Raw genomic sequence first — 57267 nt, 5'->3', positions numbered from 1 at the left:
TCCCAATGCCAGTTGGTCGCTGGAGGAAGCGATTCGTTTTGGTAAACAGTTGGCGGGGAAAGTGCCATATCTGGAAGATCCTTGCGGCGCAGAACAGGGCTATTCAGGCCGGGAAACGTTAGCCGAATTCCGTCGCGCGACTGGCGTGCCGGTCGCGACCAATATGATCGCTAACGACTGGCGTCAACTGCACCATGCGCTGCAACTGAATGCCATCGACATTCCACTCGCCGATCCGCACTTCTGGACGATGCGCAACGCGAATGTGGTCGCGCAGTTGTGCAACGAGTGGGGACTGACCACCGGTTGCCACTCCAATAATCATTTTGATATCTCACTGGCCATGGTGGCACACCTGGGCGCGGCGGCGCCTGGCGATCGTCAGACTGCCTTTGATACGCACTGGATCTGGCAGGACGGACAGCAACTTACGCACCAACCGCCGCAGATCCGCGATGGCTACCTGGAATTGCCACCCGGTCCTGGGCTAGGCATTGAGTTAAATATGGAACGTGTTGAACAGGCGCATGCGCTTTACAACAGGTTGCCAGATAAGAACCGCAACGATGCGTTGGGGATGCAATTCTTAATTGATAACTGGCGTTATGACGCCAAGCGCCCGTCAATGGTTCGTTAAAGTGCAATGAGGATGGTGGCGTAATCACGCCGCCTCTGGTCTCCGTGTCTGCTGGTCGCACAACTGCCTGATTTTCTGAGGATGCATGAATAAATCGCTAATAACCCTGGTCTGCTGTATTTCTTTTTCATCTTGTTTAGCCCAAGCCGCCTCTTCAGTCTGCCGCCCCCAAGAATTTGGCGGTAAAGCTGATGGCGTCACCCTGAACACCAATGCCATTCAACAAGCTATTCAGCAATGTAGCCAGCGCGGTGGAGGAACGGTTCAACTCTCTCCGGGCCTCTGGTTGAGTGGACCGCTGCAATTACAAACTAATATCACGCTAAAAATTGAAACAGGCGCAACCCTAAAGGCCAGCAATCAGGAAAGGAAATTCATTTCAGCGTTTATTGGGCATCCCGCCAAAGTGAATGAAGCCTTTATCTTTGCCAATAATGTGAACAATGTGGCCATTATCGGTGGCGGCACGTTGGATGGTGATGGAGAGAAAACCTGGTGGCCTGAAGCATTAAAAATACGTGGCGAAGTCAGAGCTGGTAATAAAAAAGTCTTCACCGACCGATTCCCCGGCATTCCTTTGGCGAACGGTGTTCCACGCCCTTGGTTTGTAGAATTTAATGATGTCACTCAGGGTAAGATTGAAAATCTAAACCTCACTAACTCGCCCATGTGGAACATTGTGATTCGCAATAGCAGCGATATTAATGTGAACAAAGTGAAGATCACCAATCCTGTCACCTCACCGAATACTGACGGAATGGACATTGTCTCTTCCCGGAACATTACGGTTTCAAACATGGATATCGCAACGGGCGATGACAATATTGCCATTAAGTCAGGGTTGGTTAACGGAACCGGAGCAGCATCGAAAGACATTACCATCCACGATTCCATGATGCGTGATGGCCACGGAATTTCTGTCGGCAGTGAAACCGCGAACAGTATTGGAAAGGTGACGATCCGTCGCGTCACCTTCCTGAATACGGAAAATGGCGTGCGCATCAAATCAGCCAGGGACAGAGGCAATGCCATTGGCCCGCTTATCGCCAGCCATCTCAACATGTCCAATGTGAATACGCCGATTCTGGTAACCAATAGCTACAGCGGCCAGGCGGGGGCACAGGGGCATACGCTTACCCAGCCGATTGAAACGGCCCCGCTTACTGCTTCAACGCCAAAAATCAAAGGGATAACCATTTCAGATGTCATGGCGACAAAAGCGACCTATGCCATGATTTTCAGCGGCTTGCCGGAGTCCCCCATTCAGGATGTCTCGCTACATAACATCAAGATTGATGCCCGTTATGGCGTTCAGGCAAGATATGTCGCAGGTAAAGGGGATAATGTGAGCGTTTCCGTGAAGGAGGGTTCAACGGTGGAAAAAGGCCCGGATGTGGCACTGCAACTGAATCATGGAGTGGATTAACGGATAGCACGGGGAGATTCACTGGATCAACTTGGGGGCTATGTCCGTTGTGTGCCAATAGCGTAAGTTGAAGGACTTATAGGAAATCGGTTGTAATAGAGGGTGTGAGCCTGACAAATTACTATTCAACACGTTTCACATCAGGATGACGCGCTGTTGCTGCTTCATGAAAAATATCCCCCAGCCAGCCAATGATTTCGTCTTCTGGCATACCGTCCGGAATAGCAATATCGTAAAGCCGGGAAAATTTTCGCTCTGTCAGGTCTGCACGAAATATCAGCCAGCGATCACCTTCGCGCTTGATCCCAATGTGTCGTCCGAATACGTTGTAAATCAACATAATTGTTTATCCCAATCGGCGTGGGTCAATGTAAACAGCAGACTGGCTGGCGAATTTTTAACATCATGAATGTCCCGTACATACCTGAGTCCGGCATTCGTTAGGACTTTCTGCGATGCCAGATGATTTGCTCTTACTGTGGCAGAGATATCTGGCAGTTCCAGTTCATTAAACCCATAGCTGACTGCATAGTTGGCAAACTCTGTCGCCAGGCCTTTTCCCCAGGACTCAGTGGAGAAGCGATATCCCAGGTTATTGATAGTAATATCGGCATAACTTCGGATGCTTAGTCCGCCAAAACCGATAATCCTTTCGGGATTATCCTTTAGCGAGATAGCCCAGTTTCCGAAACCGTAATCTTCCCAGTGTTTAAGCAATCGAACCAATACATCATGGGCATAATCAATATCAGGATACGGTCCCGCAGGATTAAACGTATTTGTGGCAGGATCGCCATAAATTCTGAAAAGGTCATTTCCGTCTGAGTTGATTACAGGGCGAAGATGCAGTCGAGAAGTAATTATCGGCAAAATATCTCCTGAGTTTTTGATTCGTTAATGAGTTACATTGCTGATTTTATAAACAGAATCCTTCAGGTTCACAACAGGGGTGTTATGTTTAGAATGATGAAAACACTTAGTAGTCATCAATAAACGTCCGCTTCACGCCCTTAAAATCCTCCCTTGGGCAACAACATGCAGTGAGCGAACATGGCTAAGTGACCCGCAGGATCAAGGCACACATCACCAGTGGCACCCACACCCAGAATATGCCGCTGTGACCCAGCAACATGAATCTATCCCCTCACTTTAAATCACATCCCCAGGCGGTAATACTCACCCTCGAACAAGCGCAGAAACCTTATCGCCGACTCCCGCACATATTTCGCCTGATACTCTTTCACAATCAGCTCATGTCGTGGTCTTCTGAAATAGAAATATCCCTCATCTTCATCGTAATAATTAACAAAGTCCTCATAGGCGTCAGTCAAATAACTGACAATGTTTTTGAGAATCCGTGATGGGCCCACCTCATAATAAAAATCCTTAAAGTGTGTTAGCCCGCCCCATACTTCAGCGTCTGATGAAGAGAACGCAATCCTCTTTAAGGCATATCTGACTATCATCGTTTGTAATTCAAACGGTGAGGGATGTGCGATCGCATTATCCAAGAGGAAGGCATCAAAGTAGCGATAGACCTCATATTGAGAAATCGCTTTGTCGAAACCCAAGGAGGCAAGGATAAGTACATTTTCATTTACGTCAATTTCAGAGAGTCTTTGCTCCGCCCAATCAGTAAATGCGCGCATATCGGCATCCGGAGAGTACGAAAACCGCACTGACAGTAAATCGGCTAAGTCGATATGTTTCTTATCCATAAACTCAATCCTTTTAAACCTTTCGCCAGAAATTTATCAAACCCACTCTGGCATTACCAGAAACCGCCAATCGTTGACACTTAGCCTCCCCTAGCGGCTTAACGTAATTGATGTTGTGCATGCAATTTACAGCCCCCCTAAACCAATGCACCAACCAAACCCGCACTGAAGTATCACAGCAGGCTCTGGCCGATCCGGGGCAGGCATCCGCAGCGCTGAACGGAGTGAGACTGCCAGGAGAGCCCGCAGGACGCGGGCGAAAGGTGGCGCTGGAACATGGATGTTTCATCGGCACCGGTCCGTAAGGCAGACGAGTGAAGTGAAGGCACCGCGTAGCGGCGCGAGGACCGCCAGCCCCGGAGCGGCCAGAGCCTGCGTTATCACCCCACGTGTCACCAGCAATATGAAACCAATTAATAAGTCTCTTCAGAAAACCCTGTTCTCGTGGTTATACAAAAGTGATAAAACAAACCCACCCTAAATAATCCCCTCACCTATCACGCAATAAATTGCCCCCCAACAATTCCTACCATCATTGATGCCATTATTTATTTCACCCTCCCACCGCTATTTACCTTTTTCAGCAAAGCTTAGTGCAATTCATTGGTTCAACTCCGCGGTGCGACATTTGATGATGAATTCAGCCCGCCGGGCTTTTGAATCATAAGGAATTCACCATGACGAAGCATTTTCACTTGCAGGCGCTAAGCTTGGCCCTGCTGACAGGGATCTTTAGCGCACACGCGGCAGACACGCCGGTTAAAGGCGGCAAGCTGGTTTATCTGGAACAGCAGCCGCACACCAACCTCTATCCCCCGGCCGGTGGCTTCTACCCCAACGGCGGCATACTCAATCAAATCACCGACAAACTGACGTGGCAGAACCCGAAAACGCTGCAAGTAGAACCCTGGATTGCCGAAAGCTGGAGCAGCAACGCTGATAAAACCCAATACACCTTCAAAATCCGGCCGGGCGTCACTTTCTCGGATGGCACGCCGCTGGATGCCAATGCCGTAGCGAAAAACTTTGATACTTATGGCCTGGGAAATAAAGCCCAACGCTTGCCAGTATCGGAGGTGATTAATAATTACGATCACAGTGAGGTGATTGATCCGCTGACGGTGAAGTTTTATTTCAAAAAACCTTCGCCGGGATTTTTGCAGGGTACCGCCACCATTGGTTCCGGATTAGTTTCTCTCAGCACGCTACAACGTAGTTTCGATCAACTGGGTGATGCACGCCATATTATTGGTTCCGGGCCTTTTGTTGTCAGTGACGAAAAATTAGGCCGCGAAGTCGACCTCACCGCGCGTAAAGATTATCAGTGGGGGCCAAAAAATATCGCCCAGCAAGGCCCTGCCAATCTGGATGGAATTAAATTTATCGTCACCCCGGAAGACAGCGTGCGTATCGGCGCGTTGCTGGCCGGTCAGGCCGATTTTATTCGTCAGGTACAAGCCTATGACGAAAAACAGGCGCAACAACAAAACTTCCCGATTTATGCCGCGCCGACGCGCGGGGTGAATGACAGCATCAGCTTCCGCCCGGACAATCCACTGGTCAGCGATCTGAAAGTGCGTCAGGCGCTGCTGCACGCCACCAACGCCCAGCAGGTCGTGCAAACGCTCTTCTCACCCAACTATCCGCAGGCCACTTCTGTTATCGCAAACTCTGCGGCGGGTTACGTCAACCTCTCCGACAAGCTGAAATATGATCCTGCGTTGTCCAAAACCTTACTGGATGAAGCGGGCTGGAAAGTCGGCAGTGATGGTATCCGTGAAAAAGACGGCAAAAAACTGGCGTTAGCCATTTATGAATCGTTGCCGCAGCCACAGAACAAGGAAGTCCTGCAACTGGTGGCACAGCAGTGGCGTCAGGTAGGCGTTGCACTGGCGGTTAAAGCCGGGGATGCCGGGAGCGCGACACTGGATAATCTCGATCCGCTCAAAACGCCACTTAACGTCACCGAAGTCGGTCGCGCCGATCCCGATGTCATCAAGAGCAGCTTCTACCCGACCAACCGTAACGTGCTGCTGCAAAAGGGCGGCTCCAGCGACAAGGTACAAAACTTCCGTGACGACAAGCTCAACGCGCTACTGGTGGATATCTCCGCCGAAATCGATCCTGCCAAGCGTTTGGCGCTGACCGGCGATGCACAGCGTTATCTGCTCGATCAGGCTTATGTCATTCCGATTTTCGAAGAGCCACAGGTCTTTGCCGGTGCGCCTTGGTTAAAAGGGGTGAGTTTTGAAGCGGTAGGCCGTCCGTCGTTTTACGGCGCATGGCTGGAAAAACACTAAGGTAGGCCGATGATGCAACGTTCTCTGCTGCGAAGAGTGGGTCAAAGTGCGCTGGTGTTATGGGCCGCTTTTACCCTGTCGTTCTTGCTGCTGCAGGTGCTGCCAGGCGATGCGGTGCTGATTAAGTTTCAGAACCCGGATCTCGGCTTAAGCCCGGATCAAATCGCGGAGATGCGGCTGGCGTATGGCGCAGATAATCCATTGTGGCAGCAGTATCTGCATACGTTCTGGGCGATGCTGCATGGCGATTTTGGCTACTCAGTACAGGCCGGTGTGGCGGTGAGCGATCTGCTCACCAGCAACCTGCCCGCCACACTGCAACTGGCAATGCTTGGTTTTGCCCTCGCCACGCTGATCGCCTTTGCTTTAGCGGCGCTATCGCGCCTGCCCGCATTGCATGCGCTGCGTTCGTTGCTGCAATCGGTGCCTGCACTGTTTATCTCACTGCCGACCTTCTGGCTCGGTATCGCGCTGATTCAACTGTTCTCGTTCCAACTGCGCTGGATACCAGTGATCAACCCCTCGCCTTTACAGGGGTTGATCTTGCCCGTCATCACCGTGGCGATCCCGATCTCCGCGCCACTGGCGCAAATTTTGTTGCGCAGTATCGATCAAGTTTCGACACAGCCGTTTGTCGCGGTAGCGCGTGCGAAAGGTGCCAGCCAGAGCCGCGTACTGTGGCGACATGTGATGCGTAATGCATTGTTACCCGTGCTCAACGTGGCGGGTTTACTGCTGGGCGAACTGATTGCGGGCGCGTTAATCACCGAAACGGTGTTTGGTCTGAGCGGTATCGGCCAACTGACGCAGCAAGCGGTCAACAATCAGGATGTCGCGGTACTGCAAGCGGTGGTGATGATCTCTGCATTGGCCTTTGTGCTAATAAACCTGCTGGTCGATGCGCTGATGCCGCTGTTCGATCCGCGTCTGCAACCTATTGCGGGAGGAAGCCGATGAGCCTCGTCGATTACGCCAGTGCTCGCCAGCGCGCGACACGTCAACAGCGCGTATGGCGCATCCAACCGGGTTTGTGGCTGGCATGGGCGGTTATGCTGCTGGCGCTGCTGGCAGCTTTCGCGCCCGGTCTGTTTACCCACTACAACCCCACCCAAGGCATTGTGGGGGCACAGCGTTTGCCTCCGCAGGCCACCTATTGGCTGGGCACCGATCAACTGGGGCGAGATCTGTTTGCACGCATCGTGTACGGAGCTTCTCAGTCGCTGGCGGCGGCATTTGCCGCTGTGGCGATGGGCTTGATTGGCGGAACCACACTGGGCGTACTCGCCGGTGCCGTCGGCGGTCGAACAGAAAACAGCCTGATGCGACTGGTGGATGTACTGCTCTCTATCCCTTCCCTGCTGCTTTCCTTGAGCGTGCTGATTTTACTGGGATTTGGCACCGTCCACGCTGCACTGGCTGTAGGTATCGCCTCCATCGCCAGTTTTGCGCGACTGGCGCGTGGTGAAGTGGTACGCGTGCGGCGCAGCGAATTTGTTGAAGCCGCTTATGGCAGCGGCGGCAGCTTCGGGCATGTCCTGTGGCGACATATCTTACCCAACTCGTTAACGGCGGTGATCGCCTTTGCCGCCTTGCAGTTCGGTCAGGCGATTCTGGCTCTCTCCACCTTGAGCTTCCTTGGATACGGCACCCCGCCCCCGACGCCGGAGTGGGGTTTACTGATCGCTGAGGGGAGAAACTATCTGGCCACGGCCTGGTGGCTCACCACTTTTCCCGGCATCGTCGTGGTCGCTGTGGTGCTGGCTGCCAATCGAATTAGTCATCACATTGCGGGAGGTGATGCATGAGTGCATTACTCGCCATAGAAAACCTGACCCTCAGTTACCGGCAAAAAAACGCCTGGCGTCAGGTGGTGCATAACGTCAGTTTTGAATTACAAGCCGGTGAAATGGTGGCGCTGGTCGGCGAATCGGGCTCGGGCAAAACCACTACAGCGCAAGCTATCATCGGCCTGTTGGCGGAAAACGGCCGCCGCGACAGCGGAAAAATTCTGCTGAATGGCACCGATATTGCCAACTGGTCAGCCAAACGCATGGACAGCCTGCGCGGCGTCACCATAAGCCTTGTACCACAGGATCCGGGCAATTCACTCAACCCGGTAAAAACCATCGGCGATCAGGTGGGTGAGATGCTGCAACTGCATCAGAAACTCAGCAAGCCGCAACGCCAGCAGCGGGTGCTGGAGTTGCTGGAGAAAGTTGGGCTGAGCCATCCTGAACAGCGATTGAAACAGTATCCTCACCAGCTTTCGGGCGGCATGAAACAGCGCGTATTGATCGCCATTGCGCTAGCCTTACGCCCACAATTGATTATTGCAGATGAGCCCACCAGCGCCCTCGATGTGACGGTGCAAAAACGCATTCTCGATCTGCTGGATGTATTGCGCCGTGAATCTGGCACTGCGGTACTGTTCGTGACCCACGATCTGGCACTGGCGGCAGAACGTGCCGATCGCCTGTTGGTGTTTCGTCATGGTGAAGTTCAGGAACAGGGTAACGCGGCAAAGGTTATTCATGCGCCACAACATCCCTATACGCGACAACTGCTGCAGGATGCCTCTCCGGGAGCGGGCTCACTGGCGTTCCCGGCACAGGTAAAATTCTCGACGCCAGCGATCCAACTGTCCGCTATCAATAAACACTTCTCGCTGGGCAAACAGCAGCAGTTACAGGTCGCGAAAGACGTGAGCGTCACCGTGGTACGTGGCAGCACGCATGCGCTGGTCGGCGAGTCGGGTTCAGGCAAAACCACGCTGGCGCGCATACTGCTGGGTTTTGAACAGGCGGACAGCGGGCGCGTGGTGATCGACGGCATTGATGCCAGCGCGCTGCGCGGTGAGGCGCAACGCCAGCTACGCCGCAAAATACAGTTCGTGTATCAAAACCCGTTCGCCTCACTCGATCCGCGCCAAACGTTGTTTGCGATTATCGAGGAACCCCTGCGTAACTTTGAAAAAATCAGCCGCGAGCAGCGGCGCCAGCGTGTGGTGGCAGTCGCACAGCGTGTAGCCTTACCGCTGGAGCTGTTAACACGCAAACCGCGAGAACTCTCCGGCGGGCAACGCCAGCGGGTCGCGATTGCCCGCGCGCTGGTGCTGGAACCGGCGATTTTAGTGCTGGATGAAGCGACGTCGGCGCTGGATGTCACCGTACAGGCGCAAATCCTGCAACTTTTGCAGCAACTACAACAAGAGCTGGGATTGACCTATCTGTTTATCACCCACGACCTTGCCACGGTACGACGCATCGCACACAGCGTCACCGTGTTGCGCGCGGGGGAAGTGGTCGAGCAAGGTGACACCGTCACGCTATTTACTGCGCCACAACACCCTTACACCCGCTCACTGATTGATGCCATTCCCGCTTTTCGACCGCTGATTAAGGAGTCCGCATGACGCGCAAACGTATTGGATTTTTCACCCGTCTATTGGATGACACCTCAGCGCAACAGCGATATCGCCTGGCAACCGAACAGATTCAGCACGCAGAACGTCTGGGATTCGACAGCGCCTGGATCGCTCAGCACCACTTTCATGAAAAGGAAGGTGGATTGCCATCACCGCTGGTGTTCCTGGCACACGTGGCAGCACACACGCGCACCATCCGCCTGGGCACAGGCATCATTACGCTGGCGATGGAAAACGCGTTACGCGTGGCGGAAGACACTGCAGTACTGGATTTGCTCAGTAATGAACGCTTAGAAGTGGGATTGGGTTCTGGAGGCACCGCGACGTCGTTTTTGCCCTTTGGTTTAACCCTCGAACAGCGTGCCGAGGTGTTCGCTGATCACCTGCACACGCTGCTCAGCGCCTGGCGCGGCGATACTCTGGCTCACCCGGATAACCATCTTTACCCGGCAGCGCCCACGCTGGCGCAGCGCGTATGGATTGCCACCTTCTCCGTGGAGGGCGCAACGCGTGCCGGGGCCGCCGGTCACGGCTTGATGTTGTCGCGTACGCAACCCCGCCCTGCGGGTCAGCCTGATTTACCGCTGGATGCGATACAAAATCCAATGATTGATGCCTATTTAGCGGCACTGCCTGAAGGAGTTGCGCCACGCATTCTCGCCTCACGTACCGCCTTTGTTGCCGACTCCAGTGATTACGCGCGGCGACTGGCGGAACCCGGATTGCAGCGTCAGGCACAGCAGTTCCAGGCCGCCGGACACGTTATCACCGGCACGACACTGGAGAGCCATGCGCGCCAACTGGATGCCCATTTTGGCGATGCCCCCAGCGTGCTCACCTCGTTGCTGGCTGATTCGACGCTGCGCCGCGCCACCGATATCACCTTCCAGGTGCACTCTATCGATCCGCCACACGCAGACATTCTGCGTTCTATTGAATTGATCGCTGATCACATTGCCCCCGCGCTGCGCGCCTTGGGTGATGCTTAACCGGAGAAAACATGTCTGAATCCATTGATTTACTGGCCGCACTGGCGGATATCGATCCCGCCTCAGAACTGGCCAAAGCACGCGCGGAGCGGCATGCAGCCACCCTGCATACGCAAGGCAGTTATGATGTTTTATTTGGGCAGGATGACGCTGACCTTCCGCTGCCATGGCGTTTTGTCCTGGCTGCACAGGTCGCGGCCTGGCACGGTGCCACCCGTTTACAAGCGCACTACCAGCAGCAGGGGAGCGCGAGTACTGATGATGCCCGTTTTGCTGTGGGTCGCGCCTTTGCCGAGCGCTTGAGTCTGCACCCCGTCGATGCCACGCCGCAACACATCCAGAATTTACAACAGGCGGGCTGGACGCCACGCGGCATCGTCACGCTGGCGCAATTGGTTGCTTTTGTCAGCTTCCAGAGTCGTTTGCTGACGGGTTTGCGTCTGCTGAATGGCGAACAGACTGAAGCGCAACCGCATGCCGTGGCGGGAAAATGGCACGATGCGCCACTGACGCTAAGTGGCCAAACCGCCCTCACCGCCTTTACTCAGCAGGAACTGGGTTGGGAACCCTGGCTGGCGGCCAAACCGCTGAGCGAATTCAGCGACCAAGAGCAGGCCACACTGAAAAAGAATGGCCACAGTGATTCCGACTATTTCCGCCTGTTGGCGCGGAATCTGCCGTTGCTGGAACAGCGCACACTCACAGACAAAGGCATCTTTTATACGCCTGGCGGATTGTCCCGCGCCGAACGTGAGCTGGCGGCCACCGTGGTCAGTAAGGTGAATGGCTGCATTTACTGCGCCTCAGTGCATGCGCGCAAAGCCAGCCAGTTATCGAAAGATGAGCCAGCGGTACAAAAATTGCTGAATGTCGTGCCCGGCGCAGAACTGGCGCACGGTCAAAACGCGCGTTGGGCAGCGATCATTGATCTGGTGGCGTCCCTCTCCATCACCCCCGCTGCCGCGAGTCTGCAACAGTTAGAAGCATTGCGCGATCAGGGATTGAACACACTGGCGTTGCTGGATGTCATTCAGTCTGCAGCTTTCTTCGCGTGGGCGAACCGATTGATGTTGACGCTGGGCGAACCCTTTTTACCTGAACACGTTTAAGGATGACCATGACAGGGCAATTCACTTCAGCAGAGCACTTTCACATCACCCTGACAGGCAAAGGCGCGCATGCTGCCAGACCGCATGAAGGTATCGATGTGATTGTGATTGGCAGTCACATCATCTCTGCATTGTATGCACTGCCGGGACGCAGTGGACCGTTGGCACTCGGTATTACGCGTTTAAGCGCAGGTAACAGCTGGAATGTGCTGCCACAAACCGCAGAGATCGAAGGCATCGTCGAGGGTCAAAGCGCACAGCACGCGGCGCAAATCACCACCTTAATCAGCGGCATTGCCGCCGGTTTTGGCGCAACCAGCGAGATTCACTGGCAGCCAACCGAGACGAGCACAGCGTAATGGGTGCAGCAACGATGAGAGCAAGGAGGAAAGCGATGGCTATTTCAGTACCGACTCCCCGTCTGGATCATGTCGTGATTAACGTGGCAGATCAGCTTGATGCGGCCAGTGCACTGTTCAGGCGGCTTGGCTTTCAACTGACCGAACGCGGCCATCACTCATTGGGCTCCAGTAATCACCTGGCGGTTTTCAATGATAATTACCTTGAGCTGCTGGGTTATGAGGCTGGCCGCGGTAATCTGCGTCAGGATCTGTGGCAGTCACCGATCGGTCTGAGTGGTCTGGTGTGGAAAACCGACGATGCCGATGCCGTGTGGCGTTATCTGGAGAGCCAGGATATTGATGACGAGCAACCTGCCAGTTTCTTCCGACCCGTTCAGTTGCCAGACGGCAGTGAAGATCAGGCACGTTTTCGCACCGTGCGTCTGCGTCCGGCGCTGGTGCCCAATGGCCGCAGCTTCTTCTGTCAGCATGAGACACCGCATGCGGTATGGCAGAATGCGTGGCGTCAGCACCCTAACGGCGTGAGCGATATTATCGAGTTTGTCGTAGTGGCGCAGGATCCCGCCGCCGCCGCCCTGCCGTATAGCCGCTTGTTTGGCGCTGACAAACTTACTGCCTGTCAGGAAGGGGCATTCGTATTGAAAGCGGGTGTCGCAACCGTGCGTTTCGCGGCTGCGCATTATGTCACGCAGCGCTTTGCGGGATTGCCACTTGACTACGATGGCAGCCCGCGCATGGCGGGATTGAGTCTGCGCACCCACGATTTGCGTAAGGTGAAAGCCAGCCTACTGCTGGGGGATGTGCCGTTCCAGGAAGAGGAGTCCGCGATTATCGTGGGCCCGGAACAGGCGTTTGGTGTGGCGCTGCGTTTTGAGCAGTAAGTTGCGGGCGGCCCAAGGGCCGCACCCTACATGACTTTCAGCTGCGCACGCGTCGTGTAAAAACGCCGATACGACAAGTACGCGGCGATGATGGTCGATAAACTGGCGGTACCGATTAGCATAAAAGTCACCATAATCTGATACTTGATCGCTTTGACCGGATCGATACCGGCGAAAATCAATCCCGACATCATGCCTGGCAAACTCACCAAACCCACGGTTTTCGCCGCATCGACCGTTGGGATCATTGACGCGCGAATACTGTCACGAACCAACTGGGCGGAAGCCAGTTTCACCGACGCCCCTAAACTCAGCATCTCAAGAATTTTTTGCCGATTGTCACTGAAGCGCTGGTTGAGGTTGCTGTAGCACAACCCCACCGCCACCATGGCGTTGCCCGCAATCATGCCCGAGATTGGGATTACCTGCATCGGGATGAACTCAATCGCGCCGCTGAGTACCAGAATCGTCAAAGTCAATGTGGTGCCGGTGGTGATGGCGATAAACGAGATCAGCATGGCATGGTCAATATTACGGCTGCGTTTGCGTGCGTTTAACGCCGCATTGACGCAAATAAACAGCACCATCAGGATGGTCAACCAGCGGTTGTTGAGGTCAAAAATTGACTTCAACACATAACCCACAATCACCAACTGCACGATGGCGCGGCACACGCTCCAGATAATATCTTTGCTCATGCCGAGCTTCTCTTTCTGGCTGATGATCAACGCAATCACCACCAGCATCAGCGAAAGTAACAATGAGCTATCGGTAATATTATGCTGACTCATGAGTCTCTCCCGTTTCAGGGGCTGTTAGCCGCAACACGTTCTTCGCATCACTAATTTCCTTGGGATCATGACTGATCCACACCACTGCCAGTTGTTGTTGCTCGACCTGTTGCTGAATCAGGTTGTGGATCACCGCTTTGTTCTCTTCATCCAGCGCGCTGGTGACCTCATCTAACAGCAGGACCTTGGGTAAAAATTGCAGATTACGCAGCAAGCCGACCCGTTGCTTCTCTCCGCCAGAGAGTTGATCGACCTTTTTATCCAGCATATCGGCTGTAAGATGCACACTTGCCAGAGAGGCCATCAGCGTGTCACGTGATGGTCGCTGCTGACGTATCTGCCACGGCAAGGCCAGATTGTCATACACCGTGTCGCCAAACAGCTGTGGCGTCTGGAAGCAATACGAAACCTGTTGGCGATAGTGTTCCGCTCTCAGCGAGTTGATGTCGCGATTTTCAAAACGAATTTGCCCCGCTGTCGGAGCCAGTAATGAAGCCAGAATCTTCAACAACGTACTTTTGCCACTGCCTGAGGGCCCGGTGAGCAGCAGAAAATCACCGGCCTTGAGTCGCAGGGAAACGGGTGCCAGCAAGGTTCGACCTTGCACGGCGTAAGTGATCCCCTGTACATCAAGCAGGGGGAAATCGGTGGTCATGTTCGATTCCAAAAATGAGTTGGGCTATTCAGGTCGTGTGGCATTTTCATTCGCCTGGCCACGTTTCAGCGTGACTGATTCTATACAGTTTGCTCAGGCTTTCCAGAGTGGCGGCCTAAACGCCGCCTTTCCCCGCGCTATCGTACAAACTTCCCCCATCCCCTAAGGTTGAATTAATCTTGCTTCGCGAAAATAGCCTCATCATCACGAGGATATTTTTAATGAAATCGATTTTTGCCCGTCCCGCCAGCGAATATCTGGCTGTTGCACTGAGCCTGTTCGCCGTTGTGAGTTTCCTGACGCTCTGGTTCACCCGCTAATACGCCACGCTGTGGCGTTTTTTCTTTTTACCGCACTGATGCACCGGTATTCCAATAGATGACAAATTTGTCATCTGCCGCTTCCCATTCTGTTCGGTGGCCTTCGATAAACTCGTAAAAAATAAAACCGTTAATTGAGGCACCATGGATCTTCAATCCAAACCCACACTGCTGCTGATGGTCGGCTTGATCATCGGCGGCAGCGGCTGGTATTTCTGGCCAAAACAGCAGGCCGATGCTGCCGTTAAATCCCCCGCAGCCCCCGTGCTGGTCAGTATGATCAGTGCCACAGTCAAACCTCTACCGATCACGCTCACCACTCAGGGCCACGTTGTTCCGTTGAACCAGGTCGATATTCAGGCACAGCTCACCGGCACGGTAAAAAGCGTGGATTTCCATGAAGGGGATTTCGTGAAAGCCGGGCAACTGCTCTTCACCCTGGATGATGCCAGTCAGCATGCGGCCTACGATCGTGCCGTGGCGGCGGCAGGTGAATCCAAAGCCTTGCTGGTGAAGGCGCAAAACGATCTGCAACGTGGTCGTCAGTTAAAGGCCAAAAACTACATTTCATTGGCTGACTGGGATACCTTGCAAAGCAACCTGAAGCAGTATCAGGCCCAATATCAGGCAGCGCAGCAGGATGTGCAGACCGCACAGGTCAACCTCGGATACACCCGCATTACCGCACCAGCCAGCGGCAAAACGGGCGCGCTGAATGTGCACCCTGGCAGTCTGGTTCAACCGGGTAGCACCCTGCCGCTGGTGTCATTGATCCAGTTCGATCCGATTGGCGTGGCCTTTACACTGCCTGAGAACGATCTCAAACCGGTGCTGGCTGCTCAAGCGCAAGGCTCGGTAACGGTTTGGGTGGAGGATGCCAGCGGTAAACCGACATCCGGCACGCTGGATTTTATTGATAACAGTGTCAGCACCACCAGCGGCACCATCACGCTTAAAGCGCATTTCAATAATCAGCAGCATCTACTGTGGCCCGGCCTGTTCCAGAACGTCAAAGTGGATGCCGGTGTCACGCCAGACGCCGTGGTCCTGCCGCCACAGGCCGTACAAAATGGCCCAGACGGACATTTTGTTTACATCATCGACCCGCACCACCAGGCACAAGCACAGGCCGTTACGTTGTTACGCGTGCAGCAATCCATGGCCGTGATCAGTGGACTTCCTCAAGGAACCAAAGTGGTCAATGAAGGGGCCAATAACCTGCGCCCTGGCATGACGGTACAGATCGCCAGCAACATCGATAAGGCAGTAATGCAGCCATGACCTTCACTGAACGTTGTTTACAACGGCCGATTGCCGTACTGCTGTTATGGATCGCCGTGATGGTGGCAGGCGCGGTGTGCTGGCAGCATTTGCCGGTTGCGGCGCTGCCCACTTTTGATACGCCCACTATCAAAGTCAACGCATCGCTTTCCGGTGCCAGCCCGGAAACCATGGCCTCCTCAGTGGCCACACCGCTGGAAAAGAACCTCGCGACCATTCCGGGGGTGGCGACCATGACATCGACCAACCTCGAAGGGGCGACCACCATTGTGCTGGAGTTCGATCCCTCGGTGAACATCGATTCGGCATCAGTCGATGTGCAGGCCGCACTCTATCAGTCACTCAAAAAACTGCCGTCGCAGATGACCACGCCACCGACCTTTCGCAAGGTCAATCCGGCGGATGCGCCGATAGCGCAGATCAGTCTGGATTCACCCTCCATGACGCTCTCCGATCTCAACCGCTATTCGGATGACCTGATCTCGCCATCGCTGTCGATGATCAAAGGGGTGGCGGAAGTCACGGTCATCGGGCAGAAACGTTATGCGGTGCGGGTAGAAGTGGACCCGGCAAAACTCGCCGCCACCAACATGACGCTGGAAGAGCTGCATACGGCGCTGAAGGCCGTCAACGACAACTCCCCGGTGGGTGAACTGGATGGCAAACGCCAGATGATGATGCTGCAAACACGTGGCGATCTGCGCAATGCCAGCGATTTCAGTCAGGTGGTGGTCGCCACGCGTAATGGTCAGCCGGTCAGGCTGGCCGATATCGCCAGCGTGCAGGACAGCATTGAAAACACCCTAAGCCACAGTGCGGTCAATAACCACACCGCGATTGTGCTGAGCATTACCCGCCAGCCCGGCGCAAATCTGGTGGCGACACTGGATACCATCAAACAGCTGTTGCCAAAGTTACAGCAGCAAATGCCAGCTTCCGTGCACATGCAGTTGCTCAATGATCGGTCAATTTCGGTCCGCAACGCCATTCACGATGTCAATCTCACCCTGTTGCTGACCATTGCGTTGGTGATCATGGTGATTCTGCTGTTCTTGCGCCACGTGCGTGCCACCGTGATCCCCGCCTTGAGCGTACCGATTTCACTGCTGGGATCTTTTGGCCTGATGTACGCCTTTGGCCTGAGCCTCGACAACATTTCCTTGATGGGCCTGACCATCGCCGTTGGGCTGGTGGTGGATGACGCGATCGTGGTGCTGGAAAATATCATGCGCTACATCGAGCAGGGAGAGGATCCTAAGCACGCCGCATTAAAAGGCGTGCGTGAAGTTGGCTTCACGGTGATCTCCATCTCGCTCTCGCTGGTCGCCGTGTTTATCCCGATCTTCTTTATGCCCGGCACCATGGGGCTGCTGTTCCACGAATTCGCCTGGGTGGTGTCGTTAGCCATTCTGGTCTCAGCCGCGGCATCATTGACCATTATTCCGCTGTTAGTGCCGATGCTGATGCGTCACGATCCCCATCACGATAAACCTGAACCGGCGTGGAGCCGCGTGTTCGAGCAGGCTTTTGAACGCCTTCGCCAGTGCTATGCACGCGGTCTGGAGTGGGCGGTTGATCACCGTGCCGTCACGCTGTCGGTGGCCGCCCTGACGGTTGCACTGACCGCCTGGCTGTATATCAGCGCGCCCAAAGGGTTCTTCCCGCAAGAGGATATTGGCCAGGTCACGGCGAATATCGATACGCCACAGGATATGTCTTACGACGCACGTAAAGACGTGGCGTTCCAACTCGGCAACACGCTGTTGAAAGACGGGGCCGTCGCGACACTCGTCACTAAAGTCGATCACGATACCACGCAGTTGAATATCACCCTTAAAGATGCCAGCCAGCGTCCAGCAATGACGCAGGTGTTGCAGCAGATGCGCGCAGAAACACACTTTTTGCCGGGTATTCAGGTGTTCTTCAGTCCGGTACAGAACTTTAAGGTGGGGGGCCGTGCGGCAAAAAGTAGCTACCAGTACACGCTGCAATCGGTGAGCAGCAGTAGCGGACTGAGCCTGAACGACTACACCAACCAACTGATGGCGGAGATGAACAAAAGCGGTGTGTTTGTCGGCGTGAACAGTGATGCCCAGCTCAACGGATTGCAGGCGCAACTGACCATTGACCGCAATAAAGCTTCGTTGCTGGGTGTTGATCTCGACCAGATCCGCAGCAATCTGTATGCCGCCTTTGGCACCTTGCAGGCTTCTACCATCTATGCGCCGGAGGACAGCTATGAAGTGATCCTCGAAGTCCAACAGCCATTCCGGCAGAACGAAAGCGATCTGTCGCAAATCTACGTACGCTCTTCTGCGGGCGATCTGCTGCCATTGTCCACCTTCACGCATATCAGCCGAGTGCAGGGCGTCACGGCTGTCAATCATCAGGGACAATTACCCGCCATCACCATCTCCTTTGACCTGGCACCCGGTAAATCACTGTCTGATGCCACGCAGGCAATCAGCCAGGCGGAGAGCGCCATCAATCTCCCTGCCACGGTCTTTGGCCAATATGCCGGACAAGCCGCACTCTACCAGCAGTCGCAGAGCAGTCAGGTCTGGTTGATCGTGCTGGCACTGGCGGTGATCTATGTGATTCTTGGCATGCTGTATGAAAGCTGGATTCACCCCGTCACCATTCTGCTTGGTTTACCCTCCGCCGCGGTAGGTGCCTTGCTGGCGTTACGGCTGATGGGATTGGATCTGACCTTCATCGCCATGATTGGCATTTTGCTGCTAATCGGCATCGTGAAAAAGAACGCCATCATGATGATTGATTTTGCCTTGTCAGCGCAGCGCGAACAGGGCCTGAGTGCGCATGACGCGATTACGCAAGCCTGCCTCCAGCGTTTCCGTCCGATCATGATGACCACCCTGTGCGCCATTATGGGTGCGCTACCTATTGCCTGTGGCTGGGGGGCGGGTGCTGAACTACGCCAGCCGATGGGCGTGGCAGTTGTCGGTGGGCTGGTGTTCTCGCAATTCATTACCTTGTTTATTACGCCGGTGCTTTACCTGCTGTTTGACCGTACTGGCGCACGTCTGGACACCCTCACCCATGCGACGGAGGAATCATGAGACTGTTATTAGTAGAAGATCAGCAAATGGCGGCAGATTACATTGCCAAAGGGCTGCGCGAGAATGACTTTGTCGTGGATGTCGCTGCTAACGGTATCGATGGTTTGCACCTGCTGCTGACGCACGATTACGACCTGGCTATCCTGGATGTGATGCTGCCGGGGATTAATGGCTGGAAGCTGCTGGAGATGGCGCGACAGGCCGATCGCACCACACCGGTGATGTTTCTGACTGCCCGTGACGATGTAGAAGACCGGGTCAAAGGGCTGGAATTGGGTGCAGAAGATTATCTGATTAAGCCTTTTTCGTTTAGCGAGCTGCTGGCACGCGCACGGGTGATTCTGCGTCGCCAGACGCCCAGCGCTGTCATGAGCAGTGACGAATCGCAGTTGCAGATTGGCGGCTTGGTGTTGGATGTGGTGAAACACAAAGTCTCCCGCGAAGGGAATCGCATCGAGCTGACACAAAAGGAGTTTTTATTGCTCAGCCTGTTAATGCGACGCAGCGGCGAAGTGCTGTCTCGCACCGTGATAGCGGAACAAGTGTGGGACATGAATTTCGATCCCGAAACCAACGTCATTGACGTGGCGATCCGCCGTTTACGCGGCAAAATTGACGATAATTACCCCGTCAAACTGCTGCATACCATTCGCGGTGCCGGCTATGTATTAGAAGAGAAAGCGCATGCTGATACCCCGTAACGTCCCGATCACCGTTCGTCTCACGCTGTTCTTTTCACTGGCGATGGCCATTGTGCTGTATAGCGTCTCGGGATTGCTGTATCAGACGCTGCGCGACCAGTTGAATAGTAAAGATGTCAATGAGTTGCGGAGCACATTGCAGTTCCAAAAAGAGATTGCCAGTACCATCAGTGAGCGACAAGGACCGCAGGAACAGTGGCAAAAGGAGTTATTCGAGTTTATTGCCGAGCAGGATCGGCTCTCGCTGCGCATCATCAGTCCTGACGGGAAAGTCTGGTCACAATCGCAAAACATGCGCGTGCCACAAGATGTTTACCCTGCCCCAACCGCTGATTTTAACTACCTTGGCTGGAAGCATCATGATGGCGAGTCACATGAAAAGTATTTGATTACTGCCACTACGTTTACCCTGAAAGATCAGGAGCTGTGGACGGTGCAAGCGGCACTGAATGTTTCACGTAACAATGAGATCATCGAGAATTATTGGGCGCGGATGCAACTGGCCGCGGCGTTAGCAATTCTCCTGTTTGCCGCCTGCGGCTACGGATTGGCGCGCCGTGGGTTACGTCCATTGCGTATCATTAGCCGTCAAATTGAAACCATCAACGTGGAAGAATTACACACGCGCCTGGCAACAGAACGCTGGCCATCAGAGTTAGTGGTGTTAGCCTCCTCTTTCGACAGCATGCTGACGCGGCTGGAAGCGTCTTTTGCCCAACTGACACGCTTTTCTTCCGACCTCGCGCATGAGTTGCGCGCACCGATCAATAATCTGATTTCCGCAGCCAGCGTGACCTTAAACCAGCCGCGCAGCACAGTGGATTATCAGGAGACGCTGGAAGCGATTGTCGAAGAAGGTGAACGCCTGTCGCGTACGGTCTCCTCAATGCTGTTTCTGGCGCGCGCCGATAACAGCCGCGAGCCTATGAAAAAAGAGCGACTGAATAGCGCCTGTGAATTCCGCCGCCTGATTGGTTTTTACGACATTCTGGCTGAAGAGAAAAATATTACGTTAACGCAGCAGGGTGAGGCGTTATTTCTGGCCGATCCCCTGCATTTTCAGCGCGCCATGGCTAATCTGCTCTCTAACGCGCTGCATTATACCCCTGCTGGCGGGAAAATTAGTCTGCGTGTCATAAGAGAAAATAGCTGGCTTCATTTTAGCGTCGAAGATAATGGTGAAGGTATTTCGCCTGAGCATATTCCCTTTTTATTCGATCGTTTTTATCGTGTTGATGCTTCACGTACCAGCACGGAAAATACCGGCTTAGGTTTAGCGATTGTGAAAACCATCACAGAGTTACACGGTGGAAAAGTCGCTGTAATCAGCACGCCAGGTAAAGGCAGTACGTTTACCCTTTCCCTTCCGCAATAATATTACCCTGTCAAAATTGTCATCTTCGGGTTTGTGTCTGGTCACCGTCACAGTGAGAAAATAGGACTATCAACACAACAGTCCTTTTATCCACGAGGTGATATATATGAAACAGAAATTAGTCATGATGCTGTTAGCCGCTTTTTCTTTGCTGGCCGTAACGCAGGTAGAAGCCAATATCGGTGTGGAACGTACGGCGAATACGTGGCTATTAACGCCTGCCAGTTGGCATCCTGGCACCCCCAATAAACTGTACGAGAATTATCCCTTCGATTTAGGAGAGAAAAAAATCAATATGGGTGACGAGGATCAACCTCGCCACTTTGATAATGATAACAACCTGCATCCGCTGACCGATAAATCGGTACATTCACCGGTCTATCAGCAGCAATAATAGGATGCGATAACGGCCACCCCAGCATGCATTAGCTGGGGTGGCTTTCATACCGCCCGCGGACGCAGCCACCACCACAACGCGGGCAAACTCAAATAGAGCGCAATCATAATTGAGGTAAAAAGATCGCCATCGCAATATATACCCGAAATAATTCGAGTTTCAGGAGGGCGGCAATTGCAAGAATCCTCAGGAGCTTACTGAAGTAAGTGACTGAGGTGAATGCACGCAGCCAACGCACCTGCACCAAGAGTAGGCCTCATGAGGGGACTTGAATTATGAAGGGTATAGGGATTGCGTAAAAATCGCATGAGTATCGTCACCGGTAAATTAATGCTTAACGCGAATCAGTTTTAAACGACCCAATAAAAAAACATTTAGATCGCAGAGTTTGTTAAACAGCGGCGTGAGCAGATATTCGCATTGCTTCACTGCCCATGCACAGAACAAGGCCACCAGCGCAGAGCCCAACATATCCGCTGGGAAATGCACACCCATATAGATTCGGCCCCAGGCAATAAACAGGCTGATACATAACAACACCACGCCAGACATTAGCCGTTGGCTCAGCAATAAACTAAACGTAATCGCACATGCCAACGTCATATGGTCGCTCGGGAACGAAGCATCTGCCACGTGAGCAATAAAAGTGTGGCCGATGGGCACCATAAAAGGGCGCGGATGCGGGAAAAAATCCCCTATCAGCACATTAATACTCAATGCGATGAATGACGTCACCAACGCTAACAACGAGACCTGCTGTTTTTCCCGGTTGAAACTAAACCAATAGATCAACAAAGCCAGCGGATAAATCAATATGAGCCAGGTCGCACAGACATTGCCGAAATGAAGCATCGCTGACGAAGCCTGTGCTGGCGCATTAAGCAGTAGAAAAACCGTATCATTAATATTTTCCGCGCTCTCGGACGTCAGAAACATACCTATCTCCTTGTAGATAATTAAACCGTGGGCAGGCAAACACGCACCTGTAATCCTGAGGAAAAACGTGTCGCTGCAGATAGCGTCACTTCGCCCTGCATCCGCATCAACATCACACTGACAATCGATAACCCTAAACCTGAGCCACTGGCGTCACTGCCCTCTATGCGATAAAAAGCATCAAACACGCGTCGGTGTTTATCCGTGGGAATACCCGGGCCGGAATCCTCAACGGTGATCAGCACCCGATTGGCGAGCCGTTCAATGGCAACATCAATGCACCCGCCGCTCGGCGTGTACTGAATGGCGTTATGGACCAAATTACGCAGCACGGTGTAGAGATCGGCGGGACGCACCATCACCGCCGCGTCACTGGCGTTCAGCACCCCCAAGTCCAGCTTTTTGTCTTCTGCTAACGGGTGCAGATCCGAAATCACCTGCTTGACCACCGTAAACACCGAGGTGCGCTCAATGGCTGGCAGCGCTACCGCTTCCCCACTTTGCGCCCGGCTCAGTGTCAGCAACTGTTCAACCAACCAGGTTGCGCGTTCCATTCCAGCGCGTAACGCGCGTAAACGCTGTTGACTCTCCTGCGGAAGTTCGCTGCCGCCCAGTCGCTCTGCCTGCAACATCAAGGCCGTCAACGGGGATCGCAACTCGTGGGCCGCGTCAGCAACAAATCGTCGCTGCAGCGCAAGTGAATCTGACGATCGTTGTAACAGACGGTTAATGGCTTTAATAAAAGGTCGGATTTCACGTGGAATGGTGCCGCTATCCAGTGACACCAACGCGCTGTCACGCTGTTGATCAACCTCGGCCGCCAGTTGACGAATTGGCCGGAATATCTTCTTCACCAAATCAGCCACCAGATACAACAGCACCGGAAAGAGGATGCCAAACGGCACCAGGGTGCGCAGCGCAGATGACAGCGCCACACTTTCCCGCACCGAGGCAAGCTGCGCCACGGCCACCTGCACACCACCGGGCATGTTCTCAATCAGCACGCGATAGCTTTGCTGATGAATATTCAGGGTGTGAAAACCCGGCTCTGGAAGTGCTGGCAGCGGAAAGTCAGCCGAGGGTGCCGCAGCAGGAAGAATGAAGTGCACCAGAATGCGTGAAGCGGCTTCATCCTGCAGCGGTGGGCTGATGAAGTTGCTGCTGCGTGGCGTCAACATCCCCTCTTTCGCGAGGCTGGCGATCTGCTGCAGCGACGAATCCTGTAACTCATGCGCTTCATCCCAGGCCGAAAGAAAACCCAGCACCCCGCTAAGGAGCGCAATGCTGCCCACCGCTACACACAACACCAGTGAAAGCCGCAGTTGCACTGACTCACTCAAGCGCCTTTTGAGACTTTCCATCCCACGCCTCGCACATTTTGAATCGCATCACTGCCGAGTTTCTTGCGTAGCGAGTGGATGAAATACTCAATCGCGTTGCTCTCAATTTCCTCGCCCCAGCCGTAGATCTTGCTTTCCAGCTCACTGCGGGAAAATATCTGGCCTGGCTGCGCCAACAACGCCTGGAGTAGCGCGTATTCACGGCCTGACAAGGTGTGGGTTTCATCACGTGCGAGATGGCAGACCTGCCGCGTTGCGGGATTGAGCGTCAGCATGCCGTTGCTCATCAGCGGCGAGGCATTCCCCGCTTTACGGCGCATCACCGCCCGGGCACGCGCCAACAGCTCACTCATGGCAAAGGGCTTAAGGACATAATCGTCTGCACCTGCATCCAGCCCCTTCAATCGATCTTCCAGTGCATCGCGGGCGGTGACGATCAGCAGCGGTACCTGATTTCCTTGCTGACGAAGTTGCCTGAGCACTTCCCTCCCGTCTCTACGCGGTAAGCCCAGATCGAGCAGCACTAAATCGTAGGTGTGGGTTGCAAGGCTCTGCAGCGCCTGCTCACCGTCACGCACCCAATCAGCGGCATAGGCCGCATCTTTCAACGCGGCGTACACCGCGTCTCCGATCATGCGGTCATCCTCTACCAGCAGCACTCTCATCACGCTTCCTGCTGTGCGGGGCGGAATATAGGTAACCCATCCATCAGATGTTGAAGCATATTTCCTTTCCTGATTTTTAAAGTTTGGACATCTGGCGAGATGAGTGGCCGTAGACCGTAGATGCGCCGATTAATATCGCCATCGCCAGCAGGAAAATAATATTGACGGGCGTAGTGCCATAGCCCAATCCGCCCTCTTTAATCGGTTGGGAAAACAGATCGGCGAGAGAAGCACCAAGCGGGCGCGTCAGGACATACACGGTCCAGAAGCAGGTGACGCTGCTAAGCTTGCCGATGCGCCAGAGCACGGAACTGGCAGCAATCAACACGGCGAACAGCAGGGTTGTGGTGACGTAGCCCAGAGACAATCGCTCAGCCAACGCATCACCCAGCGCCGTACCGAATGCGAAGGTAATCATGATGGCAAGCCAGTAGTAGAGTTCCCGACCTTTGGTATTGATCGATGAGAAGGCCAGCGTGCCTTCGGTGCGATGCCAAAACATCAGCACCATCACCAGACCTGAACCAAACATTGCCACCGAATAGAGCAACGGAACCTGAAGCTGATCGGTTAAATAATCGGTCAGTAGCGTTCCGCTTACGCTCACCATTAACACCGTCAACCAGTACAACCATGGGATATAGCGTGTCGCCCTCACCTGAAATATCAGCACCAGCAATAGGAGTAATGCTGATATAAGGGAGGTGCCCGTCAGGCCAAATCCCAGTCCAAAATTAATCCAGTCAGCCCCGGTTTCACCTACCGTGGTCGACATCATTTTCAGCACCCAAAACAACAACGTGGCCTGCGGCACTTTGGTTTTTAATTCGGTAAAGGTGTCAGTCATGGTCGGTTTCCCCGTCAACATATTTCACACATGATGACCGGGCAAACTTAAATCTCCCTTAAAAGGGAAAAATAGTTTCTATATCGCCTCATTTTTCTTTATCTCAAATTCATCTAGTAGACTTTGTTCTTAATGTTTAATTAAGAAAATCGTGAATCTATTTCTGCTACCTCGCCGTAAATAAGCGATATTCAATGTGAAATAATTTATCATTGAAATGAATAACCAAACTGAGTTCACAAAAGCTGGAAAAACCTCGAACAGCGGATTGCATCACAAGCGCAATGGGTTACTGTTAAATTCTTGTAACAAATGTAACCAAAAGGATCTGTATGAAAACCTCACTGCGTTTTTTAACAACCTCTGTCATGGCTGGCCTCTCCTTCTCGGCAATCGCGGCGGCGCCTGCGGGTTATCCTGCCGACTATCAGAAACTCATTGATGCGGCGACAAAAGAGGGAAAAGTGGTGGTGTACTCCACTACCGATACCAAAGCTGCGGGTCCGCTTATCAAAGGTTTCGAATCGTTATATCCCGGTATTAAAGTCGAATATAACGATATGAACAGCACCGAGCTTTATAACCGCTACATCAGCGAACAGGCTTCGGGTAGCGGCAGCGGTGATGTGGTGTGGAGTTCGTCAATGGATACCGCGCTAAAGCTGGCGACGGAGTACGCGGCGGAATATACCTCTCCCGAACAGAGTAAAATACCCAAGTGGGCTGTGTGGCAAAATAAAGCCTATGGCACCACGTATGAGCCAGTGGTGTTTATTTACAACAATAAGTTAATCCCTAAAGACCAGGCACCGGATTCTCATACCGCACTGGCAAAATTGATTTCCGCTAATCCTGATAAATTTAAAAATAAAGTCACCACCTATGACATCGAAAAATCGGGTTTAGGTTTCATGCTCACGGTGGAAGACAGTAAGGTCGATCCTGATTACCTGAAAAACCTCGCCGGCATGGCCAAAGGCGGCCTGACGGTACAATCATCAACCGGCACCATGATGGAACGCGTATCCTCTGGTGAAAACCTGATTGGCTTTAATATCCTCGGCTCTTATGCGGAAGCGCGCGCCAAAAACGACCCGGCGTTGGGTATCGCTTATCCAAAAGATTACATTTTAGTGTTATCGCGCGTGTCCTTTATTACTGAAGAAGCTGAACACGAGAACGCGGCCAAATTGTGGCTGGACTATGTATTGTCTGAGAAAGGACAAAGTATTCTGGCCAATCAAGCGGATATTCCCTCACTGCGCAATGATATTGAAGGGAAAAACGATATCGATGGCATGACAAAAATGCTTGGCAATGCACTGAAACCGATCCCGGTCGATGAGTCACTGCTGGAATATCTTGAGCCTGCTAAACGCCTGGAATTTATTAAACAATGGCGCACGGCTGCCGGGAAATAAACCTCCCCACGTTATGCGCCCATTAACAGGCTCTGGCGCATAACGCTTTTTTTTCGATACAGGGCTGGCATATGAACAGGTTACTGAGAAAGTGGCAAAGCTTGCCACGTGCATTAATTGTTGTCATCACGGCGTTGGTTATCTACGTGCCGCTGATGTTTATTGTGGTGCAAAGTTTTCTCTCCGCACCTTTCTTTGCCAAAAAGAAGGAGCTGACGCTCGGCTCATTCGGCTTTATTTTTTCCGATCCTGATTTCTACAAAGCACTGGAATCCGGCTTTATATTGGCCTTTGGTTTGGTAATTATTGCTATTCCACTTGGCGGCATACTGGCCTTTCTGATGGTGCGAACCAACCTACCGGGCCGCCGTCTGATTGAACCTCTGATTCTGGTGCCCATTTTTGTGTCACCGATGGTGCTGGGCTTTGGTTACGTGGTCGCAGCCGGCCCGGTCGGCTTCCTGTCGCAGTGGGCCAATCAACTGTTCGGTGTGGTCCCGTGGAACATCTATTCGATGTCCAGCATCGTGGTGATTGCTGGACTGACCCACGTTCCGCATGCGTATCTGTATATCTCTTCGGCGTTGCGCAGCGTCAGTTCCGATGTGGAGGAAGCGGCGCGCACCGTGGGGGCATCGCCCTTACAGGTGATGACCTCAGTCAGCCTGCCGATGGTGCGCCCGTCTATTCTCTACGCCTGTGTATTGCTGTTCTTCCTCGGACTGGAAGTGTTTGGCCTGATGCTGGTCCTGGGCGATCCCGAAGGCAACATGGTGCTCGCTACCTATCTGTATAAGTTAACCAACAAGCTCGGCACCCCTTCCTATCACCTGATGGCCGCAGTCGCCGTTGTGCTGATCTGCTTTACCGTTCCGCTGGTGATGCTACAGCGCTGGCTGATGCGCACCGCTAACCGCTTTGTCACCATGAAGGGCAAAGCTTCTCAGGCGCGAGTCCTGCCGCTGGGCAAATGGCGCTGGATTGCCGGTGCGGTGGTATTGACCTGGCTCACGGTGACCATTGGCGTGCCGTTGCTCGGCGTGGTGATGCGTGCGTTTATCTCACATTGGGGCGTAGGCGTATCGCTGTGGGATGAAATCTCAGTGGCCACCTTCCGCAGTATCTGGGACCAACCCAACCTGCTGCGCGCCATCGTCAACTCCATGTTAATCGGTGTGATTGGCGGCGCGATTGCGGTGATCTGTTATTTGTTCGTGGGTATCGCGATGCACCGCAAACAGGATCAGGTCACGCGCTTTCTTGATTACAGCGTGCTGGTGCCGCGTGCCGTGCCTGGCTTGTTAGCTGGTCTGGCCTTTCTCTGGGTATTCCTGTTCATCCCGATGTGGCTGGATCAGTCACTGAAAAACGGTTGGCTCTCCAGCTTACCGATAGCGGATTGGCTACGGGAAAACTTCATCGTCTGGCTTCGTTCGCTGCGTCAGACCATCTTCAGCGTCTGGCTGGCTTACACCGTGGTGTGGATGGCGTATGGCTTACGACTGATCTCGTCCACCTTGTTACAGGTAGGGCCTGAACTGGAAGAGGCAGCGCGCAGTGCCGGTGCCACCCCGGGGCAGACCACCCGTCACGTTACCGTTCCGCTCTCACGCCATGGCCTGATTGGCTCCTGGTTACTGATGTTCCTGATTTTCGAGCGCGAATATTCAACCGGCGTGTATCTGTTGTCTCCAGGCACGGAAACCATTGGTTCTATGCTGGTTTCGCTGTGGTCTGCGGGTGCTATTGATATCGTGGCAGCGCTCTCCCTGATTAATATCGTGCTGGTGGTGATTGGCCTCGGCATTGCTTTACGCTTTGGAGTGAAATTACATGATTGAATTATCGGTAGATAACTTGCATCTGATGTACGGCGATAATCCAGTACTGAAAGGCGTATCGATGCAACTGAAAAAAGGCGAAGTGGTGTCACTGCTGGGGCCTTCTGGCAGTGGAAAGACCACCTTACTGCGTGCCGTGGCGGGGCTGGAAAAACCCTCACAGGGCAGGATTACCATTGGCAAAAATGTGGTGTTCGACGGAACGCCCAAAAGTGAAATCCCTGCCGAAGAGCGCAATCTCGGCCTGGTATTCCAGTCTTACGCCCTGTGGCCGCACAAAACCGTATTTGAGAATGTCGCCTACCCGCTCAAGCTGCGCAAAGTCGCCACCGCGGAGATCAATGACCGTGTGCAAGCAGTGCTAGACCAACTCGGTCTTGGACACCTCGGCAAACGCCACCCGCATCAACTTTCTGGCGGGCAGCAACAACGCGTGGCGATTGGCCGTGCGCTGGTCTATAACCCGCCGGTTATCCTGCTGGATGAACCGCTGTCAAACCTGGATGCCAAACTCCGGGAAGAGGCGCGGGTCTTTTTACGTGAGTTAATCATCCGCCTCGGCTTATCTGCGTTGATGGTGACACACGATCAGAATGAAGCGATGGCGATCTCTGATCGTATCCTGCTACTCAATAATGGCGTGATTGAACAGCAAGGCACGCCGCAGGAGATGTACAGCCAGCCCTCCACCCTGTTTGCCGCTGAATTTATGGGCAGCAACAATCGTCTGCACGGTAAAATCACCCATGTTGAGGGCGATCGGGCACGCATTGCAGGCGCGAAATGGGCACTGTGGGGCAAGGCAACCCATGATATCCGCGTCGGTCAGGAAGGCACCGCGGTAATTCGTGTTGAGCGTCTACACTTTGCGGAAACCACCGAAGACAACTTCATTGAACTGCCACTGCTCACCAGCATGTATTTAGGCGACCGTTGGGAATACCTGTTCCGCACTGAGGAAGACGGCTTTGCACTGAGAGCCTACGGCAAAGAGTTCCGCGGCAATCAACGTTTCCGCCTCTCGCTGCCTAAAGATGATCTGTGGATTTTTGCTAAGAGCTGAAACTTCTTCCCCCCGGTAACGGTTAATGTTACCGGGGGGAAGAAAGTGCCCCCGTACTGCACAAATTAACCCATAATCTGAGCTTAAATATTGTAGACCCAACCGGTGCTTTTATTGTTATTGCTGGTTCCGGTAATTTGTAGAATACTGTTGTGCAATTAACGTTTTATACCCAAAATAATTCGAATCGCCTCATGGGGACTTGAAGTATGAAGGGTATATATCCAGGAAGGATGTGATGTCGGCGCTACCTTATTATCTTGCCTTAGTATTACTCATTGGTGTGGCATTAGTCTGGTGCGGATTGCTGCTGGACCTGTTCGAAATGCGTGACTGGATGCACCGCTTTACCGACTTTATGGAAACCCAATTGAAAGGTTCTGATGCGCTATAAATTGACTTCAGTACAGTGAATTAAGCGGTTATGACGTCATCATGACAATGTTGTCATCTGCACTGAAAAAACGCCGCTTTAAGCTTTGCTTAAGAAATTGATGTTTGAATCTCCAGAGATAAATCGGAGGTCATCATCGTGATAATAACGACGTACTCATTACTGAAAGAAAAGACCCGCTATCTTCAGGCATTTTTCGCCAACCCGCGCGCCTTTGGTTCTATTGCGCCCTCTTCTTCCATTCTGTGCCGCGCGATGTCGGATGCCGTTGACTGGAATCGCATTCAATATGTCGCAGAACTGGGTGCCGGTGACGGGGTGCTCACGCACCATCTATTACGCAGGATGCAAACAAACGCCACCCTGAATGCCTACGAAATCAACCCGCAGTTAGCGCGTAAACTCACCACTTTGCACGATGCGCGTTTATCCGTATTCACGGATTCTGCAGAGACCTTAATGCCGGGTTACGATGCAATTTTCTCCGGGCTGCCGTTGCTTTCCCTGCCGGAACCACTGCGTCAGCGAATTTTGGCGCGAATTGCTCAGGCGCTAAATCCAGGCGGCGTCTTCGTTCAGTTCCAGTACACCTCGCTATCAGAACCGCTGCTTTCCCAATACTTCAACTGGACACGTACACGAGTGATGCGCAACCTGCCACCGGCAATTGTCTATCGTTGCCAGGTGGCAGTGCGTCATTAAGCCTTAACTCTTATTGGCCCAATAACGCCACTGTGATGTGATTAAAGCAACATGACTTGCTTGCCGCTGAAATTGCGATGCTGCAAAGCTAACAACTGGGCAGGCAGTTGATCGTAAGGGAAATGCAGTAACATCTCGCTTTGCAGACTTCCCCTGGCAACCTGCGTTAGCAGGTTTTCACCCTGCTGGGTTATCTCCTGCCATTGCTGGCCATTGCCCGTTTGATGCAACGCCCCCAGCGCCACTTCATGCAGGGAGAGTGCACGCCCAAATGCAGCGCAAGGCCACTGGGCTACACGCCCCTGAATGCAAACCAGATGGCCGTTAGCCAATAATGTGTCTGCTAAACTTTCCGCGTGTTCCGGTCCCACCGCGTCAATCACGGCAAAATAGCGTTGTTGAGTTGTATCTGCATTGTGCTGGATATCATCGAGGCAGCGCTTCGCACCCAGTGCGTGTATGCGCGCCCAGTGCCGCTCACTGCTTAAAGTGGTCACGTCAAAGCCGCGTGCCTGAGCAAGTTGCACCAGATAATGGCCGACTGATCCTCCCGCTCCGGCAATCAGTATTGGCGCGCCGGGTTTAACGGGAATCTTCTCAATGGCCTGCCACGCCGTCAGTGCCGGGCAAGGAAACGCCGCTGCAGTCGCGAAATCAAGCTCATCCGGGATGCGCATCACCACCTGTGCTGCCAGCACGGTATACTCCGCGAAGCTGCCGTTGCGTTGCAGATTTTGATGGTATGCGACCCGCACGCCGAGCCAGCTCTCATCGCCCCCCGGCCCCACGGCCACTACTGTGCCAGCGCCATCAACGCCCGGCACTTGATCGACTTGAGTGTTAAGGACCTTCCAGTCCACCGGATTGAGGCCAATGGCGCCATTCTTCACCAGAATTTCCCCCGACTGGAGTGGTGCCGCGCTCAGGTAGCGCTCCTGCAAATCCAGCGGCGAATCGCCCCCCTGCCAGACCCAGCCGCGCCAGTCAGCAGGAACAGAAATCGTCTGATCAGACATAGGCACCTGCCGAATAAGTCAGCTCATAACTGTGGCTGTAGATCTCAATGATGTTGCCGAACGGATCTTCCATGTAGACCATGCGATAGGGCTTCTCACCGGGGAAGTATTCACGTACCGGCATACGCTGCTTGCCACCGGCAGCAACGATTTTGGCAGCCAGCCCTTCAACATCCGGATCCTGCACGCAGAAGTGGAAGACACCGGTCTTCCAGTATTCAAAGTTGTTTTCCGGTTTCTCCGCGGCTTTAAATTCGAAGATCTCGACACCGACGCGGTCCCCGGTAGAGAGATGGGCAATGCGGAACTTCTCCCAGCCACCGCCAAACACGTCACTGCACATCACGCCAATGGCGGATTCGTCTTCCTGAATTTCAGTCGGTGGCATGATCAAATACCAGCCCATCACGTCGGTATAAAACTTCACCGCAGCATCCAAATCCGTCACTGAAAGACCAATATGGGAAAAAGTACGTGGGTACGGGGTGCTCATAATTTATCTCCTGTTTAAAGATCCACAGGCTACGTTGGCGGGAGTATAATGAAAACAGTGATTCAATTATGGTAATTATAAAATTTCATTATGCTAAACCCACAATGGTTAAAATCTTTCGCCACGCTGGTGGATGTCGGCAGTTTCACCGCCAGCGCTGAGCAGTTGGGCAACACTCAGGCGGCGGTGAGTCAGCACATTCGCCATCTTGAGCAGCAGCTGGGGCCACTGATCCTGCGCAGTAAGCGTCCCTTAGAACTCACCCCGGCGGGCCGGGCGTTGCTCGATTATTGCCAGCAGGTGGATCGTGCGCAGCGCCACCTGGCATTAAGACTCAGTGATGGTGATGTGACCTGCGGTGAGGTGAGCCTGATATCCCCCGGCAGCATCGGTCTTCGTCTTTATCCTTTACTGCTCGCTTTGCAGCAGCAGCATCCTGATTTATCCCTGCGCCATCGCTTTGCCCCAGACAGTGAGGTGATGGATGCGGTATTACACAATCGATACGAAATAGGTTTAATGACGCAAAAGCCCGATGACAAACGCCTGGTCGCCGAAAAATTTGCCGAAGAGCCGCTGGAACTGATTGCCCCTAAAGGCAAGAACGCTTCCCACTGGGAAGATCTCGACGCGTTGGGCTTTATCGATCATCCTGACGGCCAGGCGATGGCCACACGCCTGCTGAGCCGACGCTTCCCCGGCAATGCGGGCGTGCGCAATTTGCCCCAGCGTGGGTTCAGTAATCAGATCAGCCTGATCCTTGAACCCGTAGCACGTGGCCTGGGCTTCACGGTGTTACCGCGCTATGCGCGCCTGGCGTTTCACCGCCAGGATGACATTCAGGTTATCGAAGCAGGTGCGCCACTGGTGGATACCATCTGGTTGATTCACCGTGCCGAATGGCCACTTTCTGCGCGCGCGCAGCAGGCATTACGCTGGCTGGAAGCCAGCATGTAGCCTTTATCTGCGAGCTTTTGCCGCGGCAACCAGTCCATCCAGCCAATCCTGATGACCGTTGATCATTGGGTTCGGTTTGGCATTAGCCAGCTCAACAGCAGGTTTACCGTTCTGTGTTTCCTGAGTCAGGATGCGCACGCGGTTGTCAGGGAGATCTTCAATCAGCCAGGCATGTAACACATCCAGACGCTCATCACTGCCGACTTCCCCTGCCCAGCCGTGCCATGAAACGCGCGCCGCTTCACCTGCTGCTGGCTCGACATACTCTGTGACCTGCGCTTCAACCGGGAAGCCGAAAGTCTCGAAGTAAAAGCGCACGCCCTGCTCCAGCTGAGGACCTTTATTGTCATAAAAGCGGGCGTTAGCGGAATTCTGGTAATAGGTCGGCCACAGCGATGGGGTGTTAAGCAACGGCCAGATATCTTGTGTGGACAGACCCGCAACAATCACTTCATTTGAGCAGTAGTTATCGGCAAAACCCGGTACGAAGCCTTCAGGCCAGTGGATGGCATTCATTTTCATCAGTGTTATCTCGTGGTTGATAAGGAACGGGAGCAGTATCAATTCACGCAAGAAATAAGACCAATCGCCATTATTGATTTATGATATTAGCTGGTGTAATATCAGCACCAACTGACCCATTTTCAACTGACGAACAAACCATGAAAACCGACATTCGCACTCTCGACCTGAATCTGCTTAAAGCACTCGATGCGTTACTGGATGAGCGCAGTGTCACGCGTGCCGCGGAGCGCTTATCGCTGACGCAACCTGCTGTCAGCGGGATGCTGACACGCCTTCGTGATTGTTTTGACGATCCCCTGTTTACCCGAACACAGCGGGGTATTATCCCCACGTTACGCGCTCTGGAACTGGCGCAGCCCGTCAAAACGATTTTGGCTGAAGTGGGGGAACTGCTACAGCCAAAAGCGTTCGATCCCTCCACAGCCGATATCACCATCAAGATCGCCGCCACAGATTATGCCTTGCGCGCGGTCGTTGTGCCGTTGATGGCGGCATTGCGCCTGCAAGCGCCCGGTATTCGGGTGGCCGTTTTGCCCGTGAATAATGAACAACTCACCGCGCAGTTTGAGCGAGGAGACATCGATTTTGCACTCATCACGCCAGACACGGCTCCGGCAGACTTACACGCACGATCGTTGTATGACGAAGACTATGTTTGCCTGCTGCGAGAAGGCCATGCCCTCGCGCAACCCGACGCCTTAACGCTGGATAGCTTCTGCGCCCTGGACCATGCATTGGTGTCTTATGTGGGCGGAAGCTTTAGTGGCGTCACGGATAAATCCTTGGCCGTGCTCGGGCGATCGCGACGCGTTACGCTCTCAGTTTGCAGCTTTTTGGTGCTGCCAGAGATTTTGCGGGTGAGTGATTTAATTAGCGTGGTTCCACGTCGACTAACCCATAATTTACCCGGCTTAAGCGTTTTACCGCCGCCGTTGGCGATTCAAGGCTTCAATAAGATCGTCGTGTGGCATGAGCGCACGCACCGCGATGCCGGGCATCGCTGGCTGCGTGAATTGCTGTTTTCCATCGCGGTTTAGGCCGCCACCCGCTCATCGCCTAACAGATCCAAAATACGGCGGCGCAACGCCACCAGTTGCGGATCGTCGCGGCGGCGTGGCCATGCCAGATCGACCTCAATCACATCCACCACCTTGGCCGGTCGGGGACTGAACACCACCACGCGGTTAGCCATCACTAATGCCTCTTCAACATCGTGCGTCACCATTAGCGTGGTGAATTGCTGCTCCTGCCAGAGATCGACGATCTCCTGCTGCATCCGCAAACGGGTTAATGAATCCAGCTTGCCGAGCGGTTCATCCAGAATCAGCAGGCGCGGCACATTAACCAGCGCCCTCGCCAACGCGGCACGCTGCGCCATACCGCCTGAAAGCTGATGCGGCCAGGCGCGGGCAAACTGCTTCAGCCCGACACGATCCAGCATCGCGTTAATACGCTGTTCTCGCACCGTGCGACTCTCTCCACGAATCTGTAAACCCAGCCCGACGTTGTCATACACCGTGCGCCACGGGTAGAGCGTCGGGTCCTGAAACACCACCACGCGGGAAGGGTCGGGCGCGGTGATGGCTTTGCCCTCTTCCGCCAGCAGACCGCTAGCCGGAGGTTCAAGCCCGGCCAGTAGACGCAGCAATGTCGATTTACCGCAGCCGGATGGCCCCAACAAGGCAACAAACTCACCGGCCTTGACCTGCAAATTTATATTTTCCAGCACCGGGAGATCCCGGCCTTCGAGGGTGAAATGGTGATTCACTTTTTCAATCGCAATATTTACGCCTGCTGAGGTAACAGTCATATTCCGCTCCGGTTTTGAAGTTCGAGGCAACGTTAATGGAAATAAGAGTAAGCCGGGCAACCTGCACGCTGAAATAGCCATTTCAGCAAACTTATCCTTAATTATTGATAAATAAAAACTGCATGAGTTCATGCGGGATTGTTATTTGGTGGCGGGAAATGGCTAAGAGATAGTGCCTGTGATCGTTTATCGACAAGGAAAGCAGAATGGCAATGCACAATAAATCTCTGAGCCGCCGTGCACTGTTGCGCGGTGTCAGTTTAGTGAGCGCCGGTATGGCGGTGAATCCATTGCTGAGTAGCAATGTGTTCGCCGAAGACAAACCTCTCAAAACCATCAAGCTGGCATGGGGGCAGACTGCGGTCTGTCAGGCACCGATTTCCGTGGCGCTTAAACAGGGCTTCTTTAAAAAATATGGTCTGAATGTCGAACCGGTAAATTTTAGCGGGCCGACCGACGCACTATTACAGGCCATCGCCACCGGTCAGGCTGACGGTGGAATTGGTATGGCGCTGCGCTGGTTAAAACCGCTGGAACAAGGCTTTGACGTTGACCTCACGGTTGGCACCCACGGCGGCTGCATGCGATTGCTCACTCCGCAAAACAGCGGGATCCGTGATGTGAAAGATTTGGTTGGCAAGTCTGTCGCGGTCAGCGATCAGGCTAGCCCAATCCGCAACTTCTTCGCAGTGCAGTTAGCGAAACAGGGTATCGATCCGGATAAACAGGTGAACTGGTTGCAGTATCCCCCTGACCTGTTTGGTGAAGCGCTGCGCAAAGGTGAAGTTCAGGCTCTGGCCACCGACGACCCGCAGGGTTGGTTGCTGAAAAAACAACACGATCTGCTGGAGGTGGATAACAACCTCAAAGGCGAATACGCCACCATGACCTGCTGTGTGTTGGGGCTGCGCGGCTCACTGGTGCGTGATGACCCCGCAACCGCACGTGCTATTACCCAGGCTATCGTGGATGCCCAGCAGTGGACCGCCGATCATCCCGCGGAAACGGCCAAAATTTTCCAACCCTTCGTGCCAGGTTCGGTGCCGGTCGAAGATATTACCGCGATGCTCAAAGAGCACACCCATCACCATCACTCCACGGGCGCACAGTTGCGTAGCGAAGTGGCGACCTATGTTGAGGAGCTGAAGAAGATCAATGTGATCCGTCCGGACACCGATGCGCAACGCTTTGCCGAGCACTATGTGCCCGAGCTGCTGCCCGCCGAGTCCCCCCACCAGCACGCCAGTAACATGGCACAGATGAGCAACATGTCGAGCTAAGGAGACAGTGATGGCCAGTGAAACCCTGACGATTACCCAAACCCGTGATACACCGCGCCGCCTGCAACCTGCCGTGTGGGGTGCACTGCTGTTATGGTGGGCGCTGGTAGTGCTGATGGTGGTGATACCGGATAAGCCGCAAGGCTTTGCCACGCCCCGGTTTGTCAAAGAGACTCACGAGTTGTTCGCCGGCATTGCGCTATTACTCAGCGGGCTGGCGATTGCCTCAGGACTGTTTCCGCGCCTGACACTACTGGCCCCGCTGAAACGCAGCGGCCCGTGGCTGATTGCACTGGCGCTGTTGATCGGCGTATGGGAAACCGTGACCGGGAAACTGGCTTTACTGCCTGCGCCCTTCTTTGCGCCGCCGCGTGCGCTGGTCGAGGCTTACGCCACCGACTGGCCACGCCTGCTGGATAGCGTGCTCAATTCACTGCGCCTGTTGGCCTTTGGGTTTATCTACGGCAGCGTGGTGGGATTTGTCACCGGCGTAGCGATTGGCTGGTCGCGTGGGCTCGGGTATTGGGTGCATCCGATTCTGCGCTTCCTCGGCCCAGTGCCCTCCACCGCGCTGTTGCCACTCTCACTGTACTTCTTCCCCTCCAGCTTTTCGGCGGCGGTGTTTTTGATTGCGCTCGCCACCTGGTTCCCGGTGACCGTGTTGACCTGGTCCGGTGTCTCCAGCGTGGATACGCGCTATTACGACGTCGCTCGTACGCTCGGGGCCAACTCGATGTTTTTGGTGCTGCGTGTCGCCGTGCCTGCGGCATTACCCCATCTGTTTGTTGGCTTATTTATGGGCTTGGGCGCGTCATTTTCTGTTCTGGTGGCCGCAGAAATGATGGGCGTAAAATCGGGTCTGGGCTGGTATTTGCAATGGGCGCAAGGCTGGGCCGCCTACGCCAACATGTATGCCGCGTTGATTGTCATGGCGCTGCTGTTTTCTTCACTGATCTCCCTGCTGTTCATCATTCGCGATCGTCTGCTTTCGTGGCAGCGCAGCGCGGTGAAATGGTAATGCCATCCCCATTATTGAGGTGAACTATGGTCGCTAAAATTTCTTCCTCCATTACTGAGTTAATTGGTAATACGCCCCTTCTCCGGTTGTCACGCTACACACAGCAGCAGGCGATCCAGGCCGAAGTGATTGCCAAACTGGAGCTGTTTAACCCTAATCACAGCGTGAAAGATCGCATCGCGCTGAGCATGATCGAAGACGCAGAACGCAACGGCATCATACGGCCGGGCGATACGCTGGTAGAAACCACCAGCGGCAATACAGGCATTGGGTTAGCTGCCATCGCCGCTGCTAAAGGCTACAAATTCAGGGTCTACATTAATGACTTCGTCAGTATTGAGCGCACGCAGCTGATCCAGGCTTACGGTGCGCAAGTGGTGCCATTTAGCACCATTGAGGGTTTTAAAGAATTTTACGATGCCAGCAACGGCGATTTTGTCGCGGCAACCAAGTGGTTGGCTGAGCAAGTCACCGCTGCTGAACCAGACGTGCATTTCCTGCTACAGCTGGAAAACCCGGCGAACCCAGCAGTTCACGCCCAGACCACCGGGCCGGAGATCTGGCGCGACAGCGGAGGCAAACTGGATATCTTTATTGCCGCGGTCGGCACGGGCGGGACCTTGTCTGGCACCGGGCGCTTCCTGAAGCAGCAGCACCCTGCCTTGCAGGTGATAGCCGTAGAGCCAGGAGTGGGATCACAGCCCAGTGAATTACGTCCTGAACCGCTGGAGATTACCGGCGTGCACGCCTTTAGCAATCAGCCTCCTGAGCGCATCCCCGCCAATCTGGATCATCGGGTGTATGACGAGGTGATTGCCGTCGAGACCTGGCAGGCGTATGCCGCAGCACGGCAGCTGGCATTGAGTGAAGGCGTGCTGGTCGGCGACTCTTCCGGAGCGGTCCTGTGGGCTGCCGAGCAAGTGGCAGCGCGCCCCGAGAATGCTGGCAAGCGTATCATCGTGCTGTTGGCTGATGGCGGCAGTAGCTACTTGAGTACGCAATTGTTTGCCCACCAGTTGCCAGCAGAGACGTTTAAACTGGCGAATGCGATTCAGACGTCACAGAAGATTGCGTAGCCTTTAGGCCGCTGAAGATGGCAGTAACGCCCGACGACAACGGGCGTTCGCACGGCAAATGCAATTTTGATCCCGGTTGTACCTGAATGTGCACCCTACGAAAACCCCGCACGATCATCGTAGGGTTGCCATTTATGGCGACCAAATAAGCGTCAGAGCCACCATCTATTGCCATCATCAATATTTATCATCAAACCAATACATTACTGGTAATGCCCTTGGCAAACAGCATCGGGTCGGTTTCTGGTCGTAGTACGTTTATCGCCTTTAAATCCCGCGCATAGACATCAATTTCATTCACAAACGCATTACCCACCGAATAGTGCCCATGTGTGTGCGTCTTCAACACGCTGGCGATCTCTTGTGGCGTGGTATTCAGTGCCTGACCATTAAACTCGGAGCCAATCGCTTCAGGATGCTGTGCGGCATAGGCATGAGCCTGCAAAATAGCGTGGGTGATGGCCGCCGCGACCTCGGGTTGTTCGCGAATCAAACTGCCACGCGTGCCCACCACACAGCAGCTGAGGTTCGCGTACTCATCCATCAAATTGGTGCCGATTTCACGGTATCCCGGCTGTTGCGTTAAGCGCCACATGATGGGGTCCGAACCGCTTGCTGCCTGAATCTCTCCCTTCTGCAACACCATCGGCAACAGATCCTGTGGGAACACGCGCCAGTTTACGTCCGCGTTAGGATCGATGCCGTGTTTTTTCAGCATCAGCGAGAAAAAGTTTTTATCCGCGCCTGCCATATCCGTGACGCCAATGGTTTTCCCTTTGAGTTGCTCCAGTGTGGCGGGGCCATCATTGCGTGCCAGTAAGCGCATGCAACCACCGTGCGTGCCCGCCGTCAGCTTGACATCAAAGCCCTGCTCCAGCGCTTTCAGCCAGCGCAGCGCCATGCCAATAGCCGCTTCCGCTTTGCCGGTGGCGATTGACTCCAGTAGTAACTCCGTCGAGTTACCGAAGTTCACGAACTCGACCTCAAGATTGTGGGCTTTGAAGAAGTTATGCTGATCGGCCACCACAACCGGAGCCAGGCAGATGGCGTTGAGATTGACCGCAAGGCGGATATGCGTGGGTTTCGCCAAGGCCCATTTTCCCGCCCCGCCCTGCAACAGATCGCCAGACATCGGCATATCGTGCATCTGCTGTTCAGCAAAACTTCGCCCCGGTAGTGCGGAGGCCATCATAGCGGCGGCGGAATAACCAATAAATCGACGACGTGACAGTGAATAATTCGCTGGCATGGTTTTACTCCCAAAAATAAATGCAGGTGATGGAATAGGCGTTGTAATAATTCATTTCAGGAGCAGGCAGAGTAATCGTTAATTAATGTCGCAACCAGCCACGTAATTATGCCAATTACGCATGTCGTAAGCCGTTTTATTGCTTTTACAGTGCAGCCATAAAAGGAAACAATCGACCTTATTGAACAGAGGGATAAATAAGGCAATTGATGATGGTTGATAAGCTCCCTTTTCTCAGCGAAATATTACCGGTATTAACCGAATCCCTTGCTGAACATGCCGAACAGGTTGATCGCAGTGGCGAATTCCCCCAGTTGGCTTTTGCACACTTACACCAGCAAGGTTTGCTCCATTACGCACTGCCCCTTTCGGCGGGCGGCAGCGGTGGTGACTTACTGAGCTGCCAGGCGATCATTCAAGCTGTCGCACGCGGTGAACCTTCCGCCGCATTGATTCTGATTATGCAATATCTCAATACTCGTCGTTTGGGTGAGGAATCATCCTGGCCGGAGTCCGTGCGCCAGCGGGTGGCTCAAAGTGTTATCGCGCAAGGTGCATTGATCAATGCGCTGCGGGTTGAGCCTGAACTGGGCACACCAGCACGAGGAGGCTTGCCCGCCACGCGGGCACGGCGCAGTGCCGACGGCTGGCGTATCACTGGCGAGAAGATCTACTCCACGGGAAGTCACGGTTTAAGCTGGTTTATCGTCTGGGCGAGTAGCGACGATGCCGATCCCCTGGTCGGTGGTTATCTGGTGCCCGCCGATACGCCGGGTATCCAGATTATCGATGAGTGGGATCATCTGGGCATGCGCGGCACCTGTAGCCATCGCGTCGTGTTGAAGGACGTTTTCATTCCACTGGATCATGCAGTCAACGTGGCGTCCTGGAGCACGCCAAAGCCGGGACTAAATGAGGAGGAGTCGTTGTGGATGGCGGTGCTGCTCGGCTCGCTGTATGACGCCATTGCGCAAAGCGCGCGCGACTGGTTTATCGGATTTTTGCAGCAGCGTTCCCCCGCTAATTTAGGTGCTCCACTGGCATCACTGTTACGTTTTCAGGAATTGGTCGGGCGCATTGATACCCTGCTGTTTACCAATCACACGCTGCTCAACAGTGCAGCACACGGACAGGTCTCAAGCGCTCACACGGCACAAATCAAACAAGTGGTAACGGAGAACGCGATTCGCGCGGTTGAACTCATGGTCGAAAGCATTGGTAACCATGCGTTGACGCGCCACCACCCGTTACAACGTCACTTACGCAATGTCTTATGTGGTCGCATTCACACCCCACAGAGCGACGCCATTTTTACATCCGTGGGCAAAAACGCCCTATCTGTTGAGAAATAGCAGCGGCCTGATCGCTACCAGGTTCACGGGCGGCCCAAGGGCTGCGCCCTGCTATCCATGATAAACACGTGCGCCTTTACAACGCAGCAAAATCCCGCATGCTGGTGGCTTTCAGGGCCGCGATATCTCATAGCTATGACTGCCACCAAAACCGGATTTACCCTTGCTGCGCTCGTGCTACTGACGGCGCTGATAACACTGTTCACCCAATGGACAGCGTTTCAGGCATGGTCATTACAATCACAAATTCAACTGCATCGTCTGCTGGTAACCCACCTGCTGCAAATCAACAGCGGTCAATACAGCGCAGGGTTGTGGCTGATCGGCGTGACCTTTATTTACGGCATTCTTCATGCAGTGGGTCCGGGACACGGCAAATTCATCGTCACCACCTGGCTTAGCACTCATCAACCCCCACGTGGCGTTGCCCTGAGCGTGCCGTTTATCGGCAGCCTGGTGCAGGGGCTGTGCGCCATCGCGTTTGTGTTTATCCTGGCGGTGGGCTTTAACCTGACGACCGGCGATCTCAGCGTCAGCCGCTGGTATCTGGAGAAAGCCAGCGCGCTGTTTATCGCTGGACTCGGTGTGATGATGATGGTGAAAGCCTGGCGCGGTCATCATCAGCATGAACATCATCACCATGAAGGCTGCGGTCACCATCACGGCATCACGACGCAACCGGTCAATGACTGGAAAGCCTGGCTGGGCATCATTATCGCCACCGGCGTTCGGCCTTGCAGCGGCGCACTCACGGTACTGCTGTTTGCCAATGTGATTGGCATTACGCGTTGGGGGATGTTCGCCGTAATGACCATGGCGCTGGGCACGGGCATGGCATTGGTGACTCTGGCGCTATTTGTGCGTCATTTTCGCCATCGCGCTGGCGAGTTGTGGCTGGCGGAGCGCTCGGCGCGGATTGATCACCTGCTTAAGCTGGTGCGTATTGCGGGGGGCGCACTGCTGATTCTGTTTGCCTTAGTGCTGTTTTTAACCGTGGTGCCAGTGAGTGCGAATGGCGATTATATTGCGGCGGGATGTTAAGGGATTATTGGGTGCAATGAGGGAGGCCTGAAGGCCCCCCCTTCAGGTACGATTAGAAACGATAGGACGCGGTAACCGAGAAGTTACGCGGCGTGCCGTAAACGATGCCGCCGTTGCCGACGTTTTCGTCATACTCTTTATCGAACAGGTTATTCAGGTTAGCTTGTAACGTCACATTTTTCGTCACGTCATAGCGCGCGAACAAGTCCACCAGCGCATAGCTGCCCTGGCGTGCACGCCAGGTGCCATTGCCATCCGGACCGCCAAGATCTTTATAGGTCTTCGACTGCCAGTTAACCCCGCCGCCCAGCGTCAGCTGATCCATCATCGGCAAGCGATAGCTGGTAAACAGGTTGAAGGAAGTGCGTGGCAGCTGAGAGTTATAGTTCTCACCATCACGATCTTCCGCCACATAGCTGGTGCCACCGAAGGTCATCTGCCAGTTATCGGTCAGCGCGCCGTTAACTTCAAATTCAACCCCACGACTCACCACGCCTTTCTTACCGACATAAATCGCATTACCGGTTTGCGCGTTGGTTTCACCCGTTGCGGAGGCCACATTATCCAGTTCTGTACGGAATACCGAGACTGACGTGGTCAGACGGCTGTTAAACCAGTCCGATTTGACCCCGGCTTCGTAGTTCTTGCCGATAACCGGTGACAGGAATCCGCCTGACGCATCCTGGTAATCTTGTGGCTGGAACACCGAGGTGTAACTGGCATAAGCAGACCAGTTGTCATAGAAGTCCCAGATCACGCCGCCATAAGGAGTCGTGTTGTTCTTTTCCATCTCCGCTGACAGCGTTTGACGATTCCAGTTGGTGTAACGCGCACCCAGAATCACGTGCAAGGGGTCCGCCAGTGAGATGCGTGTCGCGACATAGGCTGACTTCTGGCGCACCAGTTGTGTATCAGATGCTGGCTCACGTGGTCCCCAGTTTGTTTCTGGGAAGTCACCATTGAAATCATTGAAATTACCCAACTCTGCCGGGGAGATATTGGCCCAGGAGCTGTAGTATTTATTATCCTGACGGCTATAGTTCACCCCCACCATCAACTCATGTTGGCGGCCTAACAACTCATAAGGGCCACTGGCAAAGGCATCGACCGCATCAACTTTCCGTTTACCCGTGTTGTAACCGGTGCCGCCAATGACGGGCCATCCTGCGTATGCTGATGAACCTGCCCCCGTGGTTTTATCGAAGTAGCCGTCAATGTAAAGCTGTTTACTGTCGAGGAACATCTCGTTATGGGTGCCGTTAAGGGTGATGTTCCAACCGTTATCGAAGTTCTGTTGCAGATTAACAAAGACTTTTTTGTTTTCTTTGTTGTTATAGGCCCATTCTGGCGAGGTATTGTAGCCACGACGTAAATGGGTTTGCGAACCGTCGGTATACCAACGAGGAGATCCACTCCACATTGGCGAGTCAGTATCCACCTGAGTGAACTCATAACCCACAGACAGCTTAGTTTTGTCGGTCAGGTCCGCGTCAACCACGCCGTAGATAAATTTCTTTTCAAATCCGTAGCGCTCGATAAAGCTATTTTTGTTCTCATAACCGGCAACCACACGGCCACGCACGTTGCCTTCTGACGACAGTGGCGCAGAAAGATCGGCAACATAACGTTGCTTATCCCAGCTGCCATAGCTGGCTTCAAGGTTACCGGTGAACTCTTTGCTGTCCGCGTGCTTGCGCACCATATTGATCGCTGCAGAAGGGTTACCCGGTCCGGTCAACAGACCGGTGGCACCGCGCACCACTTCTACGCGCTCATACAGCGCCATATCGGTTTGGGCATCGCCGAGGTTCCAGCGAGAGGCGAACGCGGTTGGGATACCATCGGTCATGTAGTTGTCGATGATAAAGCCGCGTGAATAGTAGTTGGTACGATCCATATCACCGCTGACGCCTCGGATACCGGTGGTATTCGACAGCACATCATTCAGTGATTGCAGCTGTTGATCCTGCATACGTTGTTTGCTGATGATGCTGACCGATTGCGGAATATCACGCGCGGTGAGTGCCATTTTGGTGCCCGCACGGGTCACCGGTACGCTGTAATCTTTTGCCGCCTGCTCTTGTTGCGCATCCGCGCTGGCGCTGGCATCCACGGTCAGCGTTTGTTCACCGTTGGTCTTATCTGCCGCTTGTGCAATGCCTGAGGCGATCATCATCGCCAGCAGAGAGACCTGCAGCACACGCTTAGGCGCACGGCCCGATTCCCTGACGCGCTTTTCTTTGAAAGACATAATATTCCTCGATCAACTTATCGTTATTTTTGTTCGGCTTACCTGCTGACGTCTGCTGGCTCCTGCCAAAAAATAACGTGCTGAAAAGGAAGTTCAGAACCGGGAAATACCCCGATCGCGCCGTCCTGGCGCAGACAAATCGACAGTAAAGTTACCGTTAAGAAAGCAAATGAGAAATATACGCATTCATATTACGATTGCAAGAAATTGTTACAGATTCACCATGGCCAACGCTTTTCTGCCAGCTCGACTAATAAACGGGAGGCCGGTGAAAGCTCGCTTAACGAACGGAACTGCCAACCAAAGGTACGCGGCATCATCACCAGCGGCAGCGGGATCTCAATCAATCCGCTTTCGGCCTGTAGCAGTCGGCGTGACAGGAAACTCAACAGTTGTGTCTCAGCCAATACGGCACGCAGTGGTGAAAGCGTGTTGCTCTCCATTTGCACGCGGGGAGCTGCGTATCCGCCACTGCGCAAACGCTGCTCCAACCATTGGCGTGTCGCCACATTATCGGATGGGAGAAGCCAGTTATATTCATCGAGCTGCTCGGGGGTAGGATGGATATTGGCGAGGGGATGCTGCCGACTGGCGGCAATCACCACCGGATCTTCAATCAGCGGGCGAGTAGTAAACTCACTGTCACCCTGTGGCAGAAAACCGAGAATCAGATCGATTTTGTTCTCGCGTAGTTTTTTCTGCAGCAGATCATTCATCCCCACCGTCACTTCCAGCCGTGCAGTGGGCGCTCTGTGCAGCAGATCTTTGCTCAGTACCGGCAACATAAACTGTGCTGCCGTGGCGGCGACACCCAAGCGAATCACCCCAGCGGTACCTGCACCCAGCGCCTGTAAATCCTGACGTGTGACCTGCATCATGTGCACGACTTTTTGAGCACGTTCACAAAGTAACAGTCCCGCCTCGGTGAGTTGCATCCCCCGCCCGACCTTGAGAATCAGACGCGTGGCGTAAAACTTCTCCAGACGTTGCAGGCATTTGGTCAGCGCAGGCTGAGTAATGCCAAGGGATTGCGCCGCTTTACCCAAGTGTTGCGTCTCTTTCACTGCCAGCAAGTAGTGCAGATCTTTCAGTTCCATTCATTCCCACCAGGAATCGATTGATAAAAACCAGAGAATATAATTTATCATTTTACACTGCCAGGATGGTAAGACATTAACAACAGCGCAACACGCTGTTTGCGTCACCTTGTGGCGCTTAACAAGGGAGATAAGGATGAAACAGACTCTGAAAACACTGGCAGCGGCTATTGCACTGACCACCAGCGCACAAGTGATGGCGCAAGATACTCTACCGGTGGCGCTACCGACACAACAGGACAGCCGCCTGGAGCAAGTTGCCACCTCACCTCGCGTGTGGAACGGCATCACCGTCAGTCACGATAACCGCCTTTTCGCTTCGCTGACGCAATCTGAAGGTGCCGGTTTACAGTTAGCGGAGGTGGTGAATAACCAGTTGAAAGCCTTCCCCGATGCAGCCTGGAATCAGTGGGACGCCAAAGATCCCGAGCATCACTTTTACCATGTCAATGCGCTGCGAATCGGTCCCGATGGCGATCTGTGGGTAATGGATTCTGGCAATAAAGGCATTGGCACGGGCGATCAGGCTATGGCGGGTGGCGCCAAGTTGGTGCGTATCAATCTGGCAAGCGGCAAAGTGGTGGGCAGCTATGTGTTTAAAGCCCCGACGTTGCAGCCAACCAGCTACCTGGACGACGTGCGTTTTAACGGCGATTTCGCTTACCTCACCGATCCTGGCGCTGTGGGTTTAGTGGTGCTGAATCTGAAAAGCGGCAAAAGTTGGCGCGTACTGGACAATCACCCCCTCTCGATTGACCACCAACCGATATACGCCGACGGCAAAAAGCTTATTCTGCGCGATGGACGTGAAAAACGCGTCGGTCTCGACCAGCTAGAAGTCTCACCGGATGGCAAATGGCTTTACTACCAGGCCATTCCCGGCCCACTGGCGCGCATCGAAACCCGCTACCTGAATGACAGCGCGCTCACCGCCGCCGAGGTGGCTAAGCATGCGGAAAAAGTGCGTGACACCTGGAGCACCGGCGGCACAGCGATTGATGCCGACGGCAATATCTACGCTTCTGACATTAATACGCGCAGCATCAAGCGCATCGCGCCTAATGGCGAGGTGACGACCGTGGTGCAGGACCCGCGACTGATATGGATTGATGCGATGTGGGTGTCCAAAGGCGCGCTGTGGATGCCATCAGGGCAAATCAATCGCACGCCTGCGACCACCGGCGGCAAACCTTCGACGGTTGAGTATCCGGTGAAGCTTTACCGCTTGGCATTACCGATCGCGCCTTCACCGCGTGACCATCAATAATGGCATTCCGGCACCAAGTGCCGGAATATTACTCACGTCACTTAATATTACAGAGAGGGAAATAACACTGACATAAATCATCACCGTACGACATTTAAATTTTTTTTAAAACTAAGAAGTTACGCACATATTTCGCGTAATACCGACCTTGTGCCCCCTGAAAAAAACACTGGATAATATCGCCAGATTGACGAGGTCGCAGAAGGTTAATTTGAACAATAAATAATCATTGGCTGTTTTTTATTTATTCCGAACACATCGCATTTGCTACCCACAAATGTGCAATATCCCTCTGGACAGGAAACACCGTCATGCTGCTGATCATCAGTCTGCTTATGATAATCTGCTTTATTGGCTTATTAATGAGCAAAAAACTTTCCGCGCTCACTGCCTTAATCATTATCCCGACAATATTTGCGCTGTTATCTGGCCATGGCGCAGATATGGGCGCAATGGTGATCAAAGGATTGCGCACCGTAGCCCCTACCGGCGTGATGCTAATATTTGCCATGCTCTATTTTATGAGCGTGACCGATGCCGGCATGTTTGATCCAATCATTAAACGCATCGTTTCCACGGTGGATGGCGATCCGGTGAAGATATTTATCGGTACCGCATTATTAGGTTTTATCGTCGCGCTCGATGGTGATGGTGCCACGGTCTATATGATTGTGCTCTCGGCATTTATGCCGATATATGAACGCATCGGTTTATCGAAACTCAGCGTCGCAGCCCTGCTATTACAATGTACCGGCTTAGGCAATATGTTCCCGTGGGGCGGCCCCACTGCACGTGCAGCCGCTGCGGTTCAGGCGGATGTCGCTACCCTGTTTGTCCCGCTGTTAGTCCCGTTGCTCGCCTGCGTGGCCTGGACCTTTATTCTTGCCTGGATGCTCGGCCGTCTTGAGCGTAAACGGCTGGGCTTTCAGCAGCACATCCCCGAGGCCATCGCCACTCTGCAATTCGAGGAGAAGCCGCGTGTTGCCTGGCGGTTCTGGTTTAACTGGGCGCTCACCGCCGTGTTGATGACCTTCCTGGTACTGGATGTGATGCCGATGGCGTATCTGTTTATGCTGGCAACTGCCATTATGTTCATCGTCAACTATCCACAATTAGGCCAACAGCAGGAGCAAATTGGACGCCATGCGCCCGCCATTCTCGCGGTAGCAGGGTTAATTTTTGCCGCTGCGGTGTTTACCGGTATCTTTGCCGAAACCGGTATGGCAAACGCGCTGGCACAAGCAATAGTGCACACCATCCCTGCTGCACTTGGCCCTTATCTGGCGGTGATCACCGCTTTGATCAGCATTCCGGTCACCTGGATGGTATCCAATGATGTGTTCTATTTCGGCATGCTACCGGTATTGGTCCAGGCCGCCAGCCATTATGGTATCGAGCCGATTGAAATGGCGCGTGCCGCGCTGGTGGGTCAGCCGGTGCATATTCTCAGTCCTTTAGTTGCATCGACCTATTTATTAGTCGGCATGCTGAAGCTCGATTATGCCCAGACACAGCGATTCACCCTGCGCTGGTCATTTATTACCTCACTGGTATTATTGTTTGTCGCGCTACTGACCGGTTGTTTTCCGTTCTATCGCAGTCTGTAGAATATCAATAGCCAATTCGCACAGATAAATAAGACGGGATAGCGTCTGCGTGTATTCAATAATTGCACACGCAGAGGCTTTCCGGATAATTCTGTCTGGGTAGCAATATTTTCATTTGCAATAAAATACCGTAGAATGCGCCCTTTCATTTTCTGTATATAAGTAATAAGGGTTTATTCATGAGCGATGCACTCAAAGCATTGAACAATCTTCGTACGCTGCGTGCTCAGGCACGTGATATTGAGATTGCGGTTTTAGACGAAATGCTGGAAAAGTTCGCCGTGGTGGTTGCTGAACGCCGTGAAGAAGCAGCAGCGGATAATGCCGCTCAGCGCGAGAAAGAAGAAAAACTGGCGCTGTATAAAGAGATGCTGCTGAATGACGGTATTGATATTAGTGAACTGGCGTCATTAACCCCGTCTGAAAGCAAACCCAAGGCCAAACGCGCACCGCGCCCGGCGAAATATAAATTTATCGACGAAGACGGTAATGAGAAGTTCTGGACCGGTCAGGGCCGCACACCTTCGCCGATTAAATCGGCGCNCAAACCCAAGGCCAAACGCGCACCGCGCCCGGCGAAATATAAATTTATCGACGAAGACGGTAATGAGAAGTTCTGGACCGGTCAGGGCCGCACACCTTCGCCGATTAAATCGGCGCTGGATGCCGGTGGTTCAATGGATGATTTCTTGATTTAAGCGTAACAACCTGTAGCGGCGCGATTTATCGCGCGCGTGTTAACACCACAATTGCGGTAAAAACGCGCGATAAATCGCGCCGCTACGGGTTAGATGATGAATTATTTCAGGTTGCTGCACGCCGCGGCTATACGTCTGCCCGCTTCTCTTACGCTATCGATATCGGTGGCAATCGACAAACGGAAGTAAGGCGACAAGCCGTACGCACTCCCCGCGACACCTGACACGCCGCTCTCCAGCAGATAGTTCAGCACATCCTGTTCGCTAGCCAGTACCTGACCATCAGAACGCGTTTTGCCCAGCAAACCTGCAACGCGACAGAAGATAAAGAATGCCCCTTCAGGATTTAGCACCTCAATACCTTCCACCGGCTTCAGTTCCGCCATAATCGCGTCACGGCGTTCCTGATATGCTGCGCGTTGAGGTGGGAGGAAATCCAACCCACCGTTTAACGCGGCCACCGCCGCCGCCTGACTAATGGCGCTGGCTCCCGAACTGTTCTGGGATTGCACCACCACCATCGCATCAATCAGCGCTTGCGGTCCCGCGCCGAAGCCAATGCGCCAACCGGTCATGGCATAGGTTTTAGACACGCCGCCCACCAGCAGAATACGCTCCGCTAAATCCGGTGCCACCTGCAGTAAACTCACATGCTCGCGCTCATCAAACAGAATATGTTCGTAAAGCTCATCCAGCATGATCCATACCTGTGGATGATCGCGCAGCACCGCCGCCAATGCAGTCAGTTCGGCAGCGCTGTACACCGCACCCGAAGGATTGCCCGGATTGTTCAACACCAGCCAGCGAGTTTTGGCGGTGATAGCCTGCGCCAGCTGCTGCGGTTGCAGTTTGTACGCTTGCTCTAGCGGGCAGTCCAGCAACACGGCTTCACCACCGTTGAAGCGCACGCTGTCGGGGAAGGTTGGCCAGTATGGCACCGGCACAATGACTTCATCCCCGTCATTAAGCGTGGCGGCGAAGGCGTTAAAAATGATCTGCTTGGCACCGTTGGCGATGCAAATCTGCCCCAGTCCATAATCCAGCTGATTTTCGCGTGCCAGTTTGGCCTGCACCGCTTTACGCAGCGGTGCGGTACCATTAGTGGGCGTGTAGCGGGTTTCGCCGGCATGCATAGCCGCGACCGCTGCCTCACGGATGTGCAGTGGCGTATCAAAATCTGGCTCACCGGTGGTGAGGTCAAGAATATCCACGCCCTGCTCTTTGAGCTGACGCGTCAACTGACGCGCCGCCGCATTGGCAGAGAGCGACACGGACTGCACACGCTTTGATAAGGTGACCATGTTCAGCTCCTCAGGGTTTACAGTGCTGGCAGACCCAGGTTTTCACGCAGGGTGGTGAATTCGTAGTCTTCACGGAACAAGCCACGACGGCGCAGTTCCGGGATCACCAACTCCACAAACAGATCCAACTGCTCAGACATGATGGCTGGCATGATGTTGAAGCCATCCGCGCCGCCCTCTTTCATCCACAGCTCGAAATCATCCGCGATATCTTCCGCCGTGCCGACGATCACGCGGTGGCCACGTGAACCCGCCGCCACTGCCGCCAGCTCACGCAGCGTCAGGTTCTCGCGCTTCGCCATATCGGTCATTAACTTCACGCGGCTCTGATTACCTTCACCGAGTGGCACTTCCGGCACCGGGCCATCCAGCGGATACTGGCTGAGATCCATGCTGAACCGCAGTGACAGCTGACGCAGGCCATTATCGATATCCACCAGGGTGTTCAGCTCTTTCCACAATGCTTTGGCTTCTTCACGCGTGCGGCCCACGATTGGCATTACGCCTGGCATGATCACCACGTGGTCGGGATTACGACCTACCGCAATCACCTGATCTTTCTGTGAGCGATAGAAGGTTTGAGCCTCTTCCAGGCTGGCCGCTGCGGTGAAAATCACCTCTGCGGTTTCTGCCGCCAGTTTTTGACCATCTGCTGATGAACCCGCTTCAATGATCACCGGGCGTCCCTGCGGTGAACGGGTAATGTTCAGCGGGCCCTGCACCTGGAAGTGTTCACCTTCATGGTTAATCGGCTGGATTTTGTCATCGACGAAGTAGCTGCCAGTTTCTTTATTAGGCTGAACGGCTCCCGCCTCCCAACCCGCCCACAGCTTGTTGGTGACTTCCAGGAATTCGCGCGCACGCGCATAGCGCTCCGCATGGTTCGGCATATCGTTACGGCTAAAGTTGCGCGCCACGTCGGTCGAGAAGGAGGTAACGACGTTCCAGGCGGCGCGACCACGGCTGATGTGATCCAGCGACGAGAAGCTGCGCGCCATGGTGAACGGATCGCTAAAGGTGGTGGAAGCCGTCGCCGCCAGACCGATACGTTTGGTGTTTACCGCCAGTGCCGACAGCATCGTCAGCGGCTCAAGGCGCGCCATGGTCGAAGGCAAACGGTACATGCTGGTCGCCAGCGCATCGCCGACAAAGAACAGATCAAACTTACCCGCTTCGGCTTTTTTTGCGATGGTAATCAGCCAGTCGATATCGGTGGGGTCGCCGAGTTTTTCCGTCAGACGCCAGCCGCTGACATGTTGTCCAACCGGTTGTACGAAAAGGCCCAAGCGGATGCGTGGTGAATTTGCAGTAGCCATTGAATTTGTCCTGGTCGATAAAAAGGGTAAAAGGTCAGAAATTGTTCTCAGTCGCCAGCAGCGCCTGTTCCAGCTCGTCCGCATGAATGCGGAACGGCAAACGTTCAGCACTGGCCGCTGGGAATTTAATGTGTTCGGCGAGTTGACGAATGACCACTGCGCGATCGCCCGTCAACGGGGCCAGTGTCAAAGGCATGTCGTACTGACGCAGCAGCGCCAGTAACTCCGCGTCTGGCTCGCCGTTATGCTCGATCAGCGATTGCACCAACAGGCTGTAGCCGACTTTCTCGCCGTGCAGCCAGTGATGCAGCTCTGGCAGATGGGTAAGCCGATTGTGAATCGCGTGGGCAAACCCCGGTGTGGGCAATTGGTCGCGTACGCTGTTCGCCAGGCCAGCTAATACAATGTTGGCGTCAATGACTTTCACCAGTTCAGGCGTGACCTGTTGCTGTGCGTTGGCACTCACCGCCGCTGCACCCAATTGACGATAAACGTCCAACGCGCGCTGAGCGGTCATCACTTTAAGATCGAGCGCCAAATCGTGCGGGTTGTTGCGCAGATAAGGATAAAATTCATAGTACTTCGCCAGCGCATCCACAATACCGGCCTTGAGATAGCGCACGTCGCTGCGCGCAATCACTTCAGTGTCCACCAGCACCAGCTCGGGCATTTTGCCCAGCGGCTGGCTGCGCAGATGACCGCCCTGCTCGTTATAGATGATGGCAACCGGCGACCATGCCGCGCAGGTCGCCGCCAGGGTGGCGAAGTTGATCACCTTCAGATCAGCCATCTGGCTGCCGACGGCTTTAGCCGCATCCAGTACACGCCCGCCGCCTACAGCAAACAACAGTTCTGCTTGCTGTTGCTCAATGTTATGTTTCAGCGTTTCAATCGCCGCGTCGGTGCATTCACCGTGCAGATATTCCAACTCCCAACGAATACCGTTGGCCTCTAAGCTCTGGCTTAATTCTGGATTAACAGCTTGCCAGGCACGGGGGGAGGTGAAAATACGGATGTGTGTGGCGTAAGGTTTGATAAATTCACCGGCACGCGAACGCAGGCCGGCTTCATGTGCATAAGCACGCGGAGATTTGATCGCTAACACGTTGTCACCCTGATTAAGAATAAGGCTATAACGAGAAAAGTTATTTTATTTCATGAGGTTAATGCGAAATAGTTATAGCGCTATGTAATTTATGCATACTACGGTAAATAACGATTTAAGCAATGAAAAAGCCGCCATTTCAATTTCACAAATTCGCATTAGCTTAGCTATTTTTCACATATAGCAGCGACGGACATTACTGATAATCTGGGCGACTTACGCATTGTGCCATGGCGCCCTCTACTGCGCCGCTGCCAACATTTCCGCCATCGAGCGGTTTTCGGGGAACTTATGTCACTTGAATTTCGTCAGGTCAGAGAAGACGAAGTGGATGTCTATCAGGCTTTGATGCATGCCGCCTACGCATCCACGCTGGCGCTTGGCATCAAATTCGATGCCGCCACCGCCGATCGCGAAAAGACGTTGCGTCATCTGCAAACGCACGGCGTTTATGCACTCTATGCAGATAACATCATGGTCTCTTCCGTGACAGTACGCTACCCGTGGGGACCTCTGCCGGGTCCCTTTGGCTTGCCGCACATCGGCTGGTTTGGTGCGCATCCTGATTATCCTGGTCTGCAATATGGCCGCCAGGTACAAGAACGCCTTGAACAGGAGATCCTGCTCGGCAAACTGCGTGCGCCTGCGGTTTCCCTCGGGACCGCCACCAGCCATCCGTGGTTGATCGAGATGTATAAAAAGCGCGGTTTCCAACTAATGCACACCACGGATCTTGGCAAAGGCCACATCACCCAATATATGAAGAAAGTGCTGGATGACACTGCGCATGATGCGTGGATGACACGGCAAGCAGCACAACAAGGAAGCAAAATATGAGTTTTGATGAGAACGCTTTAGGCGAGCATCTGGTTGCTTTCCGCCATGAGTTACACCGTTTCCCTGAACTCTCTAATCAGGAATTTGAAACCACCGCACGCATCCGCCAGCAGTTAGAAAATCATCAGATCCGCGTGTTGGACTTGCCACTTAAAACCGGCTTAGTCGCTGAGGTGGGGCCTGCTCAGGGACCGCTGATGGTGCTGCGCTCCGATATCGATGCTCTGCCGATAGAAGAGCAATCTGACGTCACTTTCCGCTCCGAACGTCCTGGTGTCATGCACGCCTGCGGTCACGATTTTCACAGCTCGGCGGCGCTGGGTGCAGCGATCCTCCTTAAACAGCAAGAGGCGAACTTACCGGGGCGGGTGCGTATTTTGTTCCAGGCTGCGGAAGAGACCGGACAAGGCGCACCCGATGTGATTGCCACCGGCGCGCTTAAAGAAGCCGTTGCCATCTTTGGTATCCATAACGATCCTTCACTGCCACCGGGCGTGATTGGCAGCAAAGCTGGCCCGCTCACCGCAGCCGTAGACCGTTTCGATATTCGCATTACCGGCGTGGGCAGTCATGCGGCCAAGCCGCATCAGGGCAACGATCCGATTGTGATCGCCGCACAGATTGTCTCTGCGGCCCAAACCCTGATCAGCCGCAATGCCCCTTCAGGAGATAACGCAGTGGTGTCGATCACTCAGATCCACAGCGGTAGCACCTGGAATGTGATTCCCGATAGCGCCTGGCTGGAAGGCACGGTGCGCTCGTTCTCACAGGAAACCCGTGAACGGTTGGAGCAGCGTTTTCGTGAGATCGTGCAGGGTATCGGCGCCGCCTTTGCCGCTGAGGTGGAATTTAACTGGCACGCGGGTCCGCCGTCAGTGGTCAACGACGCGCACTGGGCTGACTTTGCCCTGCAACAGGCAACGGCAAGTGGCCTTGAAGCGCGCGTGGTGGAGGCCAGCCCGATTGGTGAAGATTTTGCCTTCTACCAACAGCAGTTACCGGGTGCCTTTATGATGATTGGCACCGGTGAGCCCTATGCGCTGCACCATCCCGCATTTCGTATTAACGATGAGGTGCTGCTGCCAACATCGCGCTATCTGGCGAATCTGGCCGTGGCCGCCCTGAACAGTCTGGAGCAGCCATGAGTCTCACTCACGCGCTGGCGGAACTCATCGTAAACCGTCAACCGGATACCCTCGCACGCGAGGCCGCACGACAAGGCATCAAAGATTTCCTCGCCGTGAGCTGGCCTGTGTTGCAAGGTCAGGTGCCAGATAGCGGCCTGCCCGCCCTGCGCACGGTGTATTCGGACAGCAGCCCGCGCTCGCAGGCACTGCTACTCGGTTACGCCGCTCATGCCCTGGATTACGATGATTTTCATGCCGATTTTCGCGGCCATCCCAGCGTTGTCATTCTGCCCGCGCTGTTTGCCTGGCAGCAGCAACAGTCAGCGGAGTTAGATGATTTTCTCGACGCCTATGTGATTGGCGTGGAAGTCGCGGGGCGCTTAGGTCTCGCCATCAGCCAGCAGCACTATGCGTTGGGTCATCATAACACCGCGACTTTGGGTACGCTGGCCGCCGCCGCCGCGCTGGCCCGATTGCTGAAACTGGATGCGTCGGCCACCGCGATCTTGCTGGGCATTGCCGCCACCCAAGCCAGTGGATTGCGAGCGCAGTTTGGTTCGGCGGTGAAACCGCTGCATGCTGGATTCGCTGCCGAACGGGCAGTTGCCGCCGCACAGCTAACGCTGGCTGGTTTTGATGGACAGAAAAATGGGGTGATCGAGGCGTTTCTCGCTGCCAACAGCAACGGTCAGGCACAGCCTGAAAAACTGGTATCTGGCTGGGCAGCCCCGTGGCGTATTGTCGCGCCGGGTCTGGAGTTCAAGCCCTTTCCGACCTGCGCCGGAACCCACAGTGCGGCTGAAGCCGCGCGCATTTTGCGCCAGTCATGGCTGGAGAGCGGCCAACCTCTGTCGGCATTACTGGATAACATTACCGATATCAGCGTTGCTTTCCCACCTGGCGGCGATATCGCGGCCTCAGTCACCAAGCCAACCAACGGTATTGAAGCGCGCTTCAGTCTGGAATACGTCATTGCAGCGATGTTGATCTATAACGATCTTCGCCTGGAAGATTTCGCCGAAGGCGATCTCAACCCTGAGGTGATGCCGCTGGCCAGTAAGGTACGTCGCACCCCCGATGCCTCTGCGCCGCCGGATGCCATCAACCCTGCACTGCGTTTTCATTTGCTGACCCTGACACTGCGCGATGGTACGCAGCTCCAGCATCGCCGCACGCGCCAGCAGTCACTGGCAGACGGCGTGGATGTTGCGGGTAAACTGCGTCTGGCGTTAAGCCAGGAGACGGGTGAACAGTTGCAAAAGTTGCAGCAAAGCCTCCCACTGCAAACATCAGCGGATCTTGTGACAATCAGCCAGTTGTTGCACATTTAATGTTACGTGCTGGGCCATGGGCGGCATAAATGCCGCCCCACGACGGAAAAACCTCGGATTTTCAACGACATGACCAAAACTCAGCGACTGCTTGAACTGGTGCAACTGCTGCGTTGCCATCGCTATCCGGTGACCGCACAGCAGTTGGCCGATCAACTCCGCATCAGCGTGCGCACGGTGTATCGCGACATTATCTGTTTGCAGCAGCAAGGCGTAGAGATTGAAGGCAGCGCAGGCCTGGGTTACCTGCTGAAATCCGACGGCCATTTGCCGCCGCTGATGTTTTCCCGTCATGAAATTGATGCGCTGGCATTAGGTCTCGACTGGGTGAGTCGTCATACCGATGCCGAACTGAAATCCGCCGCGCAACATGCACTGGCAAAAATACAGGCGGTGCTGCCAGAGCATTTAACCCACACTATCGACCATCAATCACTGCTGGTTGCCTCACGCGGGGAAGCGCTGTTTGAGCGGCATCTGCCGGAAATTCGCCTGGCAATACACTCACGCAACAAGATCACACTGCGTTATAAAGATCTGAAAGAGGCCACCTCCACCCGTACGCTATGGCCGGTGGTGCTGGGCTATTTTGATCGCGTGCGTTTATTGTGCGGCTGGTGTGAGCTGCGCCAGGACTTCCGTAATTTTCGCGTGGACCGCATTGAGGAAATTGTGGTGAGCGGCGAGCTGTATCCTGGAACCCGGTATCAACTGTTGAAGCGCTGGAAGGATCATCAGCAGGCGCGCTATCCCGATTATCGTGTAGTGGTTTAATAGATTAGGACACACTCAGAGGTTATAACGTTATTAACCAGAGAGGTGATTCTATGAGCGGAAGAATATTTACTCCTGAGTTTA

Annotated in this window: 52 protein-coding genes and 2 pseudogenes (1 of these 54 only partly in view); 35 read left to right on the top strand and 19 right to left on the bottom strand. The window is 54.0% G+C overall.

The features are described 5' to 3' along the window. Both ACPUC8_RS23210 and ACPUC8_RS23205 read left to right on the top strand, forming a co-directional pair. Positions 1–637 carry the 3' portion of an enolase C-terminal domain-like protein gene (locus ACPUC8_RS23210; protein WP_494927463.1) on the top strand. The gene continues 707 nt to the left of window position 1, outside the view, so 637 of the gene's 1344 nt are visible here — the last part of the coding sequence; its start codon lies off the left edge, out of view; its stop codon occupies positions 635–637. An 85-nt stretch (positions 638–722) separates the two neighbouring features. Beyond that, complete coding sequence (locus ACPUC8_RS23205; RefSeq protein ID WP_494927462.1) at positions 723–2063, top strand: glycoside hydrolase family 28 protein; 1341 nt, start codon at positions 723–725, stop codon at positions 2061–2063. A 121-nt stretch (positions 2064–2184) separates the two neighbouring features. On the opposite strand, the gene ACPUC8_RS23200 is transcribed toward ACPUC8_RS23205, so the two are convergent. The 3 genes from ACPUC8_RS23200 to ACPUC8_RS23190 form a co-directional block, all read right to left on the bottom strand. Next, entirely contained in the window at positions 2185–2403 is a 219-nt protein-coding gene (locus tag ACPUC8_RS23200; RefSeq protein WP_039333941.1) for a DUF7661 family protein, read from the bottom strand. Then, entirely contained in the window at positions 2397–2933 is a 537-nt protein-coding gene (locus tag ACPUC8_RS23195; RefSeq protein WP_039333942.1) for a GNAT family N-acetyltransferase, read from the bottom strand. The genes ACPUC8_RS23200 and ACPUC8_RS23195 overlap by 7 nt, the downstream gene beginning before the upstream one ends. 284 nt (positions 2934–3217) lie before the next feature. Further along, the gene (locus tag ACPUC8_RS23190) at positions 3218–3781 is read right to left on the bottom strand and encodes a hypothetical protein (protein WP_494927461.1); all 564 of its coding nucleotides are present in this window, start codon (positions 3779–3781) and stop codon (positions 3218–3220) included. A 677-nt stretch (positions 3782–4458) separates the two neighbouring features. Between ACPUC8_RS23190 and ACPUC8_RS23185 the strand changes: the two genes are divergently transcribed. From ACPUC8_RS23185 to ACPUC8_RS23150, 8 genes are read left to right on the top strand one after another with little or no spacing between them, the layout of a single operon-like run. Next, on the top strand, positions 4459–6081 hold the full coding sequence (locus tag ACPUC8_RS23185; RefSeq protein ID WP_494927460.1) for a TIGR04028 family ABC transporter substrate-binding protein: 1623 nt from the start codon (positions 4459–4461) through the stop codon (positions 6079–6081). 12 nt (positions 6082–6093) lie between these two features. Next, positions 6094–7038 carry an ABC transporter permease gene (locus tag ACPUC8_RS23180; RefSeq protein WP_494927470.1) on the top strand — a complete coding sequence of 315 codons (945 nt, stop codon included), beginning with the start codon at positions 6094–6096 and terminating at the stop codon, positions 7036–7038. Beyond that, positions 7035–7886, top strand: a complete 852-nt coding sequence (locus tag ACPUC8_RS23175) for an ABC transporter permease (RefSeq protein WP_039327725.1) — start codon at positions 7035–7037, stop codon at positions 7884–7886. Before ACPUC8_RS23180 ends, ACPUC8_RS23175 begins: the two co-directional genes overlap by 4 nt. After that, positions 7883–9493, top strand: coding sequence for a dipeptide ABC transporter ATP-binding protein (locus ACPUC8_RS23170; RefSeq protein ID WP_494927459.1), 1611 nt, complete (start codon positions 7883–7885; stop codon positions 9491–9493). Before ACPUC8_RS23175 ends, ACPUC8_RS23170 begins: the two co-directional genes overlap by 4 nt. Then, positions 9490–10494, top strand: a complete 1005-nt coding sequence (locus tag ACPUC8_RS23165; RefSeq protein WP_494927458.1) for a putative FMN-dependent luciferase-like monooxygenase — start codon at positions 9490–9492, stop codon at positions 10492–10494. The genes ACPUC8_RS23170 and ACPUC8_RS23165 overlap by 4 nt, the downstream gene beginning before the upstream one ends. A gap of 11 nt (positions 10495–10505) precedes the next feature. Beyond that, a complete protein-coding gene (locus ACPUC8_RS23160) occupies positions 10506–11603 on the top strand; it encodes an alkylhydroperoxidase domain protein (RefSeq protein WP_494927457.1) in 1098 nt (365 codons plus the stop codon). An 8-nt stretch (positions 11604–11611) separates the two neighbouring features. Beyond that, the gene (locus ACPUC8_RS23155) at positions 11612–11962 is read left to right on the top strand and encodes a peptidase dimerization domain-containing protein (protein WP_039327717.1); all 351 of its coding nucleotides are present in this window, start codon (positions 11612–11614) and stop codon (positions 11960–11962) included. A 35-nt stretch (positions 11963–11997) separates the two neighbouring features. After that, the gene (locus ACPUC8_RS23150) at positions 11998–12846 is read left to right on the top strand and encodes a VOC family protein (protein ID WP_494927456.1); all 849 of its coding nucleotides are present in this window, start codon (positions 11998–12000) and stop codon (positions 12844–12846) included. A gap of 26 nt (positions 12847–12872) precedes the next feature. Here the strand turns inward: ACPUC8_RS23150 and fetB are convergent, their stop codons facing one another. Further along, positions 12873–13637 (bottom strand): iron efflux ABC transporter permease subunit FetB, encoded by a 765-nt coding sequence (gene fetB / locus ACPUC8_RS23145; RefSeq protein ID WP_494927455.1) that lies wholly within the window; start codon positions 13635–13637, stop codon positions 12873–12875. Next, positions 13624–14292, bottom strand: coding sequence for an iron efflux ABC transporter ATP-binding subunit FetA (gene fetA, locus ACPUC8_RS23140; RefSeq protein WP_494927454.1), 669 nt, complete (start codon positions 14290–14292; stop codon positions 13624–13626). The genes fetB and fetA overlap by 14 nt, the downstream gene beginning before the upstream one ends. A 464-nt stretch (positions 14293–14756) precedes the next feature. Here fetA and ACPUC8_RS23135 point away from each other — a divergent pair, with 464 nt between their 5' ends. The 5 genes from ACPUC8_RS23135 (at position 14757) to ACPUC8_RS23115 (ending at position 21443) form a co-directional block, all read left to right on the top strand. Continuing rightward, on the top strand, positions 14757–15893 hold the full coding sequence (locus ACPUC8_RS23135) for an efflux RND transporter periplasmic adaptor subunit (protein ID WP_494927453.1): 1137 nt from the start codon (positions 14757–14759) through the stop codon (positions 15891–15893). After that, positions 15890–18973 (top strand): efflux RND transporter permease subunit, encoded by a 3084-nt coding sequence (locus ACPUC8_RS23130; RefSeq protein WP_494927452.1) that lies wholly within the window; start codon positions 15890–15892, stop codon positions 18971–18973. Before ACPUC8_RS23135 ends, ACPUC8_RS23130 begins: the two co-directional genes overlap by 4 nt. Next, a complete protein-coding gene (locus ACPUC8_RS23125) occupies positions 18970–19674 on the top strand; it encodes a heavy metal response regulator transcription factor (RefSeq protein WP_494927451.1) in 705 nt (234 codons plus the stop codon). Before ACPUC8_RS23130 ends, ACPUC8_RS23125 begins: the two co-directional genes overlap by 4 nt. Beyond that, a complete protein-coding gene (locus ACPUC8_RS23120; RefSeq protein WP_494927450.1) occupies positions 19658–21049 on the top strand; it encodes a heavy metal sensor histidine kinase in 1392 nt (463 codons plus the stop codon). The genes ACPUC8_RS23125 and ACPUC8_RS23120 overlap by 17 nt, the downstream gene beginning before the upstream one ends. A 106-nt stretch (positions 21050–21155) precedes the next feature. Further along, entirely contained in the window at positions 21156–21443 is a 288-nt protein-coding gene (locus ACPUC8_RS23115; protein ID WP_039327702.1) for a hypothetical protein, read from the top strand. A 330-nt stretch (positions 21444–21773) separates the two neighbouring features. Here ACPUC8_RS23115 and ACPUC8_RS23110 read toward each other — a convergent pair whose 3' ends face one another. The 4 genes from ACPUC8_RS23110 to ACPUC8_RS23095 form a co-directional block, all read right to left on the bottom strand. Next, the gene (locus ACPUC8_RS23110) at positions 21774–22382 is read right to left on the bottom strand and encodes an undecaprenyl-diphosphatase (protein ID WP_494927449.1); all 609 of its coding nucleotides are present in this window, start codon (positions 22380–22382) and stop codon (positions 21774–21776) included. A 20-nt stretch (positions 22383–22402) separates the two neighbouring features. Continuing rightward, positions 22403–23743, bottom strand: a complete 1341-nt coding sequence (locus tag ACPUC8_RS23105) for an ATP-binding protein (RefSeq protein ID WP_494927448.1) — start codon at positions 23741–23743, stop codon at positions 22403–22405. Beyond that, complete coding sequence (locus ACPUC8_RS23100) at positions 23719–24387, bottom strand: response regulator (RefSeq protein WP_494927447.1); 669 nt, start codon at positions 24385–24387, stop codon at positions 23719–23721. Before ACPUC8_RS23100 ends, ACPUC8_RS23105 begins: the two co-directional genes overlap by 25 nt. A gap of 76 nt (positions 24388–24463) precedes the next feature. Beyond that, a complete protein-coding gene (locus ACPUC8_RS23095) occupies positions 24464–25234 on the bottom strand; it encodes a COG4705 family protein (RefSeq protein ID WP_494927446.1) in 771 nt (256 codons plus the stop codon). A 368-nt stretch (positions 25235–25602) separates the two neighbouring features. On the opposite strand from ACPUC8_RS23095, the gene ACPUC8_RS23090 reads away from it, so the two are divergent. The 5 genes from ACPUC8_RS23090 to ACPUC8_RS23070 all read left to right on the top strand — a co-directional run bounded on the left by ACPUC8_RS23090 (position 25603) and on the right by ACPUC8_RS23070 (position 30655). Further along, a complete protein-coding gene (locus ACPUC8_RS23090) occupies positions 25603–26655 on the top strand; it encodes an ABC transporter substrate-binding protein (RefSeq protein WP_235589260.1) in 1053 nt (350 codons plus the stop codon). Positions 26656–26726: 71 nt separating this feature from the next. Beyond that, a complete protein-coding gene (locus ACPUC8_RS23085; RefSeq protein WP_494927445.1) occupies positions 26727–28496 on the top strand; it encodes an ABC transporter permease in 1770 nt (589 codons plus the stop codon). Next, the gene (locus ACPUC8_RS23080; protein WP_494927444.1) at positions 28489–29559 is read left to right on the top strand and encodes an ABC transporter ATP-binding protein; all 1071 of its coding nucleotides are present in this window, start codon (positions 28489–28491) and stop codon (positions 29557–29559) included. The genes ACPUC8_RS23085 and ACPUC8_RS23080 overlap by 8 nt, the downstream gene beginning before the upstream one ends. Positions 29560–29797: 238 nt before the next feature. Next, positions 29798–29953, top strand: a complete 156-nt coding sequence (locus ACPUC8_RS23075) for a hypothetical protein (protein ID WP_494927443.1) — start codon at positions 29798–29800, stop codon at positions 29951–29953. 138 nt (positions 29954–30091) lie between these two features. After that, the gene (locus ACPUC8_RS23070) at positions 30092–30655 is read left to right on the top strand and encodes a class I SAM-dependent methyltransferase (RefSeq protein ID WP_494927442.1); all 564 of its coding nucleotides are present in this window, start codon (positions 30092–30094) and stop codon (positions 30653–30655) included. A 41-nt stretch (positions 30656–30696) separates the two neighbouring features. On the opposite strand, the gene ACPUC8_RS23065 is transcribed toward ACPUC8_RS23070, so the two are convergent. Then, positions 30697–31671 (bottom strand): zinc-binding dehydrogenase, encoded by a 975-nt coding sequence (locus ACPUC8_RS23065; RefSeq protein WP_494927441.1) that lies wholly within the window; start codon positions 31669–31671, stop codon positions 30697–30699. Continuing rightward, on the bottom strand, positions 31664–32164 hold the full coding sequence (locus tag ACPUC8_RS23060) for a lactoylglutathione lyase family protein (protein WP_039330851.1): 501 nt from the start codon (positions 32162–32164) through the stop codon (positions 31664–31666). Before ACPUC8_RS23060 ends, ACPUC8_RS23065 begins: the two co-directional genes overlap by 8 nt. Before the next feature lie 90 nt (positions 32165–32254). On the opposite strand from ACPUC8_RS23060, the gene ACPUC8_RS23055 reads away from it, so the two are divergent. Continuing rightward, entirely contained in the window at positions 32255–33121 is an 867-nt protein-coding gene (locus ACPUC8_RS23055; RefSeq protein WP_494927440.1) for a LysR family transcriptional regulator, read from the top strand. A 3-nt stretch (positions 33122–33124) separates the two neighbouring features. Here ACPUC8_RS23055 and ACPUC8_RS23050 read toward each other — a convergent pair whose 3' ends face one another. Beyond that, entirely contained in the window at positions 33125–33637 is a 513-nt protein-coding gene (locus ACPUC8_RS23050; RefSeq protein WP_494927469.1) for an SRPBCC family protein, read from the bottom strand. Positions 33638–33783: 146 nt separating this feature from the next. On the opposite strand from ACPUC8_RS23050, the gene ACPUC8_RS23045 reads away from it, so the two are divergent. Then, entirely contained in the window at positions 33784–34683 is a 900-nt protein-coding gene (locus ACPUC8_RS23045; protein ID WP_494927439.1) for a LysR family transcriptional regulator, read from the top strand. Here the strand turns inward: ACPUC8_RS23045 and ACPUC8_RS23040 are convergent. Continuing rightward, complete coding sequence (locus ACPUC8_RS23040) at positions 34680–35456, bottom strand: ABC transporter ATP-binding protein (protein WP_039330848.1); 777 nt, start codon at positions 35454–35456, stop codon at positions 34680–34682. The two genes, ACPUC8_RS23045 and ACPUC8_RS23040, sit on opposite strands and share 4 nt — an antisense overlap. 206 nt (positions 35457–35662) lie before the next feature. On the opposite strand from ACPUC8_RS23040, the gene ACPUC8_RS23035 reads away from it, so the two are divergent. Genes ACPUC8_RS23035 through ACPUC8_RS23025 form a run of 3 tightly spaced genes read left to right on the top strand, consistent with a single transcriptional unit; the run spans position 35663 to position 38830 of the window. After that, positions 35663–36736 carry an ABC transporter substrate-binding protein gene (locus tag ACPUC8_RS23035; RefSeq protein ID WP_494927438.1) on the top strand — a complete coding sequence of 358 codons (1074 nt, stop codon included), beginning with the start codon at positions 35663–35665 and terminating at the stop codon, positions 36734–36736. A 10-nt stretch (positions 36737–36746) separates the two neighbouring features. Further along, positions 36747–37754 (top strand): ABC transporter permease, encoded by a 1008-nt coding sequence (locus ACPUC8_RS23030; protein WP_494927437.1) that lies wholly within the window; start codon positions 36747–36749, stop codon positions 37752–37754. A 26-nt stretch (positions 37755–37780) separates the two neighbouring features. Further along, positions 37781–38830 carry a PLP-dependent cysteine synthase family protein gene (locus tag ACPUC8_RS23025; protein ID WP_494927436.1) on the top strand — a complete coding sequence of 350 codons (1050 nt, stop codon included), beginning with the start codon at positions 37781–37783 and terminating at the stop codon, positions 38828–38830. Between the two features lie 190 nt (positions 38831–39020). Here the strand turns inward: ACPUC8_RS23025 and ACPUC8_RS23020 are convergent, their stop codons facing one another. Continuing rightward, positions 39021–40079, bottom strand: a complete 1059-nt coding sequence (locus ACPUC8_RS23020) for an ABC transporter substrate-binding protein (protein ID WP_494927435.1) — start codon at positions 40077–40079, stop codon at positions 39021–39023. A gap of 212 nt (positions 40080–40291) precedes the next feature. Here ACPUC8_RS23020 and ACPUC8_RS23015 point away from each other — a divergent pair, with 212 nt between their 5' ends. Both ACPUC8_RS23015 and ACPUC8_RS23010 read left to right on the top strand, forming a co-directional pair. Next, on the top strand, positions 40292–41431 hold the full coding sequence (locus ACPUC8_RS23015; protein ID WP_494927434.1) for an acyl-CoA dehydrogenase family protein: 1140 nt from the start codon (positions 40292–40294) through the stop codon (positions 41429–41431). A gap of 135 nt (positions 41432–41566) precedes the next feature. After that, positions 41567–42472: a nickel/cobalt transporter gene (locus ACPUC8_RS23010; protein ID WP_494927433.1), complete on the top strand. Its 906-nt coding sequence runs from the start codon at positions 41567–41569 to the stop codon at positions 42470–42472. Between the two features lie 52 nt (positions 42473–42524). Here ACPUC8_RS23010 and fhuE read toward each other — a convergent pair whose 3' ends face one another. After that, positions 42525–44723 carry a ferric-rhodotorulic acid/ferric-coprogen receptor FhuE gene (fhuE, locus tag ACPUC8_RS23005; protein WP_494927432.1) on the bottom strand — a complete coding sequence of 733 codons (2199 nt, stop codon included), beginning with the start codon at positions 44721–44723 and terminating at the stop codon, positions 42525–42527. A 218-nt stretch (positions 44724–44941) separates the two neighbouring features. After that, positions 44942–45820 (bottom strand): LysR family transcriptional regulator, encoded by an 879-nt coding sequence (locus tag ACPUC8_RS23000; protein ID WP_494927431.1) that lies wholly within the window; start codon positions 45818–45820, stop codon positions 44942–44944. Between the two features lie 136 nt (positions 45821–45956). Here ACPUC8_RS23000 and ACPUC8_RS22995 point away from each other — a divergent pair, with 136 nt between their 5' ends. The 4 genes and pseudogenes from ACPUC8_RS22995 to ACPUC8_RS22980 all read left to right on the top strand — a co-directional run. Continuing rightward, positions 45957–47087, top strand: a complete 1131-nt coding sequence (locus ACPUC8_RS22995; RefSeq protein WP_494927430.1) for an L-dopachrome tautomerase-related protein — start codon at positions 45957–45959, stop codon at positions 47085–47087. A 311-nt stretch (positions 47088–47398) separates the two neighbouring features. After that, positions 47399–48694, top strand: a complete 1296-nt coding sequence (locus tag ACPUC8_RS22990) for a CitMHS family transporter (protein WP_494927429.1) — start codon at positions 47399–47401, stop codon at positions 48692–48694. A gap of 179 nt (positions 48695–48873) precedes the next feature. After that, positions 48874–49236: pseudogene (locus tag ACPUC8_RS22985) on the top strand (H-NS family histone-like protein); the annotation flags it as partial. Between the two features lie 3 nt (positions 49237–49239). Beyond that, positions 49240–49392: pseudogene (locus ACPUC8_RS22980) on the top strand (H-NS family nucleoid-associated regulatory protein); the annotation flags it as partial. Between the two features lie 101 nt (positions 49393–49493). On the opposite strand, the gene ACPUC8_RS22975 reads toward ACPUC8_RS22980, so the two are convergent. The 3 genes from ACPUC8_RS22975 to ACPUC8_RS22965 are packed head-to-tail and all read right to left on the bottom strand — an operon-like array spanning position 49494 to position 53114. Continuing rightward, on the bottom strand, positions 49494–50693 hold the full coding sequence (locus tag ACPUC8_RS22975; RefSeq protein WP_494927428.1) for an aminotransferase class I/II-fold pyridoxal phosphate-dependent enzyme: 1200 nt from the start codon (positions 50691–50693) through the stop codon (positions 49494–49496). A 17-nt stretch (positions 50694–50710) separates the two neighbouring features. Continuing rightward, positions 50711–52009: an LLM class flavin-dependent oxidoreductase gene (locus ACPUC8_RS22970; RefSeq protein WP_494927427.1), complete on the bottom strand. Its 1299-nt coding sequence runs from the start codon at positions 52007–52009 to the stop codon at positions 50711–50713. A gap of 34 nt (positions 52010–52043) precedes the next feature. Next, positions 52044–53114 carry an iron-containing alcohol dehydrogenase family protein gene (locus ACPUC8_RS22965; RefSeq protein ID WP_494927426.1) on the bottom strand — a complete coding sequence of 357 codons (1071 nt, stop codon included), beginning with the start codon at positions 53112–53114 and terminating at the stop codon, positions 52044–52046. 291 nt (positions 53115–53405) lie between these two features. Here ACPUC8_RS22965 and ACPUC8_RS22960 point away from each other — a divergent pair, with 291 nt between their 5' ends. From ACPUC8_RS22960 to ACPUC8_RS22945, 4 genes are all read left to right on the top strand, one after another. Continuing rightward, complete coding sequence (locus ACPUC8_RS22960; RefSeq protein WP_039332832.1) at positions 53406–53951, top strand: GNAT family N-acetyltransferase; 546 nt, start codon at positions 53406–53408, stop codon at positions 53949–53951. Next, positions 53948–55096 carry an amidohydrolase gene (locus ACPUC8_RS22955; RefSeq protein ID WP_494927425.1) on the top strand — a complete coding sequence of 383 codons (1149 nt, stop codon included), beginning with the start codon at positions 53948–53950 and terminating at the stop codon, positions 55094–55096. Before ACPUC8_RS22960 ends, ACPUC8_RS22955 begins: the two co-directional genes overlap by 4 nt. Next, positions 55093–56409, top strand: a complete 1317-nt coding sequence (locus ACPUC8_RS22950; RefSeq protein WP_494927424.1) for an MmgE/PrpD family protein — start codon at positions 55093–55095, stop codon at positions 56407–56409. Before ACPUC8_RS22955 ends, ACPUC8_RS22950 begins: the two co-directional genes overlap by 4 nt. A 69-nt stretch (positions 56410–56478) precedes the next feature. Next, entirely contained in the window at positions 56479–57183 is a 705-nt protein-coding gene (locus ACPUC8_RS22945; protein ID WP_494927423.1) for a helix-turn-helix transcriptional regulator, read from the top strand. Positions 57184–57267: the final 84 nt, after the last annotated feature.

The organism is Pantoea sp. CFCC18177, assembly GCF_059412425.1.
Note: the sequence above shows the minus strand (reverse complement) of the source record. Positions and strands in the feature narration are given on the sequence as shown.

What these genes read in the sequence shown, in the direction of transcription:
- ACPUC8_RS23000 (WP_494927431.1), bottom strand. Translation starts at nt 45,820, where the DNA reads ATGGAACTGAAAGATCTGCACTACTTGCTGGCAGTGAAAGAGACGCAA.
- ACPUC8_RS23180 (WP_494927470.1), top strand. Translation starts at nt 6,094, where the DNA reads ATGCAACGTTCTCTGCTGCGAAGAGTGGGTCAAAGTGCGCTGGTGTTA.
- ACPUC8_RS23105 (WP_494927448.1), bottom strand. Translation starts at nt 23,743, where the DNA reads ATGGAAAGTCTCAAAAGGCGCTTGAGTGAGTCAGTGCAACTGCGGCTT.
- fetB (WP_494927455.1), bottom strand. Translation starts at nt 13,637, where the DNA reads ATGAGTCAGCATAATATTACCGATAGCTCATTGTTACTTTCGCTGATG.
- ACPUC8_RS22945 (WP_494927423.1), top strand. Translation starts at nt 56,479, where the DNA reads ATGACCAAAACTCAGCGACTGCTTGAACTGGTGCAACTGCTGCGTTGC.
- ACPUC8_RS23100 (WP_494927447.1), bottom strand. Translation starts at nt 24,387, where the DNA reads ATGAGAGTGCTGCTGGTAGAGGATGACCGCATGATCGGAGACGCGGTG.
- ACPUC8_RS22960 (WP_039332832.1), top strand. Translation starts at nt 53,406, where the DNA reads ATGTCACTTGAATTTCGTCAGGTCAGAGAAGACGAAGTGGATGTCTAT.
- ACPUC8_RS23045 (WP_494927439.1), top strand. Translation starts at nt 33,784, where the DNA reads ATGAAAACCGACATTCGCACTCTCGACCTGAATCTGCTTAAAGCACTC.
- fetA (WP_494927454.1), bottom strand. Translation starts at nt 14,292, where the DNA reads ATGACCACCGATTTCCCCCTGCTTGATGTACAGGGGATCACTTACGCC.
- ACPUC8_RS23130 (WP_494927452.1), top strand. Translation starts at nt 15,890, where the DNA reads ATGACCTTCACTGAACGTTGTTTACAACGGCCGATTGCCGTACTGCTG.
- ACPUC8_RS23150 (WP_494927456.1), top strand. Translation starts at nt 11,998, where the DNA reads ATGGCTATTTCAGTACCGACTCCCCGTCTGGATCATGTCGTGATTAAC.
- ACPUC8_RS23030 (WP_494927437.1), top strand. Translation starts at nt 36,747, where the DNA reads ATGGCCAGTGAAACCCTGACGATTACCCAAACCCGTGATACACCGCGC.
- ACPUC8_RS23155 (WP_039327717.1), top strand. Translation starts at nt 11,612, where the DNA reads ATGACAGGGCAATTCACTTCAGCAGAGCACTTTCACATCACCCTGACA.
- ACPUC8_RS23035 (WP_494927438.1), top strand. Translation starts at nt 35,663, where the DNA reads ATGGCAATGCACAATAAATCTCTGAGCCGCCGTGCACTGTTGCGCGGT.
- ACPUC8_RS23175 (WP_039327725.1), top strand. Translation starts at nt 7,035, where the DNA reads ATGAGCCTCGTCGATTACGCCAGTGCTCGCCAGCGCGCGACACGTCAA.
- ACPUC8_RS23200 (WP_039333941.1), bottom strand. Translation starts at nt 2,403, where the DNA reads ATGTTGATTTACAACGTATTCGGACGACACATTGGGATCAAGCGCGAA.
- ACPUC8_RS23185 (WP_494927460.1), top strand. Translation starts at nt 4,459, where the DNA reads ATGACGAAGCATTTTCACTTGCAGGCGCTAAGCTTGGCCCTGCTGACA.
- ACPUC8_RS22990 (WP_494927429.1), top strand. Translation starts at nt 47,399, where the DNA reads ATGCTGCTGATCATCAGTCTGCTTATGATAATCTGCTTTATTGGCTTA.
- ACPUC8_RS23115 (WP_039327702.1), top strand. Translation starts at nt 21,156, where the DNA reads ATGAAACAGAAATTAGTCATGATGCTGTTAGCCGCTTTTTCTTTGCTG.
- ACPUC8_RS23025 (WP_494927436.1), top strand. Translation starts at nt 37,781, where the DNA reads ATGGTCGCTAAAATTTCTTCCTCCATTACTGAGTTAATTGGTAATACG.
- ACPUC8_RS23020 (WP_494927435.1), bottom strand. Translation starts at nt 40,079, where the DNA reads ATGCCAGCGAATTATTCACTGTCACGTCGTCGATTTATTGGTTATTCC.
- ACPUC8_RS23110 (WP_494927449.1), bottom strand. Translation starts at nt 22,382, where the DNA reads ATGTTTCTGACGTCCGAGAGCGCGGAAAATATTAATGATACGGTTTTT.
- ACPUC8_RS23160 (WP_494927457.1), top strand. Translation starts at nt 10,506, where the DNA reads ATGTCTGAATCCATTGATTTACTGGCCGCACTGGCGGATATCGATCCC.
- ACPUC8_RS22950 (WP_494927424.1), top strand. Translation starts at nt 55,093, where the DNA reads ATGAGTCTCACTCACGCGCTGGCGGAACTCATCGTAAACCGTCAACCG.
- ACPUC8_RS23075 (WP_494927443.1), top strand. Translation starts at nt 29,798, where the DNA reads ATGTCGGCGCTACCTTATTATCTTGCCTTAGTATTACTCATTGGTGTG.
- ACPUC8_RS23135 (WP_494927453.1), top strand. Translation starts at nt 14,757, where the DNA reads ATGGATCTTCAATCCAAACCCACACTGCTGCTGATGGTCGGCTTGATC.
- ACPUC8_RS23050 (WP_494927469.1), bottom strand. Translation starts at nt 33,637, where the DNA reads ATGAATGCCATCCACTGGCCTGAAGGCTTCGTACCGGGTTTTGCCGAT.
- ACPUC8_RS22970 (WP_494927427.1), bottom strand. Translation starts at nt 52,009, where the DNA reads ATGGCTACTGCAAATTCACCACGCATCCGCTTGGGCCTTTTCGTACAA.
- ACPUC8_RS23170 (WP_494927459.1), top strand. Translation starts at nt 7,883, where the DNA reads ATGAGTGCATTACTCGCCATAGAAAACCTGACCCTCAGTTACCGGCAA.
- ACPUC8_RS23085 (WP_494927445.1), top strand. Translation starts at nt 26,727, where the DNA reads ATGAACAGGTTACTGAGAAAGTGGCAAAGCTTGCCACGTGCATTAATT.
- ACPUC8_RS23060 (WP_039330851.1), bottom strand. Translation starts at nt 32,164, where the DNA reads ATGAGCACCCCGTACCCACGTACTTTTTCCCATATTGGTCTTTCAGTG.
- ACPUC8_RS23090 (WP_235589260.1), top strand. Translation starts at nt 25,603, where the DNA reads ATGGCTGGCCTCTCCTTCTCGGCAATCGCGGCGGCGCCTGCGGGTTAT.
- ACPUC8_RS23010 (WP_494927433.1), top strand. Translation starts at nt 41,567, where the DNA reads ATGACTGCCACCAAAACCGGATTTACCCTTGCTGCGCTCGTGCTACTG.
- fhuE (WP_494927432.1), bottom strand. Translation starts at nt 44,723, where the DNA reads ATGTCTTTCAAAGAAAAGCGCGTCAGGGAATCGGGCCGTGCGCCTAAG.
- ACPUC8_RS23165 (WP_494927458.1), top strand. Translation starts at nt 9,490, where the DNA reads ATGACGCGCAAACGTATTGGATTTTTCACCCGTCTATTGGATGACACC.
- ACPUC8_RS23120 (WP_494927450.1), top strand. Translation starts at nt 19,658, where the DNA reads ATGCTGATACCCCGTAACGTCCCGATCACCGTTCGTCTCACGCTGTTC.
- ACPUC8_RS23080 (WP_494927444.1), top strand. Translation starts at nt 28,489, where the DNA reads ATGATTGAATTATCGGTAGATAACTTGCATCTGATGTACGGCGATAAT.
- ACPUC8_RS23015 (WP_494927434.1), top strand. Translation starts at nt 40,292, where the DNA reads ATGGTTGATAAGCTCCCTTTTCTCAGCGAAATATTACCGGTATTAACC.
- ACPUC8_RS22955 (WP_494927425.1), top strand. Translation starts at nt 53,948, where the DNA reads ATGAGTTTTGATGAGAACGCTTTAGGCGAGCATCTGGTTGCTTTCCGC.
- ACPUC8_RS22975 (WP_494927428.1), bottom strand. Translation starts at nt 50,693, where the DNA reads ATGGTCACCTTATCAAAGCGTGTGCAGTCCGTGTCGCTCTCTGCCAAT.
- ACPUC8_RS23055 (WP_494927440.1), top strand. Translation starts at nt 32,255, where the DNA reads ATGCTAAACCCACAATGGTTAAAATCTTTCGCCACGCTGGTGGATGTC.
- ACPUC8_RS23095 (WP_494927446.1), bottom strand. Translation starts at nt 25,234, where the DNA reads ATGACTGACACCTTTACCGAATTAAAAACCAAAGTGCCGCAGGCCACG.
- ACPUC8_RS23205 (WP_494927462.1), top strand. Translation starts at nt 723, where the DNA reads ATGAATAAATCGCTAATAACCCTGGTCTGCTGTATTTCTTTTTCATCT.
- ACPUC8_RS23065 (WP_494927441.1), bottom strand. Translation starts at nt 31,671, where the DNA reads ATGTCTGATCAGACGATTTCTGTTCCTGCTGACTGGCGCGGCTGGGTC.
- ACPUC8_RS23190 (WP_494927461.1), bottom strand. Translation starts at nt 3,781, where the DNA reads ATGGATAAGAAACATATCGACTTAGCCGATTTACTGTCAGTGCGGTTT.
- ACPUC8_RS23040 (WP_039330848.1), bottom strand. Translation starts at nt 35,456, where the DNA reads ATGACTGTTACCTCAGCAGGCGTAAATATTGCGATTGAAAAAGTGAAT.
- ACPUC8_RS22995 (WP_494927430.1), top strand. Translation starts at nt 45,957, where the DNA reads ATGAAACAGACTCTGAAAACACTGGCAGCGGCTATTGCACTGACCACC.
- ACPUC8_RS23125 (WP_494927451.1), top strand. Translation starts at nt 18,970, where the DNA reads ATGAGACTGTTATTAGTAGAAGATCAGCAAATGGCGGCAGATTACATT.